The organism is Burkholderia sp. Ap-955, from assembly GCF_011753045.1.
Classification (GTDB): domain Bacteria; phylum Pseudomonadota; class Gammaproteobacteria; order Burkholderiales; family Burkholderiaceae; genus Burkholderia; species Burkholderia lata_D.
This window is the reverse complement of the sequence record NZ_VWWH01000035.1, coordinates 1-54,936: the sequence shown is the minus strand read 5'-3', so window position 1 is coordinate 54,936 and position 54,936 is coordinate 1. Positions and strand designations below refer to the sequence as shown.

General features: G+C 66.3%; 56 protein-coding genes and 1 tRNA gene (1 of these 57 only partly in view). 25 read left to right on the top strand and 32 right to left on the bottom strand.

Translation table 11 applies throughout. The features are described 5' to 3' along the window. The 3 genes in view from lptF to F3J15_RS19635 are tightly spaced (at most 27 nt apart) and all read left to right on the top strand, a layout consistent with a single transcriptional unit that may run on beyond the window. Positions 1-816, top strand: the 3' portion of a protein-coding gene (lptF, locus tag F3J15_RS19645; protein ID WP_069248628.1) for an LPS export ABC transporter permease LptF. It extends 276 nt beyond the left edge of the window; the window shows 816 of its 1,092 coding nt (coding positions 277-1,092); its start codon lies beyond the left edge, outside the window; the stop codon is at positions 814-816. 3 nt (positions 817-819) lie between these two features. Further along, positions 820-1,968 (top strand): LPS export ABC transporter permease LptG, encoded by a 1,149-nt coding sequence (gene lptG, locus F3J15_RS19640; RefSeq protein WP_089446233.1) that lies wholly within the window; start codon positions 820-822, stop codon positions 1,966-1,968. A 27-nt stretch (positions 1,969-1,995) separates the two neighbouring features. Next, complete coding sequence (locus tag F3J15_RS19635; protein ID WP_166893532.1) at positions 1,996-2,379, top strand: CbiX/SirB N-terminal domain-containing protein; 384 nt, start codon at positions 1,996-1,998, stop codon at positions 2,377-2,379. Positions 2,380-2,459: 80 nt separating this feature from the next. On the opposite strand, the gene cobA is transcribed toward F3J15_RS19635, so the two are convergent. The 6 genes from cobA to F3J15_RS19605 all read right to left on the bottom strand — a co-directional run bounded on the left by cobA (position 2,460) and on the right by F3J15_RS19605 (position 8,669). Continuing rightward, positions 2,460-3,209, bottom strand: a complete 750-nt coding sequence (cobA, locus tag F3J15_RS19630; RefSeq protein WP_166893530.1) for a uroporphyrinogen-III C-methyltransferase — start codon at positions 3,207-3,209, stop codon at positions 2,460-2,462. Between the two features lie 70 nt (positions 3,210-3,279). Next, complete coding sequence (locus tag F3J15_RS19625; RefSeq protein WP_166893528.1) at positions 3,280-4,596, bottom strand: sulfate adenylyltransferase subunit 1; 1,317 nt, start codon at positions 4,594-4,596, stop codon at positions 3,280-3,282. Between the two features lie 22 nt (positions 4,597-4,618). Further along, positions 4,619-5,581, bottom strand: coding sequence for a sulfate adenylyltransferase subunit CysD (cysD, locus tag F3J15_RS19620; protein WP_059576774.1), 963 nt, complete (start codon positions 5,579-5,581; stop codon positions 4,619-4,621). Between the two features lie 76 nt (positions 5,582-5,657). After that, a complete protein-coding gene (locus F3J15_RS19615; protein WP_089446237.1) occupies positions 5,658-6,410 on the bottom strand; it encodes a phosphoadenylyl-sulfate reductase in 753 nt (250 codons plus the stop codon). Beyond that, entirely contained in the window at positions 6,407-6,964 is a 558-nt protein-coding gene (locus F3J15_RS19610) for a DUF934 domain-containing protein (RefSeq protein ID WP_166893526.1), read from the bottom strand. The genes F3J15_RS19615 and F3J15_RS19610 overlap by 4 nt, the downstream gene beginning before the upstream one ends. A gap of 25 nt (positions 6,965-6,989) precedes the next feature. Then, the gene (locus F3J15_RS19605; RefSeq protein ID WP_166893524.1) at positions 6,990-8,669 is read right to left on the bottom strand and encodes a nitrite/sulfite reductase; all 1,680 of its coding nucleotides are present in this window, start codon (positions 8,667-8,669) and stop codon (positions 6,990-6,992) included. Positions 8,670-8,885: 216 nt separating this feature from the next. Here F3J15_RS19605 and F3J15_RS19600 point away from each other — a divergent pair, with 216 nt between their 5' ends. The 4 genes from F3J15_RS19600 to F3J15_RS19585 all read left to right on the top strand — a co-directional run bounded on the left by F3J15_RS19600 (position 8,886) and on the right by F3J15_RS19585 (position 11,546). Beyond that, positions 8,886-9,827, top strand: coding sequence for a CysB family HTH-type transcriptional regulator (locus F3J15_RS19600; RefSeq protein ID WP_014896306.1), 942 nt, complete (start codon positions 8,886-8,888; stop codon positions 9,825-9,827). Between the two features lie 64 nt (positions 9,828-9,891). Continuing rightward, the gene (locus tag F3J15_RS19595) at positions 9,892-11,049 is read left to right on the top strand and encodes an ABC transporter substrate-binding protein (RefSeq protein WP_166893522.1); all 1,158 of its coding nucleotides are present in this window, start codon (positions 9,892-9,894) and stop codon (positions 11,047-11,049) included. A gap of 96 nt (positions 11,050-11,145) precedes the next feature. Beyond that, positions 11,146-11,230 (top strand) — tRNA-Leu (locus F3J15_RS19590). 148 nt (positions 11,231-11,378) lie between these two features. After that, positions 11,379-11,546, top strand: coding sequence for a hypothetical protein (locus F3J15_RS19585; RefSeq protein ID WP_166893520.1), 168 nt, complete (start codon positions 11,379-11,381; stop codon positions 11,544-11,546). Between the two features lie 43 nt (positions 11,547-11,589). Here F3J15_RS19585 and F3J15_RS19580 read toward each other — a convergent pair whose 3' ends face one another. Next, positions 11,590-12,492, bottom strand: a complete 903-nt coding sequence (locus F3J15_RS19580; protein ID WP_166893518.1) for a LysR family transcriptional regulator — start codon at positions 12,490-12,492, stop codon at positions 11,590-11,592. Positions 12,493-12,609: 117 nt separating this feature from the next. Between F3J15_RS19580 and F3J15_RS19575 the strand changes: the two genes are divergently transcribed. Then, positions 12,610-13,347, top strand: coding sequence for an SDR family oxidoreductase (locus F3J15_RS19575; RefSeq protein WP_166893516.1), 738 nt, complete (start codon positions 12,610-12,612; stop codon positions 13,345-13,347). A gap of 41 nt (positions 13,348-13,388) precedes the next feature. Further along, the gene (locus F3J15_RS19570; protein ID WP_166893514.1) at positions 13,389-14,288 is read left to right on the top strand and encodes an SDR family oxidoreductase; all 900 of its coding nucleotides are present in this window, start codon (positions 13,389-13,391) and stop codon (positions 14,286-14,288) included. Between the two features lie 30 nt (positions 14,289-14,318). Here the strand turns inward: F3J15_RS19570 and F3J15_RS19565 are convergent, their stop codons facing one another. Beyond that, positions 14,319-15,209 (bottom strand): alpha/beta hydrolase, encoded by an 891-nt coding sequence (locus F3J15_RS19565; protein WP_166893512.1) that lies wholly within the window; start codon positions 15,207-15,209, stop codon positions 14,319-14,321. 106 nt (positions 15,210-15,315) lie between these two features. On the opposite strand from F3J15_RS19565, the gene F3J15_RS19560 reads away from it, so the two are divergent. Then, positions 15,316-16,212: a LysR family transcriptional regulator gene (locus F3J15_RS19560; RefSeq protein ID WP_166893510.1), complete on the top strand. Its 897-nt coding sequence runs from the start codon at positions 15,316-15,318 to the stop codon at positions 16,210-16,212. A gap of 40 nt (positions 16,213-16,252) precedes the next feature. On the opposite strand, the gene F3J15_RS19555 is transcribed toward F3J15_RS19560, so the two are convergent. The 4 genes from F3J15_RS19555 to copC all read right to left on the bottom strand — a co-directional run bounded on the left by F3J15_RS19555 (position 16,253) and on the right by copC (position 19,247). Further along, positions 16,253-17,182 (bottom strand): LysR family transcriptional regulator, encoded by a 930-nt coding sequence (locus F3J15_RS19555; RefSeq protein ID WP_166893508.1) that lies wholly within the window; start codon positions 17,180-17,182, stop codon positions 16,253-16,255. A 166-nt stretch (positions 17,183-17,348) separates the two neighbouring features. Next, entirely contained in the window at positions 17,349-18,122 is a 774-nt protein-coding gene (locus F3J15_RS19550; protein WP_039368119.1) for an SDR family oxidoreductase, read from the bottom strand. Positions 18,123-18,308: 186 nt separating this feature from the next. Then, positions 18,309-18,809, bottom strand: coding sequence for a DinB family protein (locus F3J15_RS19545; RefSeq protein WP_089446257.1), 501 nt, complete (start codon positions 18,807-18,809; stop codon positions 18,309-18,311). Between the two features lie 63 nt (positions 18,810-18,872). Then, a complete protein-coding gene (gene copC / locus F3J15_RS19540) occupies positions 18,873-19,247 on the bottom strand; it encodes a copper homeostasis periplasmic binding protein CopC (RefSeq protein ID WP_166893506.1) in 375 nt (124 codons plus the stop codon). Between the two features lie 114 nt (positions 19,248-19,361). On the opposite strand from copC, the gene F3J15_RS19535 reads away from it, so the two are divergent. Further along, the gene (locus tag F3J15_RS19535) at positions 19,362-20,078 is read left to right on the top strand and encodes a 16S rRNA pseudouridine(516) synthase (RefSeq protein WP_166893504.1); all 717 of its coding nucleotides are present in this window, start codon (positions 19,362-19,364) and stop codon (positions 20,076-20,078) included. A gap of 106 nt (positions 20,079-20,184) precedes the next feature. Continuing rightward, on the top strand, positions 20,185-20,373 hold the full coding sequence (locus tag F3J15_RS19530) for a hypothetical protein (RefSeq protein WP_069248647.1): 189 nt from the start codon (positions 20,185-20,187) through the stop codon (positions 20,371-20,373). On the opposite strand, the gene F3J15_RS19525 is transcribed toward F3J15_RS19530, so the two are convergent. Then, positions 20,356-21,393: an NAD-dependent epimerase/dehydratase family protein gene (locus F3J15_RS19525; protein WP_089484447.1), complete on the bottom strand. Its 1,038-nt coding sequence runs from the start codon at positions 21,391-21,393 to the stop codon at positions 20,356-20,358. The genes F3J15_RS19530 and F3J15_RS19525 overlap by 18 nt on opposite strands. A 107-nt stretch (positions 21,394-21,500) precedes the next feature. Between F3J15_RS19525 and F3J15_RS19520 the strand changes: the two genes are divergently transcribed. From F3J15_RS19520 to F3J15_RS19510, 3 genes are all read left to right on the top strand, one after another. Continuing rightward, a complete protein-coding gene (locus tag F3J15_RS19520) occupies positions 21,501-22,532 on the top strand; it encodes a CDP-6-deoxy-delta-3,4-glucoseen reductase (protein WP_039368138.1) in 1,032 nt (343 codons plus the stop codon). A gap of 293 nt (positions 22,533-22,825) precedes the next feature. Next, on the top strand, positions 22,826-24,010 hold the full coding sequence (locus tag F3J15_RS19515; RefSeq protein ID WP_069248649.1) for an acetylornithine transaminase: 1,185 nt from the start codon (positions 22,826-22,828) through the stop codon (positions 24,008-24,010). A gap of 13 nt (positions 24,011-24,023) precedes the next feature. Further along, entirely contained in the window at positions 24,024-24,479 is a 456-nt protein-coding gene (locus F3J15_RS19510; protein WP_021160763.1) for a GNAT family acetyltransferase, read from the top strand. A gap of 24 nt (positions 24,480-24,503) precedes the next feature. Here F3J15_RS19510 and F3J15_RS19505 read toward each other — a convergent pair whose 3' ends face one another. From F3J15_RS19505 to F3J15_RS19470, 8 genes are all read right to left on the bottom strand, one after another. Continuing rightward, positions 24,504-25,175, bottom strand: coding sequence for a DUF2278 family protein (locus F3J15_RS19505; protein ID WP_089446262.1), 672 nt, complete (start codon positions 25,173-25,175; stop codon positions 24,504-24,506). Positions 25,176-25,448: 273 nt separating this feature from the next. Next, entirely contained in the window at positions 25,449-26,165 is a 717-nt protein-coding gene (locus tag F3J15_RS19500; protein WP_069248651.1) for an ABC transporter ATP-binding protein, read from the bottom strand. Continuing rightward, positions 26,165-26,941: an ABC transporter ATP-binding protein gene (locus tag F3J15_RS19495; RefSeq protein ID WP_069248652.1), complete on the bottom strand. Its 777-nt coding sequence runs from the start codon at positions 26,939-26,941 to the stop codon at positions 26,165-26,167. The genes F3J15_RS19500 and F3J15_RS19495 overlap by 1 nt, the downstream gene beginning before the upstream one ends. A 23-nt stretch (positions 26,942-26,964) precedes the next feature. Then, a complete protein-coding gene (locus F3J15_RS19490; RefSeq protein ID WP_069248653.1) occupies positions 26,965-28,134 on the bottom strand; it encodes an ABC transporter ATP-binding protein in 1,170 nt (389 codons plus the stop codon). A gap of 18 nt (positions 28,135-28,152) precedes the next feature. After that, positions 28,153-29,103, bottom strand: coding sequence for a branched-chain amino acid ABC transporter permease (locus tag F3J15_RS19485; protein WP_006488946.1), 951 nt, complete (start codon positions 29,101-29,103; stop codon positions 28,153-28,155). A 211-nt stretch (positions 29,104-29,314) separates the two neighbouring features. After that, positions 29,315-30,058 carry an amino acid-binding protein gene (locus tag F3J15_RS19480; RefSeq protein ID WP_205190877.1) on the bottom strand — a complete coding sequence of 248 codons (744 nt, stop codon included), beginning with the start codon at positions 30,056-30,058 and terminating at the stop codon, positions 29,315-29,317. Positions 30,059-30,261: 203 nt separating this feature from the next. Continuing rightward, positions 30,262-31,242: a 4-hydroxy-3-methylbut-2-enyl diphosphate reductase gene (ispH, locus tag F3J15_RS19475; RefSeq protein WP_011352949.1), complete on the bottom strand. Its 981-nt coding sequence runs from the start codon at positions 31,240-31,242 to the stop codon at positions 30,262-30,264. 2 nt (positions 31,243-31,244) lie between these two features. Then, complete coding sequence (locus F3J15_RS19470; protein WP_046544593.1) at positions 31,245-31,700, bottom strand: peptidylprolyl isomerase; 456 nt, start codon at positions 31,698-31,700, stop codon at positions 31,245-31,247. A 135-nt stretch (positions 31,701-31,835) separates the two neighbouring features. Here F3J15_RS19470 and radC point away from each other — a divergent pair, with 135 nt between their 5' ends. The 4 genes from radC (at position 31,836) to nadB (ending at position 35,012) form a co-directional block, all read left to right on the top strand. Continuing rightward, positions 31,836-32,609, top strand: a complete 774-nt coding sequence (gene radC, locus F3J15_RS19465) for a DNA repair protein RadC (protein ID WP_069248655.1) — start codon at positions 31,836-31,838, stop codon at positions 32,607-32,609. A gap of 237 nt (positions 32,610-32,846) precedes the next feature. After that, positions 32,847-33,080: a 50S ribosomal protein L28 gene (gene rpmB, locus F3J15_RS19460; protein ID WP_004186391.1), complete on the top strand. Its 234-nt coding sequence runs from the start codon at positions 32,847-32,849 to the stop codon at positions 33,078-33,080. A gap of 17 nt (positions 33,081-33,097) precedes the next feature. Then, entirely contained in the window at positions 33,098-33,265 is a 168-nt protein-coding gene (gene rpmG, locus F3J15_RS19455; RefSeq protein WP_006478046.1) for a 50S ribosomal protein L33, read from the top strand. Positions 33,266-33,425: 160 nt separating this feature from the next. Further along, positions 33,426-35,012, top strand: coding sequence for an L-aspartate oxidase (nadB, locus tag F3J15_RS19450; RefSeq protein ID WP_046544591.1), 1,587 nt, complete (start codon positions 33,426-33,428; stop codon positions 35,010-35,012). Positions 35,013-35,103: 91 nt separating this feature from the next. Here the strand turns inward: nadB and nadC are convergent, their stop codons facing one another. From nadC to purN, 6 genes are all read right to left on the bottom strand, one after another. Next, complete coding sequence (gene nadC, locus F3J15_RS19445; protein WP_166893502.1) at positions 35,104-35,988, bottom strand: carboxylating nicotinate-nucleotide diphosphorylase; 885 nt, start codon at positions 35,986-35,988, stop codon at positions 35,104-35,106. Further along, entirely contained in the window at positions 35,985-37,121 is a 1,137-nt protein-coding gene (gene nadA / locus F3J15_RS19440) for a quinolinate synthase NadA (RefSeq protein WP_059816346.1), read from the bottom strand. Before nadA ends, nadC begins: the two co-directional genes overlap by 4 nt. Before the next feature lie 243 nt (positions 37,122-37,364). Further along, positions 37,365-38,558, bottom strand: coding sequence for an acyl-CoA desaturase (locus F3J15_RS19435; RefSeq protein ID WP_069248656.1), 1,194 nt, complete (start codon positions 38,556-38,558; stop codon positions 37,365-37,367). Positions 38,559-38,773: 215 nt separating this feature from the next. Continuing rightward, complete coding sequence (locus F3J15_RS19430; protein ID WP_166893500.1) at positions 38,774-40,138, bottom strand: mechanosensitive ion channel domain-containing protein; 1,365 nt, start codon at positions 40,136-40,138, stop codon at positions 38,774-38,776. An 18-nt stretch (positions 40,139-40,156) separates the two neighbouring features. Further along, complete coding sequence (locus F3J15_RS19425) at positions 40,157-41,422, bottom strand: RsmB/NOP family class I SAM-dependent RNA methyltransferase (RefSeq protein WP_069248658.1); 1,266 nt, start codon at positions 41,420-41,422, stop codon at positions 40,157-40,159. Next, the gene (purN, locus tag F3J15_RS19420; protein WP_166893498.1) at positions 41,419-42,081 is read right to left on the bottom strand and encodes a phosphoribosylglycinamide formyltransferase; all 663 of its coding nucleotides are present in this window, start codon (positions 42,079-42,081) and stop codon (positions 41,419-41,421) included. Before purN ends, F3J15_RS19425 begins: the two co-directional genes overlap by 4 nt. 122 nt (positions 42,082-42,203) lie before the next feature. On the opposite strand from purN, the gene F3J15_RS19415 reads away from it, so the two are divergent. The 5 genes from F3J15_RS19415 to dut all read left to right on the top strand — a co-directional run bounded on the left by F3J15_RS19415 (position 42,204) and on the right by dut (position 48,420). Next, complete coding sequence (locus F3J15_RS19415) at positions 42,204-43,196, top strand: bifunctional riboflavin kinase/FAD synthetase (protein WP_089446268.1); 993 nt, start codon at positions 42,204-42,206, stop codon at positions 43,194-43,196. 102 nt (positions 43,197-43,298) lie between these two features. Next, positions 43,299-46,136 (top strand): isoleucine--tRNA ligase, encoded by a 2,838-nt coding sequence (gene ileS / locus F3J15_RS19410; RefSeq protein ID WP_166893496.1) that lies wholly within the window; start codon positions 43,299-43,301, stop codon positions 46,134-46,136. A 2-nt stretch (positions 46,137-46,138) separates the two neighbouring features. Next, on the top strand, positions 46,139-46,639 hold the full coding sequence (lspA, locus tag F3J15_RS19405; protein WP_069248662.1) for a signal peptidase II: 501 nt from the start codon (positions 46,139-46,141) through the stop codon (positions 46,637-46,639). Between the two features lie 67 nt (positions 46,640-46,706). Further along, complete coding sequence (coaBC, locus tag F3J15_RS19400) at positions 46,707-47,918, top strand: bifunctional phosphopantothenoylcysteine decarboxylase/phosphopantothenate--cysteine ligase CoaBC (protein WP_166893494.1); 1,212 nt, start codon at positions 46,707-46,709, stop codon at positions 47,916-47,918. Between the two features lie 55 nt (positions 47,919-47,973). After that, positions 47,974-48,420: a dUTP diphosphatase gene (gene dut, locus F3J15_RS19395; RefSeq protein ID WP_021160741.1), complete on the top strand. Its 447-nt coding sequence runs from the start codon at positions 47,974-47,976 to the stop codon at positions 48,418-48,420. 52 nt (positions 48,421-48,472) lie between these two features. On the opposite strand, the gene F3J15_RS19390 is transcribed toward dut, so the two are convergent. From F3J15_RS19390 to clpS, 4 genes are all read right to left on the bottom strand, one after another. Continuing rightward, positions 48,473-49,243: a hypothetical protein gene (locus F3J15_RS19390; RefSeq protein WP_089440848.1), complete on the bottom strand. Its 771-nt coding sequence runs from the start codon at positions 49,241-49,243 to the stop codon at positions 48,473-48,475. A gap of 137 nt (positions 49,244-49,380) precedes the next feature. Further along, complete coding sequence (locus F3J15_RS19385) at positions 49,381-50,760, bottom strand: amino acid permease (RefSeq protein ID WP_059709661.1); 1,380 nt, start codon at positions 50,758-50,760, stop codon at positions 49,381-49,383. Between the two features lie 104 nt (positions 50,761-50,864). Further along, complete coding sequence (clpA, locus tag F3J15_RS19380) at positions 50,865-53,165, bottom strand: ATP-dependent Clp protease ATP-binding subunit ClpA (RefSeq protein WP_069248665.1); 2,301 nt, start codon at positions 53,163-53,165, stop codon at positions 50,865-50,867. Next, positions 53,162-53,476 carry an ATP-dependent Clp protease adapter ClpS gene (clpS, locus tag F3J15_RS19375; RefSeq protein WP_006398529.1) on the bottom strand — a complete coding sequence of 105 codons (315 nt, stop codon included), beginning with the start codon at positions 53,474-53,476 and terminating at the stop codon, positions 53,162-53,164. The genes clpA and clpS overlap by 4 nt, the downstream gene beginning before the upstream one ends. Positions 53,477-54,020: 544 nt before the next feature. Between clpS and F3J15_RS19370 the strand changes: the two genes are divergently transcribed. After that, positions 54,021-54,224: a cold-shock protein gene (locus F3J15_RS19370; protein ID WP_006478030.1), complete on the top strand. Its 204-nt coding sequence runs from the start codon at positions 54,021-54,023 to the stop codon at positions 54,222-54,224. 183 nt (positions 54,225-54,407) lie between these two features. Here F3J15_RS19370 and F3J15_RS19365 read toward each other — a convergent pair. Then, positions 54,408-54,936, bottom strand: a 529-nt coding sequence (locus F3J15_RS19365) for a multicopper oxidase domain-containing protein (RefSeq protein WP_166893492.1), incomplete at its 5' end; no start/stop codon positions are given.

Sequence of the window (54,936 nt, the reverse complement as noted above, 5' to 3'; positions counted from 1 at the left end):
GTGAGCCTCACGCGCCTCATCAAGCCGATCGGCGTGTTCGCCACGCCGATCATCCTGCTGATCGCCTTCTTCGCGTTCGTCGGCTGGCCGTGGTCGAACCAGCAAAGCAAGATGATCAAGGCGCGCTTCCAGCAGCGCGACGAGATCTCGCTGCTCGCGCCGGGCCAGTTCCGCGAATCGGCCTCGAACCACCGCGTGTTCTTCATCGAGAAGATGACGCCCGACCAGAGCAAGGTGCAGAACGTGTTCGTGACCTCGACCGAGAACGGCAAGGTCAACGTGGTCGTGTCGCAGACGGGGCACACGGAAACGCGAGACGGCAGCCGCTTCGTCGTCCTGGAGGACGGCCGCCGCTACGACGGCACGCCCGGCCAGCCGAACTTCAAGATCATGGAGTTCGAGCGCTATGGCGTGAAGATCACGAGCACCCCGGTCACCAACGTGCAGACCACCAACAGCACGCCGACGCCGGACCTGCTGCGCACCCCGACGAACGACAACCTCGCGGAATTCGCGTGGCGCGCGGGGCTGCCGCTGATCGCGATCAACCTGATGGTGCTCGGCATTCCGCTGTCGTACCAGAACCCGCGCCGCAGCCGCACGATCAACCTCGTGATGGCCGTGCTGATCTACCTCACGTACTCGAACCTGCTGAACGTGGTGCAGTCGCAGATCGAGCAGGGCAAGATGTCGTTCGGCGTCGGGCTCGTTGGCCTGCATCTGGTCGTCGCGGTGATCGTCGCGTTCATCTTCTGGTTGCGCGTGCGCAATCGTCCGCTGTTTACACGCGCGCTGTTCGGCCGCTCGGGAGCATGATTGATGCGGCTCTATGAAAAGTACTTCGCGCGACAGATCTACGTCACGTTCGTCTTCATCCTGTTCGCGTTCTCGGGCCTGTTCTTCTTCTTCGACCTGATCAGCGAACTGAACTCGGTCGGGCACGGCAACTACAAGTTCGGCTACGCGGTGCTGCGCGTCGCGCTGCAGACCCCGTCGCGCTTCTACGAAATCATCCCGGTCGCCGCGCTGATCAGCGCGATCTACGTGTTCGCGCAAATGGCCGCGAACTCGGAATTCACGATCTTCCGCGTGTCGGGCCTCGCGACCAACCAGGCGCTGCGCTCGCTGCTGAAGATCGGCGTGCCGCTCGTGATCGTCACCTACCTGATCGGCGAATTCGTCGGCCCGTACGCCGACCAGCTGTCCGAACGCGTGCGGCTGCAGGCGCTCGGCGCGTCGGTGTCGTCGAACTTCCAGTCGGGCGTGTGGGTGAAGGACACGCTCGCGGCCCGCGAGAACGGCGAGCAGGTCACGCGCTTCGTCAACGTCGGCAGCCTGTCGCCCGACTCGACGATCAGCAACGTGCGCATCTACGAATTCGATTCGAAATTCCAGCTGCGCAACGTGCGGATCGCGCAGACGGGCCGCTACGAGCCGCCCGGCCACTGGCTGCTGAAGGGCGTCAACGAAACCGAGCTGACGCCGATCAAGCCGATCAGCGGGCAGCCGGCCGACGCGCTGAACCCCGTGTACCGGTCGCAGCAGGTCTCGCTGCCCGAATACCGGCTGCGCTCGGACCTGACGCCGCAGATCCTGTCGGTGCTGCTCGTGTCGCCGGATCGCATGTCGATCATCAACCTGTTCCGCTACATCCAGCATTTGCACGAGAACCAGCAGGACACGCAGCGCTACGACATCGCCTTGTGGCGCAAACTGCTGTATCCGTTCGCGGTGTTCGTGATGCTCGTGCTGTCGCTGCCGTTCGCGTACCTGCACACGCGTGCGGGCGTGGTCGGCGTGAAAGTGTTCGGCGGTATCATGCTCGGCATGAGCTTCCAGCTCCTCAATACGCTGTTCTCGCACATCGGCACGCTGAACACGTGGCCCGCGCCGCTCACCGCGGCGACGCCGGGCCTGATCTATCTCGCGCTCGGCCTGTTCGCGCTCAAGTGGGTCGACCGGCACTGAGCGCCGCGTCACGACGGAGGCTTCGACATGAGTTCGCACGGCATCGTCCTGTTCGGCCACGGCGCGCGTGACCCGCGCTGGGCCGAGCCGTTCGAGCGGCTCGCCGCGCGGCTGCGCGGCGCCCCCTCCCCCGCTGCACACGTGTCGCTCGCGTTCCTCGAACTGATGACGCCGTCGCTCGGCGACGCCGTCGCCGAGCAGGTCGCGGCCGGCTGCACGCACATCACCGTGGTGCCCGTGTTCTTCGGCCAGGGCGGCCATGTCCGCCGCGACCTGCCGCAGCTCGTCGACGCATGCCGGGCCGTGCATCCGGGTGTCGAGATCCGCTGCGCGACGGCCGTCGGCGAAGACGACGGCGTGCTCGACGCGATCGCGCGCTACTGCATCGACCAGATCGGCGACGGCGCGTAAATCACGAGTCACGGCCCACAAAGAAAAAGCGCCGGCTTCCGCCAGCGCTTTTTTCGTTTGGGACTCCAGCCGGATTCCGCTCAGGCCGCATTTCGCATCGGATCGCCCGCTTTCGCCTGCCCGGCGCGCTCGGCGAATGCATCGCCGATCATCAGCAAGCTCGGTTGCGCGGGATCGAGCCACGCCTGTGCGTCACCCGCCGCCATCTGTGCGAGCGTCAACGTCAGCGTGCGCTCGCGCGCGGTGCTGCACGCCTCGACGATCGCCACGGGCGTTGTTGGCGCACGGCCCGCGTCGATCAATTCCTGCGCGATGCCGGGCGCGCTGTCGCGGCCCATGTAATAGACCATCGAATCGGCGCGCGCGGCTTCGCGAATCTCGTCGCTGCCCGGCGCGCGGCTGTGGGTCGCGAACGCGACGCTGCGCGACACGCCGCGCAACGTCAGCGAACGCTTCAGCGTCGCCGCCCCGGCCAGCGCCGCGGTGATGCCCGGCACGACCTCGTAGTCGATGCCGGCCGCTTCCAGCGCGCGCATCTCCTCTTCGGCACGACCGAACAACATCGGGTCGCCACCCTTCAGCCGGACGACACACGCATGCTCGCGTGCCGCATCGACGATCTGCTTGTTGATGAAGTGCTGCGCGGTCGAGCGCTGCCCGCAGCGCTTCCCGACGGCGATCCGGCGCGCATTCGGCGCGTAGTCGAGCATCGCGGACTCGACGAGCGCGTCGTGCAGCACGACGTCCGCCTGCTCGAGCAGCCGCGCGCCGCGCACCGTGATGAGGTCGGCCGCGCCCGGCCCTGCTCCAATCAGATACACCTTGCCCATGTTTGTCGCTTCGCCTTCCAGCGGGCGTCGGCTCCGGCCCGCGCCGCCGCGAAGCGGCGCGGTTGCCCGGTTACGCCGAGAACGCCCGGATCATCCCAGCGGCGACCGTGTGATGCGTCGCCTCGTCGATCAGCACGAACGCACCGGTACCCGGATGCGCGTCGTACGTGTCGCACACGATCGGCTTCTGCAGCGTCAGCGCGACGCGGCCGATGTCGTTCATCTTCAGATCGTGACGGTCGGTCGCGTGCGACAGCGTGTGCACGTCGAGCACCTGCTTGACGCCGCCGATCTTCGCGAACACCGTGCTGGTGGTCTGCTTCAGCAGGTACTTGCGCTGCGGCGACAGCGGCGTCTCGTCGAACCAGCACAGATCGGCTTCGAGCTTCTTCGCCGGCTCGACCGGCTCGGCGGACGTGACGAACATGTCGCCGCGCGACACGTCGACGTCTTCCGCGAGGCGGATCGTCACGGTCTGGCCCGCGGACGCGTGCGGCACGGACGCGGTGCCGCCCGGCACCGGCGCGACGATCTCGGCGATCGTGGCCGTGCGGTTCGACGGCAGCACGACGATCTCGTCGCCGACCTTCACTTCGCCCGACTCGATACGGCCCATGTAGCCGCGGAAATCGTCGGCCGAACTGCCGTCCTGGCGCGCGACCCACTGCACCGGGAAGCGCAGCGCGTCATGCGCCTGCGTCTCGACCGGCAGCGATTCGAGCACGTCGAGCAGCGGTTCGCCTGCGTACCACGGCATGCGCTCGCTCGCGCCGACGATGTTGTCGCCCTTCAGCGCCGACACCGGCACGAAGCGCACGTCGCTCAGGCCGAGCTGCTTCGCCAGCGTGACGTAGGCATCGCGGATCTCGTTGAAGCGCGCTTCGCTGTAGTCGACCAGGTCCATCTTGTTGATCGCGACGATCACGTGCTGCAGCCCGAGCAGCTTCACGATCGCGCTGTGGCGCTTGGTCTGCGGCAGGAGTTGCACGACGCCGTTCTCGACCGTGATGCGCGTCGCGTCGATCAACACGATCGCCGCGTGCGCGGTCGATGCGCCCGTCACCATGTTGCGCGTGTACTGCTCGTGGCCCGGCGTATCGGCGATGATGAACTTGCGCTTCGCGGTCGCGAAGTAGCGATACGCGACGTCGATCGTAATGCCCTGCTCGCGCTCGGCTTCGAGGCCGTCGGTCAGCAGCGCGAGGTCGAGCTCGTCGCCGACCGTGCGCTTGTTCTTCGCACGCGACAGCGCGGACAGCTGGTCGGACAGCACGGCCTTGCTGTCGTACAGCAGGCGGCCGATCAGCGTGCTCTTGCCGTCGTCGACGCTGCCTGCGGTAATGAAGCGCAGCACGCCGAGGTCTTCGGTGTTCTCGATGATGCTCATGATGTGAATGTCCTCGTGTGCTTCAGAAATAACCTTGCTTCTTGCGCTGTTCCATCGCGGCTTCGGAGGCCTGGTCGTCCATCCGGGTCGCGCCGCGCTCGGTGATCTCGGTCACCGCCGTCTCGGCGATGATCTTCTCGACGTCGTCCGCGTCGCTCTCGACCGGGCACGTGCAGGAAATGTCGCCGACCGTGCGGAAGCGCACCTGCGCGAGCTCGCTCGTCTCGCCGTCACGCATCGGCGTGAGCGGCGTGACGGGCACGAGCAGCCCGTTGCGGCGCACGATCTCGCGCTGGTGCGCGTAATAGATCGACGGCAGTTCGAGGTTTTCGCGCGCGATGTACTGCCACACGTCGAGCTCGGTCCAGTTCGAGATCGGGAACACGCGCAGGTGCTCGCCCTTGTGCAGGCGCGCGTTGTACAGGCTCCACAGTTCCGGGCGCTGCGCCTTCGGATCCCACTGGCCGAATTCGTCGCGGAACGAGAAGATGCGTTCCTTCGCACGCGCCTTCTCTTCGTCACGACGCGCGCCGCCGATCAGCGCCGTGTAGCCGTGCTGCTCGATCGTCTCGAGCAGGGTGACGGCCTGCGCGGCATTGCGCGAATCGGTTTCGCGGCGCAGCACGACCGTACCGCGCTTGATCGAATCCTCGACGTGGCCGACGACCAGCTCGGCGCCGAGTTCTTGCGCGCGGCGATCGCGGAAGTCGATCACTTCCTCGTAGTTGTGGCCCGTGTCGATGTGCACGAGCGGGAACGGCAGCGTCGTCTTGCGGTTCGCGCCGAGGCCGAATGCCTTCAGTGCCAGATGCAGCACGACGACCGAATCCTTGCCGCCCGAGAACAACAGCGCCGGCTTGCTGCATTCGGCGACCAGTTCGCGCAGGATGTGGATCGACTCGGCTTCGAGCCAGTCGAGGTGGCCCATGCGGCTGTCGGCACCGGCGGGCGGGGCAAAGGCGGATTGCTCGAGCGTCGTGCTCATGATTTCAGTCCTTCTCTTCTGGGTTCGTGCCGCCCGCTGTCGCAGGCGGCGCAATATTCAGTTTCTTGTCAGGCTTTCAGTGCGTGGCGCCGGCTTCGGCATCCGCGGGAATCGGCGTGATCGTCGTGATGTGCAGCCCGCATTCCTTCGTATCGCGCGACTCCCACCACCAGCGGCCCGCACGGCTGTCCTCGCCGGGACGGATCGCCCGCGTACACGGCTCGCAGCCGATGCTCGGGTAGCCGCGCGCATGCAGCGGGTTCACCGGCACGTCAAACGCCTTAAGGTACGCCCACACGTCGGCTTCCGTCCAGTCGGCGAGCGGGTTGTACTTCGCGATCCCGCGCGCTTCGTCCTGTTCTTCCTCGTGCAGCTCGGCACGCGTGACCGACTGCTCGCGGCGCTGGCCGGTGACCCATGCGCCGACGTCCGCGAGCGCACGATTCAGCGGCTCGACCTTGCGGATGTGACAGCACGACTTGCGCAGCTCGACGCTCTCGTAGAACGCATTCAGGCCATGCTCGGCGACATACTGGTCGACCGCGTCCTGCTGCGGATGGAACTGCTCGATCTCGTAGCCGTAGCGCTCGCGCACACGGTCGATCATGCCGAGCGTTTCCGCGTGCAGGCGGCCCGTGTTCAGCGAGAAGATGCCGATCCGCACGCCCTTCGACAGGATCGCATGCGTCAGCAGCATGTCTTCCGCCGCGAGGCTGCTCGCGAACTTCACCTTCTCGTGACGGGCGCCGATCTGCGCGAGCAGCGCGTCGAGGCGCTCGACCTTCGCGGCGAGTTCAGGCGTCAGCGCGGTGGCGGTCGCGGTGCTCATGCGCTCACCTTCGCGTCGGGCGTCGCTACGTCTGCCGCCGCGCCGCGGCGGCGGAACAGCGGTTCGGGCTGGTCGAACGCGCCCTGGTAACGCTGCGTGAATTCCGTGAACGCATTCAGCGCGTCGTGGATGTCCTTGTCGGCGCGCACCGCGTATGCGTCGAAGCCGCAACGCGACATGTACAGCAACTGGTCGCGCAGCACATCGCCGATCGCACGCAGCTCGCCGGTCCAGCCATGGCGCTCGCGCAGCAGGCGCGCGATGCTGTAGCCGCGGCCGTCCGCGAAGCGCGGGAAGTCGACCGCGATCAGCGAAATCGCGCCGAAGTCGGCCACGAGATCGGCCGGCTCGCTGTCCGGTGCGAGCCACACGCCGAGCTCGTCCTTCGTCTTCGCGGCGACGAGCGCCGCGCGCTCGGCCTGCCACAATGCGAACGGCACCAGCACCTTGCCGGCCGGCAACGCGTCGACCGCGGGCAGTGCACCGTCTTCCGCCGCGCGCACGACCTGCCATGCATCGTCGATCACTGCGCGGTTCTTGATAATCGAAGCCATCTGCTAATTCCTTCTACCCGGTTGGTTACGCGTTCACTGCCTGGCGCGCCGCATACACGCGCTCCTTGAACGGCGCGATGCCGATGCGATCGTACGTGTCGACGAAGCGCTCGCCGTCGACGCGCGATTCGACGAACGTGTCGATCAGCTTCGCGATCACGTCAGGCACTTCTTCCGCCGAGAACGACGGCCCGATCACGCGGCCGAGGCGCGCGCCGTTCCGGCCCGTGCCCTGCTCGCCGCCGAGCGACACCTGGTACCACTCGGCGCCGTCCTTGTCGACGCCGAGGATGCCGATGTTGCCGACGTGGTGGTGACCGCACGAGTTCATGCAACCGGAAATGTTCAGCGACAGGTCGCCGAGGTCGTACACATAGTCGAGATCGTCGAAACGCTGCTGGATCGCCAGCGCGATCGGGATCGACTTCGCGTTCGCGAGCGAGCAGAAGTCGCCGCCCGGGCACGCGATGATGTCGGTCAGCAGGCCGATGTTCGGCGTCGCGAAACCGGCTGCCTTCGCCTTTTCCCACACGGCAAACAGGTCGCGCTTCTTCACGTTCGCGAGAATCAGGTTCTGCTCGTGCGACACGCGCAACTCGCCGAACGAGTACGCGTCGGCCCAGTCGGCCACCAGATCCATCTGCTGGTCGGTCGCATCGCCCGGTGCGACACGGTGATCCTTCAGCGACAGCGTGACGGCGGCATAGCCGGCCACCTTGTGCGGGGCAACGTTACGCTCGACCCAGCGCGCGAACGCCTTGTTCTCGAGCAGATGCTGTTCAAACGATGCGTCGGTGTCGGCCAGCTTCTCGTAGACGGGCGGCTGGAAGTACTGCGACACGCGATCGACTTCCGCCCGCGTGAGCGTCGACGGGCCGTCCTTCAGGTGCTGCCACTCTTCCTCGACCTGCTGCGCGAACTTCGCGGGCGACAGCGCCTTCACGAGGATCTTGATGCGCGCCTTGTACAGGTTGTCGCGGCGGCCGTAGCGGTTGTATACGCGCAGCACGGCTTCGCAGTAGGTGAGCAGGTGCTGCCACGGCAGGTCTTCCTTGATAACCGCGCCGATGATCGGCGTCCGGCCGAGGCCGCCGCCCGCGAGGATGCTCGCGACCACTTCGCCCTCCACGTTCTTCTTCAGGTACACACCGAGGTCGTGGATCTGCACGGCCGCGCGGTCGTCCTTCGAGCCCGACACCGCGATCTTGAACTTGCGCGGCAGCCATGCGAATTCGGGATGGAACGTCGACCATTGACGCAGGATTTCCGACCACGGACGCGGATCGATCTCTTCGTCCTGCGCGACGCCGGCGAACTGGTCGGCCGTGATGTTGCGGATGCAGTTGCCCGACGTCTGGATACCGTGCATCTGTACCGATGCGAGCTTCGCGAGGATCTCGGGCGTTTCTTCCAGCTTGATCCAGTTGAACTGGATGTTCGAGCGGGTCGAGAAGTGGCCGTAGCCGCGGTCGTGTTCGCGGGCGATGCGCGCCAGCATCCGGAGCTGGTCGCTGCGCAGGTTGCCGTACGGAATCGCGATGCGGTGCATGTACGCGTGGCGCTGCATGTACAGGCCGTTCTGCAGGCGCAGCGGACGAAACTCTTCTTCGCTCAACTCGCCCGACAGCCGGCGGCGCACCTGATCGCGGTACTGCGCGACACGCTCGTCGACGATCGTCTGGTCGTATTGGTCGTACTGATACATTCGGGGACCCCAGGGTTTTCGTGGTGACCGCGCGACGTCCTAGCCACGTCGCGCCCGAATCTCCGTTCCGCCGCTATCGCCGGCCTTCCGCTGCCCGGCTGGATTGCTAATGACGAAAACAGATATCCATATTTGAAAAACTCCGGTGAATCGTAATAAACTCGCCTTATATTTCAAACGACTAAAAAATTCTGTTGATATGCGGAAGGGTTATAAATGAACCTGCACCAATTTCGCTTCGTGCGCGAGGCCGTCCGGCAGAATTTCAACCTCACCGAGGCCGCCAAGGCGCTCTACACGTCGCAACCGGGGGTGTCGAAGGCGATCATCGAGCTCGAGGACGAGCTGGGCGTGGAGATCTTCACGCGGCACGGCAAGCGCGTGCGCTCGCTCACCGAGCCGGGCAGGATCATCCTCGCGTCGGTCGAGCGGATCCTTCAGGAGGTTGAAAGCCTTAAAAGGGTCGGGAAAGATTATGCCGCGCAGGATCAGGGCAACCTGACCATCGCCGCGACCCACACGCAGGCCCGCTACTCGCTGCCGGCCGCGATCGCCGAGTTCAAGAAGCGCTTCCCGAAGGTCCATCTGTCGATCCTGCAGGGCAGCCCGACGCAGGTGGCGGAGATGGTGATCCACGACCAGGCCGATCTCGCGATCGCGACCGAGGCGATCTCCGACTACAAGGAACTCGTGTCGCTGCCCTGCTTCCAGTGGCACCACGCGGCCGTCGTGCCGGCCGACCATCCGCTGCTCGAACGCAAGCCGGTCACGCTCGACGACCTCGCGCAGTACCCGCTGATCACGTACGACGATGCGTTCGCGGGCCGCAAGAAGATCAACCATGCGTTCGCACTGCGCGGGCTGTCGCCGGACATCGTGCTCGAGGCGATCGACGCCGACGTGATCAAGACCTACGTCGAGCTCGGCCTCGGCGTCGGCATCATGGCCGACATCGCGTTCAATCCCGAGCGCGACCGCAACCTGCGGCTGATCCCGGTCGGCCACCTGTTCGGCAGCAACGTGACGCGCGTCGCGCTCAAGCAGGGCGCCTACCTGCGCAGCTATGTGTATACGCTGGTCGAACTGCTGTCGCCTACGCTGAACCGCAAGCTGATCGAACAGGCGCTCAAGGGCGAATCCGAATCGTACGAACTCTGAGCGGCGTGTATAAACACGGGGGCGCACATCGCGCCCCTTTTTGCTGTCCGACGGAGAATTCCGCATGACGCTTCCCGCCCTCCTGCGCCACGCCGCCGGCGCCGCCCTCGTACTGGCCTGCGCCGCCGCGCATGCCGACCTGAAGGTCGGTGTCGACCTGTCGTCGACCGGCCCGGCCGCCGCGATCGGCATCACGAGCAAGAACGCGATCCTGATGTGGCCGAAGACGATCGCCGGGCAACCGGTGCAGGTGACGGTGCTCGACGATGCGTCCGACCCGGGCACGGCGGTGCGCAACATCCGCAAGCTGGTCGACGAGGATCATGTCGACGTCGTGGTCGGGCCGAACATCACGCCGGCCGCGCTCGCGGCGCTCGATGCGGTGGCCGCCGGGCAGACGCCGATGATCACGCTGGTCGGCTCCGGCGCGATCGTCGAGCCGCAGGAAGGCGCGCGGACCTGGGCGTTCAAGATGGCGCAGAGCGACCGCGCGATGGCCGACGTGATGACGCGCCATATGGCGAATCACGGCGTGAAGACGGTCGGCTTCATCGGCTTCGCCGACAGCTACGGCGACAGCTGGCTGAACGAGTTCACGCGCTTCGCGGACCTGCGCAAGATCCGCGTCACCGCGACCGAGCGCTTCAACCGCACCGACGCGAGCGTCACGGGCCAGGCGCTGAAACTGATCGCGGCGAAGCCCGACGCGATCCTGATCGCGGGCTCGGGCACGCCGGCCGTGCTGCCGCAGCGCACGCTGATCGAACGCGGGTACAAGGGTCCGATCTACCAGACGCACGGGATCGCGACGCCGGAATTCATCAAGCTGGGCGGCAAGGACGTCGACGGGACGCTGTTCCCGACCCAGCCGGTGGTCGTCGCGCGCACGCTGCCGGCCGATCATCCGGCCCGCAAGGCCGCACTCGCGTTCGTCGACGCGTACGAGGCGAAGTACGGCGCCGGTACGGTCACGCAGTTCGCGGGCGACGCGGCGGGCGTCTACCCGCGCCTCGCCGACGCAGTCGGCCGCGCGCTGAAGGCCGCGCAGCCCGGCACGCCCGCGTTCCGCGCGGCGCTGCGGCGCGAGCTGGAACATGCGCACGAGCTCGTCGTGCCGAACGGTGTCGTCAACACGAGCGACAAGGATCATGTGGGACTCGACCAGCGCGCGAGCGTAATGGGGATCGTGAAGCAGGGCCGGTTCGTCTACCTCAGTCAGTGACGTGCGCGGTCCGCAACCGGGCAGCTTGCCCGGCGGCGGGATTTCGGACATAATCCGCGTTTCGCCGCGCACCATCACATGCGCGGCCAGGTTCAAGCCCAGGTGGTGAAATTGGTAGACGCAGGGGACTCAAAATCCCCCGCCGCAAGGCGTGCCGGTTCGATTCCGGCCCTGGGCACCAGCATTCTCGCAGCGTGAAGCGCTGCGCCTCCCGAAACCCGCGCAAGCTCGCCGCTTCGCGGGTTTTTTGTTTTTTCCGTGCGCGCCGCAACGCGTGCCCCCGCGCAACAGTCCAAGCATCATGAGGATGCGCGGCACGGAGGCACGCCATGTCCATGCGCACGATTTCATCTCCGCTCTGCCGCCGCGCGCTCGCCGTGGCGCTGTCGCTCATGCTGGCCGGCTGCGACATACTGACCGCGCCGCCGGTGCCTGACTGGCCGGGCCCGCACGCGCCCTACCCGTTCCCGGACAGCATTCCGCATCGCACCGAATGAATGGACGGGAGGGCCGCCGGCGGCAACGTCGTCGAGCTCAGGCTCAGGCCATCAACGCCCGCACGAAATCGAGAAACACTCGCACCTTCGCGGAAACGAGGTTGGACGCGTGGTGATACGCGTAGAGCGGAAACGTCTCGTCCGCCCATTCCGGCAGCAGCAGCACCAGCCGCCCGTCGGCGAGGATGTCGCGCGCATAGAGTTCCAGCAGCTGGGCAATCCCCGCGCCGCCCAGGCACGCGCCGAGCAGCATGCCCGTGTCGTTGACCATCAGCCGGCCGGCGGCATCGAACGGCACCACCTCCTTGCCGCGATGAAACTCCCATTCGAACGGCCGCCCCGTCACCGGATCGCGGATCAGCACGCAGCGATGCCCGCTCGCGAGATCCCGCGGGTGCCGCGGTTCGCCGTGACGCGCGACATAGGCCGCCGACGCGCAAGTGAGCACGCGCGTTTCCAGCAGCAGCCGCGCACGGTATGACGACGGCTCCGGAATACCGAACCGCACCGCCACGTCGAACCCGTCGGCGACGAGGTCGCCCATCCGGTCGCGCACGCTGATCTCGACGGAGAGATCGGGAAAGCGGTCGAGAAACTCCGCCATCTTCGGCGCCAGCACGTAGTGGCCGAAAGTCGCGTCGACATTGACGCGCAGCCGCCCCCTGACACGCGCCTTCGACTGTCCGGCGTCGATTGCCGCGTCCTCGATGCCGGCCAGCAGCGGCGCGACCGCTTCATAGAAACGCCGCCCTTCGTCAGTCAACGTGATCGCACGGGCCGTGCGGTTGAAGATCCGGATGCCGACGCGCTCTTCCAGCCGGGCGACGGCACGGCTCACCGCGGGCTGCGTCAACCCCATCGCCTCGCCGGCGCGCGCGAAGGTACCGGCCTCGATCACCGCCGAGAGCACGCCGATCCCGCTCAAAAGCCTGCTGTCGAATGCCATGAGACATACTTTCAGTCATTCTTGATCTGATCATTATTCATTATTTTTATTGATCGAGGAAGCCTACATTAGTCCTGTCGCCGGATCGCACGGCACTTACGAACCAAGGAGCAGGACATGAGCACATCGGAACAGGTCGCCCTCGTCACGGGCTCGTCGCGCGGCATCGGCGCGGAAATCGCCCGCCGTCTCGCCCGCGACGGTTTCAGGGTCGTCGTGAACTATGCCGGCGGCGCCGGCCCGGCCCGGGAAGTGGTCGACGCGATCGTCGCCGACGGCGGCACGGCCGTCGCGGTGCAGGCGGACGTCGCCGATCCGGCGGCGGTGGCCGCGCTGTTCGACGCGGCCGAGCAGGCATTCGGCCGGATCGACGTCGTCGTCAACAGCGCGGGCGTGATGAAACTCGCGCCCCTCGCCGAGTTCGACGACGCAGCGTTCGACCAGACCGTCGCGATCAACCTGAAGGGCGCATTCAACGTCAGCCGCGAGGCGGCGAAGCGCGTGCGCGACGGCGGCCGCATCGTCAACCTGACCTCGAGCGTGATCGGCATGCGCCTGCCGACCTACGGCGTGTACATCGCGACCAAGGCGGCCGTCGAAGGCATGACGCAGGTGCTCGCGCAGGAGATGCGCGGCCGCGGCATCAGCGTGAACGCGGTCGCGCCGGGGCCGGTCGCGACCGAGCTGTTCCTGCACGGCAAGAGCGCCGAAGTCGTCGACCGGATGGCGAAGATGAATCCGCTGGAGCGGCTCGGCGAGCCCGCCGACATCGCCAGCGTCGTCGCGTTCCTCGCCGGCCCCGACGGCGCGTGGGTCAACGGCCAGGTCCTGCGTGCCAACGGCGGCATGTGCTGACCGGCCGCCTGTCACGCCCCCCCTGTCACCGGAGATCGATCATGAAGGAAGTCATTCTCGTCACGGGCGCGTCCAGCGGCTTCGGCCTGCTGACGGCCCAGGCGCTCGCCCGCGCCGGTCATACCGTCTACGCGTCGATGCGCGAAAGTACCGGCCGCAACGCGCCGCGCGTCGCCGCCATCGCCGCCTACGCGCAGGAACACGGCATCGACCTGCGCACCGTCGAGCTCGACGTCGGCGACGACGCGTCCGTCGGTGCCGCCATCGATCGCGTGATCGCGGACAACGGCCGCCTCGACGTCATCGTCCACAACGCCGGCCACATGGTGTTCGGCCCGGCCGAAGCGTTCACGCCCGAGCAGATCGCCCAGCTCTACGACATCAACGTCGTGTCGACCCAGCGCGTCAACCGCGCGGCGCTGCCGCACTTGCGCCGCCAGGGGCGCGGGCTGCTCGTCTGGGTGTCGTCGTCGTCCGCGCGCGGCGGTACGCCGCCGTTCCTCGCGCCCTACTTCGCCGCGAAAGCTGCGATGGATTCGCTCGCGGTGTCCTATGCGTCCGAACTGGCCCGCTGGGGGATCGAAACGTCGATCGTCGTGCCGGGCGCGTTCACCCAGGGCACGAATCACTTCGCCCACGCAGGCAAGCCGGCCGACACGGCCATTCAGGCCGCCTACGTCGACGGCCCCTATGCGGGTGTCGCCGAGCAGGCGCTTCAAGGCCTCGCCGCGCTCGAACCGGCGGACGCCGATGCCGGCACCGTCGCGACGGCGATTGCCGACATCGTCGCCGCCCCGGCCGGCAAGCGCCCGTACCGCGTGTTCGTCGATCCGTCGCACGACGGCGCGGAGGAGGTGTTCCGCGTCGGCGATCGCATTCGCCGCGAGATGTTCAGGAACATCGGCCTCGCCGACCTGCTCGCGGCCCGCGTCGGCGGCTGATCCACCGTGCGCCGGCCACGCCGGCGCACCTCAGCCTGGCTCGCAGAACCCGAGGATCGCGTCGGCGACCGCCGCCGGCGCCTCACGCTGCGGAAAGTGGCCGACGCCGTCCAGCACCTGCCGCGCGTAGCGCCCCGTAAAGAACCGCTCGCGCCCGGCCGAACCGTCCGGATGATTGCAGGTGTCCGCGCCGCCGTGCAGCACGAGTGTCGGCAACGCCAGCACCGGCGCGGGATTCAGCCGCGCATCGTCGTCGGCATAGGCCGGCGTGCCCGGTACGAATCCCCATCGATGCCGGTACGAATCCAGCACGACGTCGATCCAGTCTGGCCCGTCGAACGCGGCGGCGGCCGCCTCGAAATCGCTGTCGCGATACCAGCCCGGCGGTGACCACGTGTCCCACATCATGCGGGCAAACGCGCGGCGATCGTCGCGCAACGCCTGCTCGCCACGCGGCGTCGCCATGAACCAGTGATACCAGTAGTTGCGCGCCTGCTGCAGCGACAGCGGCTGCCCCGGATCGTTGGTGCCGTACCCGACCGACAGCATCACGAGATGCGATGCGGCGCCGTCGCGCAGCCCGCACGCGTTCGCGGCCGCCCGCGCACCCCAGTCGTGCCCGACCAGCACGGGCCGCTCGATGCCGAGCGCATCGACGAAGTCGAGCAGGTCGCGCCCGAGCGCCGCGAGCTGGCCGCTGCGCGGCACGGATGCGTCGCGAAAGCGGGTCGGCGCAAAACCGCGCAGCGCGGGCGCGAGCACGCGGTAGCCGTGCGCGGCGAGCATCGCCGCCACCGCGTTCCAGCCGACCGGGCTGTCCGGCCAGCCGTGCAGCAGCACGGCCACGCGCTCGCCGCGCGGGTTCCACTCGAGATAGGCAATGTCGAGCGACGCGGTCGTCGCATGCGCATAGGTCGTCATCGTGCACTCCGTTGGATCGATCCGAGTGCACGATGGTAGGCCGGCCTTTCGTCACGATTCACGGAGTATCATGGTTCATTCTTCGTATATCGCGTTGAATTGATCCATGGAACCGCTGACCGATCCCGCGTCGACCTCGCTCGACATCACGCTGCTGCGCACCTTCCTCGAAGTCGTCGACAGCCGCGGGTTCGCGCCGGCCGCGGAACGGCTCGCGCTGACGCCGTCCGCCGTCAGCGGCCACATCAAGCGGCTCGAACAGGCGGCCGGCACGGTGCTGCTCGCGCGCACCACCCGTCGCATCGCGCTCACGCCGGCCGGCGACACGCTGTACGCGTACGCGCGCAACATCGTCGACATGGAGCGCGAAGTGCGCGCGAGGCTGCGCGGCGCGCCGGCGCACGGGCCGCTGCGGGTCGGCGCATCGGAAGATTTCGCGGGTGCGTGGCTGCCGCACGTGCTGCGCACGTTCCGCGATCGCCACCCGCGCACGTCGATCGAGTTGAAGGTCGGGATCACCGCGTCGCTGCTGCGCGAGCAGACGCTCGGCCGGCTCGATGTCGTGTTCGGCAAGCAGTGCCGGCAGGTCGACACACCGGGCGAACTGATGTGGGAAGAACCGCTCGTGTGGGCGTTCGCGTCGGATCGCACGCTCGACGCTGGCGGCGACGTGCCGCTCGCGCTGTTTCCGCAGCCATGCGTCTATCGCGAAGCCGCCGTCGCGGCACTCGCCGCTGCGCTGCGGCCGTTTCGCGTGCTGTTCGAGAGCAGCAGCATGGCCGGCTGCGTGTCGGCCGCGCTCGCGGGCTTCGCGGTCACCGCGCTGGCACGCAGCCAGCTGCGCGACGGCCTGCGCGAATGCGGCCCGCAGGACGGCCTGCCGGCGCTGCCGGCCGCGCGTTTCTACGCGTTCGCGGCGAAACCGGACGGCGCCGGCGCGGCGTTGATCGATGCGGTGCGGGAAACCGGCCGCAGCCGCCAGTTCGCGGTGCTGCCCGGCTGAAACAGGCACGACGGCACGTGACGCGATCCGGCCGTGCCGGTCAGTCGCCCTCCGCCCCCTCCGTGCCATGCGTCAGCGCGCTCGCCATCAGTTCGCCGAACCATTCGATGAAGGCATTGAGCCGGCGCGAACGATGGCGCCGGTGCGGGTACACGGCCGACACGTCCATCGGTGCGGCGCGGTGGCCGGGCATCACGTCGACGAGCGCGCCGCTGTCGAGCAGATGCTGGACGTCGAAGCGCGGAATCTGGATCAGCCCCATCCCGGCGATGCAGCTGGCGATATAGGTTTCGGCATTGTTGACGATCACCCGGCTCGGCAGCATGAGCGTGTGCCGCTGGCCGTCCACGCAGTATTCCCAGTCGAGTTCGCGCCCGATCGTCGGCGACGCATAGCCGATCGCCCAGTGTCCGTGTGCGAGCGCATCCGGATGCTCGGGCACGCCGCATTCGCGCAGGTAGTCGGGGCTCGCGCAGTTGATCAGCGTGAACTGCCCGAGCGGCCGCACGACGAGGCTGCTGTCCGCGAGCCGCCCCACGCGGATCGCGCAGTCGACGCCCTCCTGCACCAGGTCGATCGAACGATCGGTCGAGCCGAGCGACAGTTGCAGCTTCGGGTAACGGTGAAACAGCGACGGCAGCGCGGGCGCCACCATGCGGCGCGCGATCCGGCTCGGCACGTCGACATTCAGCCGGCCGATCACGTCGCGGTCGTGCCGGCGGAACAGGCGGTCGAGTTCGTCGGCCTCCGCGAGCAGGCGCCGGCCGCGTTCGAGCAGCAGCGCGCCGTCGGCGGTCAGCTGCACCTGGCGTGTCGTGCGGTGCAGGAGACGCGTGCCGAGCCCCGTCTCCAGTTGCTGCACGGCTGCCGACACGGTCGCGCGCGGCACGTCGAGCGCATGCGCGGCCTTGATGAAGCTGCCCATCTCGGCAACCTGCAGGAAGATTCTGACCTGATCCAGCTTGTCCATCGGCAGGGAACGTGGGTTCGGACGAACGCCGCCGCCGGCCGTCGCGCGTCGCGGCCAGGTCCAGCGGCACAGAGAAAACGGGCACGCAGCCGCGAGGCCGCGCGCCCGTCCATTGTCCACGCAAACGCGCCATTGCGGTGCGCCGCGCGGCCCGTTGCCGGGTCGGTTACTTGGTCGTGTAGCCGCCGTTGATCAGGATCGTCTGGCCCGTGATCCACCAGCCGTCGGTGACGAGATGGCGGATGAACGGCACGACGTCCTCGATGTCGGTCAGGCCCGTCTTGCTGAACGGCGACAGCGCGGCCGCCGTCTTGTGATACGCGACCGCATCGGCGCCTTCGGCCGGATAGAAGAACGGCGTGTCCATCGGGCCCGGCCCGACGGCCGTCACCGAGATCCCGCGCGCGCCGTATTCCTTCGACGCCGCGCGCGTGAAATGCTCGACCGGCGCCTTCGACCCTTCGTACGCCGCATAGAACGGCGTGAACGCGCCGAGCAGCGACGTCACGAGCGTGACGAGCTTGCCGTGATCCTCGAGGTGCCGCCCCGCTTCCTTGATGAAGAAGAACGCCGACTTGCTGTTGACCGCGAACATCTCGTCGTACTCGGCCTCGCTGATCTCGGTGAACGGCTTCTTCAGCACCTTGCCGACCGTGTTGATCGCGATGTCGATCTTGCCGAAGCGCTGCTTCGCGTCGTCGAACAGCTTCTCGACCGCAGCGGCCGTCGTCAGGTCGCCCTGGAACGTAGCCGCTTCCGCGCCGGCCGCACGCACCGCGGCGGCCGTCTCCTCGGCCTGCGCCTGCGATGCGGCGCTGTTGTAGTGAATCGCCACGGCCTTCGCACCGTGGCTCGCCAGATCCCGCGCGATCAGGCCGCCGAGATTCTTTGCGCCGCCTGCGATCAGGACGACCTTGTCTGCGAGCGTATGAGTTGCCACGGTTGACTCCTTGTCTCGTTGAACGAAGCTTGGAGTGTAGGCACGCGCGACGCACCGGTCAGCCGGGCGGAGCTGGATGGATTATCCAGAAAAACGATCCAATCGAAGCGCGGCAGTGCTGCCTGCCGCACCGACAACCGCGCCGGAATCTGTCCTCGATCGATGGGCGCCGATGCCGGCGCCGGCTCAGCGCGCGTACAGCGTCGCGTCGATCCTGCCGAGCAGCCATTGCATGCCGGCCAGATGCTGCTGGTCGTGGCTGCACAGGTAGTGGACGAGCCCGCGCACGGTCAGCGACCCGTAGCCGTCGAAATCCCCGGTGCGCGCGAACTGTTCGGGCGTGAGGCGCGACACGAGGTCCAGCGTCTCGCGCCGCGCGTCGCGGATCGCCGCGAGCACGTCGGACGCATACGCGTCGTTGTAGCGGCGCTCGATCGCGAGCGCGTCGCCGTCGATCGACACGAGCAGCGGCCGGTCTTCGTCGAGCATCCGCCGCAGCCGCACGTGATAGCCGTCGATCTCGATGTCGCGCACGTGGCAGAGCTGCCCGAGCGGCGAAAAGTGCTCGCTCGGCATCCCGGCCCAGTCGTCGGGTGTCCAGCGCGCGTAGCCGTCGGGGACGGCCGCGAAATGGGCTTCGAGCTGACGGGGGAAATCGGCGAGTGCGTCGAGCGTCGTCGGATTCATGCGGTACTCCCTGTCGGATAAGAGCGGCGGCAGCCCTGGCACGGGCCTGCCGCCGCCGTTGCGTCACTTCACGCTGAAGCCGTACGCGCCCTGCGTGCGGTGCCCGTCGGTCGCGACGGCCACCCATTTCACCGTATAGGCGCCGGTGCCGACCGCCGTGAGCGGCACCGACATCCGCTTGCGGTTCGACGCGTCGATGCGCGCACGGCCGTCCGACACCGTCTTGCCGTCGCCGTCGACGACGACGATCGAGCTGAACGCCGGCTCCAGCGGCTCGGTGAAGTCGATCGTGACGGCGGCCGGGGCGGCAGCCACCGCCGCGCCCGCCGCCGGATCGCTCTTCGCGAGGTGCGCGTGCGCGAACGCCGCCGACGAGACAGTCGCGGCAACGATGACGGCAGCGGCGTTGCGGCCGAACGGGAACAAAGCAAAAGGCATGGACTTTCCGTGAAGAATGAACGGACGCCGCGCCCCGCGCGGCGTACCGGCAGCTTACCAGCGCATGCGCGTTCATGCCGGTCGCGCGCCATCGCTTGATAGAATGCGCGCGCTATGGATCTCGAAAGCATTCTCTACACCCAGGGCTTCGGCTCGCGCCGCCAGTGCCGCGGCCTGATCGAAGCGGGCCGCGTCAGCGTGGCGGGCGCCAACGCGACCGACCCCGACGCCGCGTTCGATACCGACGGCCTCGTGTTCTCGGTCGACGATACGGCGTGGCCGTTCCACGCACGCGCCTATCTCGCGCTCAACAAGCCGGCCGGCTACGAGTGTTCGCGCGACCCGCAACACCACGCGAGCGTGTTCAGCCTGCTGCCCGCACCGCTCGTCGCGCGCGGCGTGCAATGCGTCGGGCGTCTCGACCAGGACACGACGGGCCTGCTGCTGCTGTCCGACGACGGCCAGTTCGTGCACGCGTACACGTCGCCGAAGCGCAAGGTGCCGAAGACCTACGTGGCAACCGTGCGCCACCCCCTCGACGACACGCAGCTGAACGCGCTGCGCACCGGCGTTCAATTGCACGGCGAACCGAAGCCGATCGCGGCCGTCGCCGCCGACGCCCGCGACACGCACGCGCTTGCGCTGACCGTGCTCGAAGGCAAGTACCACCAGGTCAAGCGGATGGTCGCGGCGGTGAGCAACCGCGTCGAGTTGCTGCATCGCGAAAGCATCGGCGGCTTCGCGCTGCCGGCCGACCTCGCGCCGGGCGCGTGGCGCTGGCTCGATGACGCCGACCTTTCAGCGCTGCGCAATCCGGTCAAAACCCTGTAAGGGAAAATCCGCACGACCGTTCGACGTCCAGCCGCATCTCGACCCCATCTTCCCCCGCTATACTGAAATCACAAGCTGTACGAGCAGCGATGCAGGGGGAGACATCATGAACATCAACCATTCTTTCGAACTGTCGTACGTAATGATCGCGTTCGCGGTCATCGGTGTCATCGTGATCGGCGGGCTGCTGGCCGCGATGCACATGAAGCACAAATATCATCCGAACCTGATTGGTGCGCTGATCGGCGCGTTGCTGTGTTTCCTGCTGATCGAGGCGCTACCGGCGCTCACCTGACGCGCTGCCCGGCGCGAGCGTTTGAAGGAAATCATCTACGGTCGGATAGCGCAACGTCACGCACAATTCGGCCTTGAGCCGTGCGTTGGACAGGCGCCGCGACTCGCGCATGAACGACAGCAGCGTCGGTTCGAGCTGACGCTCGGCGTCCGCGCGGCTCACGCGTGGCGGCTTCGGCAGGCCGAGCACCTGCGCGACCCGGTCGAAATATTCCCCCATCCGCAGTTCGCTGTCGTCCGACGCATGCACGGTACGCGCCGGCTTGCCACGCTCGGCCGCACGGCGCAGGATCGCCGCGAGATCGTCCGCGTGGATGTGGTTCGTGTAGACGTCGTCGGCCGGTTCGAGCGCCGGCGTGCCGCGCTCGAGCCGTGCGACCGGCAGACGGTTCGCCGCGTAGATCCCGGGAATCCGCACGATGCGCGCGGACAGCACGCCGCGCACCGTCGCCGCACGCAGTTGCCGCTCGGCCGACACGCGCCGGAACGCGCGCGGATTCGCGGGGCGCAGCGGGTGCGTTTCGTCGATGCGCGCGCCGCCGCAATCGCCGTAAACGCCCGTCGTACTGGCGTAGACGAGCCTCGGCGCACGAAGGCCGTCGGGTACAATACGCGCTGCCCGAACGGGCGCGCCGGCCTGTCGGGTCGCGGTGCGCAGGGTTCGGAGCCGGCCCACCGCCGATGCCGGCGGCACCGGTGGCCGTCGCGCAGGCACGGTCGTTGCGGCGATCAGCGCACGCGTGCGCCGGTCGTCGCGGCCATCGGACTGCGGCGGTGCGAGATGCAGGATCGTGCGGGCCAGACCCGCGAGGCGGCCGAGTGTCGCCCGGCGATCGAGGTCGCCGACGATCGGCGTTGCACCCGCGGCGCGCAGTTCGTCGCGACGGGCCGGATGGCTCGTCAGCGCGAAGATCCGCAGGTTGCGGCGCGTGTCGCGCCATTGCGCGACGCAGCGCATGCCGACGTCGCCGCAGCCGACGATCAGTGCGCGCGGCCGGCGCAGGATTCGAGTCGCGATCATGTTGGTTGCGAAATCAGTAGCCACCGTTGCGCGACGCGCAACGGGTTTGCATTGTAGCTGCCGTGCCCGACATGCACGGTCCCCACATTTTGTTCTAGTTTGGTTCTATGGCATTCAACGTCACTCTCAAGCAAAGCGGCCGGCAATTCCAGGTCGAGTCGGATGAAACCGTGCTGGCGGCCGCGCTGCGCCAGAATGTCCATCTGCCGTACGGCTGCAAGAACGGCGCGTGCGGCTCCTGCAAGGGCCAGATCGTGTCGGGCCAGATCGAACAGGGCCCGCACGCCGCGTCGGCGCTGTCCAACGACGAGCGCACCCGCGGCCTCGCGCTGCTGTGCTGCTCGAAGGCGCAGTGCGACCTCGAAATCGACGTGCGTGAAATCGCCGGCGTCGACGGCGTACAGGTCAAGAAACTGCCGTGCCGCATCGCCGCGCTCGAGCGCAAGGCCGACGACGTGATGGTCGTGAAGCTCCAGTTGCCCGCCAACGAACGCCTGCAGTATCTCGCGGGCCAGTACGTCGAGTTCATCCTGAAGGACGGCTCGCGTCGCAGCTACTCGATGGCGAACGCGCCGCACGAGGAAGGCCCGATCGAGCTGCACATCCGCCACATGCCGGGCGGCAAGTTCACCGACCACGTGTTCGGCGCGATGAAGGAGCGCGACATCCTGCGCTTCGAAGGCCCGCTCGGCACGTTCTTCCTGCGTGAAGATTCCGACAAGCCGATCGTGCTGCTCGCATCGGGCACCGGCTTCGCGCCGATCAAGGCGATCATCGAGCACGTGAAGCACACGGGCATCACGCGCCCGATGACGCTCTACTGGGGCGCGCGCCGCAAGAAGGACATCTACCTCGGCGAACTCGCCGAGCAGTGGGCACGCGAGATCCCGAACTTCAAGTACGTGCCGGTGCTCTCCGAGCCGGACGCCGGCGACCAGTGGACGGGCCGCACCGGTTTCGTCCATCGCGCGGTGATCGAGGATCTGCCCGACCTGTCGGGCCACCAGGTGTATGCATGCGGCGCGCCGGTGATGGTCGAGTCCGCGCAGCGCGATTTCACGCAGCACCACGCGCTGCCGGCCGACGAGTTCTACGCGGACTCGTTCACGAGCGCCGCCGATCTCGCGCATCCGGTCTGAGGCGTGCGCACCCGCGTACGGCACTGCGCGCCGCGATGTCACATCCGTGGCATCGCGGCGGTTTACAGTGTGGCGCGGGATGCCTTATGCTTGCGCACATGAACTGCTTCCTGTCCGCCCTTCGACGTCGCCGCTCGCCGCTCCGCCCGGATGCCGCAGGCTCGTCACGGACTCGCGCGTAACCCCCGCACTGCTTCACCGGTTACGCACAAGCTGTTCGACCCACCAGCCACGGCCTTCCGTGGCTTTTTTATTGCCCGTTTCCCTTTCAACGTCCGCTGGAGTCTGCTGCCATGCCCCTGAACGATTATCCGATCGACTCGCTGATGTACATCACGAACCGCCCCGACATCGTGTTTACGCACGGCAAGGGTTCGTGGCTCTACGATCACACGGGCAAGCGCTATCTGGACTTCATCCAGGGCTGGGCCGTCAACAGCCTCGGCCATTGCAACGAAGGCATCGTCGACGCGCTGAAGACGCAGGCCGAAAAGCTGCTGAACCCGTCGCCCGCGTTCTACAACGAACCGATGGCGAAGCTCGCGGGCCTGCTCACGCAGCACAGCGTGTTCGACAAGGTGTTCTTCACGAACAGCGGCGCGGAAGCGAACGAAGGCGCGATCAAGCTCGCGCGCAAGTGGGGCCGCAAGTTCAAGAACGGCGCGTACGAGATCATCACGTTCGACCACAGCTTCCACGGCCGCACGCTCGCGACGATGTCGGCCAGCGGCAAGCCGGGCTGGGACACGATCTACGCCCCGCAGGTGCCGGGCTTCCCGAAGGCCGAGCTGAACGACATCAACTCGGTCGAGAAGCTGATCACCGACAAGACCGTCGCGGTGATGCTCGAACCGATCCAGGGCGAAGGCGGCGTGATTCCGGCCACGCGTGAATTCATGCAGGCGCTGCGCGCGCTGACGAAGCAGCACGACCTGCTGCTGATCGTCGACGAAGTGCAAAGCGGCTGCGGCCGCGCGGGCACGCTGTTCGCGTACGAGCTGTCCGGGATCGAGCCGGACGTCATGACGCTCGCGAAAGGCATCGGCGGCGGCGCCCCGCTCGGCGCGCTGCTGTCGAAGGCCGAGTTCGCGGTGTTCGAGGCCGGCGACCAGGGCGGCACGTACAACGGCAACCCGCTGATGACGGCGGTCGGCTATTCGGTGATCTCGCAGCTCGTCGCACCGGGCTTCCTCGAAGGTGTGCGTGCGCGCAGCGAATACCTGAAGCGCAAGCTGCTCGAGCTGTCGGAAGAGCGCGGCTTCGAAGGCGAACGCGGCGAAGGCCTGCTGCGCGCATTGCTGCTCGGCAAGGACATCGGCCCGCAGATCGTCGAGAAGGCCCGCGACATGCAGCCCGACGGCCTGCTGCTGAATGCCGCGCGGCCGAACCTGCTGCGCTTCATGCCCGCACTGAATGTGACGACCGAGGAAATCGACCAGATGATGGCGATGCTGCGGTCGGTGCTCGACACGCTCTAAGGAGAACCCGCCGATGGATGCCGCCGCCGATGCTGTTGCAATCCGCCCGTTCGAACGCGCCGACACCGATGCCGTGCTCGCGGTATGGCGCGACGCGTTCCCGCAGTACGACGAGGCCGGTGCGCCGCCGCACCGCGATCCGCTGCGATCGATCGAGCTGAAGCTCGCGACGCAGCCGGAACTGTTCTTCGTCGCGACCAGCGGCGCGCGCGTGGTCGGCACGCTGATGGCGGGTTTCGACGGGCATCGCGGCTGGCTCTACTCGTTCGGCGTATCGAACGACGCACGCCGGCTCGGCATCGGCCGCGCGCTGATCGCGCATGCGGAACGCGCGCTTGCCGCGCGCGGCTGCCTGAAGATCAACCTGCAGGTGCTGCCCGGCAACGACGATGCGTGCCGCTTCTACGCGGCGCTCGGCTATCGCGTCGAGGAGCGCATCTCGTTCGGCAAGACGCTGCCGGCCGCGTGAAGCAGAGGCCGGCAGCCCGCCACGTCAGCGCGTGATCGGCCCCGCGCCCGGCAGCGGATTGCCGAGCGCGTCGGTCGGCACGGCCTGCTGCTCGAACGCGGCGAAATACGCGGCCCACTGGGTATCGCTCACGCGCACGATCAGCGCGCCGTCCTGCCAGATGTCGTTGTGATCGTTGTGGTCGTCGCCCGCGCGGTGCAGGTAGTTCGAGCCGGTCGAGCCCTGGTTCATGTGCGTATCGTGGATGCCGTTGCCTTCCGAATACGAACGGCCGAACACGACGACGTCGAGCCCCTGCGACTGCGCGGCGTTCACGAGTCGCAGCAGCGACGGGATCGGCTCCTGATTCTCCGTGCCGTCCATCACGGCGCTCGGGCGCCATGCGCCCGTTTCGTTCAGGATGTCGCTGCGCAGATAGTCGAGCGCGGGCAATGCCGCCTGCCCCGTCAGGTCCGTATAGCCTTCGGCGGCGGCCTCGAGCGTCTGCGTGATCGGGTGGTGGAAATCGTAGACGAGCTTGTAGTTCAGCAGGTCGTCCGCGTCGTTGGTGCCGACGTTGATCGCGACGTCCCAGTCGCCGCCGGGCAACGCCAGCGTCAGGTGGATGTGATACTGGATCTCGCTGCCGTGCGGCGAACCTTTCAGCTTCGCCACCGATGTCACCTTCGCCTTCACGAAACCGTAGTCCAGACTCATGCGTGCTCTCCGTGTCCCGATGGGCCGCCGATGCTACGCGACCCGTGTGACGGTTGGCAGGCGACCGGCAACGGGCGGCCGCCCCATCGTTCCCGCGCCGCGTGCGCGGCGCAACAGTCGAATGGAGTCGCGCCCGCACGCACAAGTTCGACCGGAATCGCATGACACGAAAAAAAAGGCTGTCACGGCATCCCGTGACAGCCTTTCGAAAGCCCGTGTGCGACGCGGCCGGCCTCTGCCGTCGCGCGCCGCCGGGCCCGCTCATTCACTCACTCATTCACCCAGGTACGCGGCACGCACCTTCGGATCGTCGAGCATCTGCTTCGCATCGCCTTCCATCGTGACCGTGCCCGAATCCATCACGTAGCCACGATCGGCCGCCTGCAGCGCGAGGCGCGCGTTCTGCTCGACGAGCAGCACCGTGATGCCCTCCTTCGAGATTTCACGCACCACTTCGAAGATCTTCTCGACCATGATCGGCGACAGGCCCATCGACGGTTCGTCGAGCAGCAGCAACTTCGGCTTCGAGAGAATCGCGCGCGACATCGCCAGCATCTGCTGCTCGCCGCCCGACAGCGTGCCCGCGAGCTGCGTCGCCCGCTCCTTCAGGCGCGGGAAGAAGCCGAACATGCGGTCGACGTCCTTCTTGATCTGCTCGTTGTCGTTGCGCAGGTACGCGCCCATCTGCATGTTCTCGACGATCGACATCCGCGCGAAGATCCCGCGGCCTTCCGGCACCATCGCGAGGCCGCGCTTGAGCAGCTCGTGCGACGGGATGCCCTTGATCGACTTGCCCTCGTACTCGATGTCGCCTGCCGAATACGCCTTGAGACCCGTGATCGCCTTCATCGTCGTGGTCTTGCCTGCGCCGTTCGCGCCGATCAGCGTCACGAGCTCGCCCTGGCGGACTTCCATGTCAACGCCCTTGACGGCCTGGATGCCGCCGTAGTTGACCTGCAAGCCCTTGATTTTCAACATTGCCGCTGCCATCAGTGCACCCCTGCGCCGAGATATGCCTCAATCACCTTCGGATTCTTCTGCACGTCCTGCGGCAGACCTTCGGCGATCACCTTGCCGTAATCGAGCACCGTCATCCGGTTGCACAGCCCCATCACGAGCTTCACGTCGTGCTCGATCAGGAGAATCGTGCGGCCGTCCGAGCGGATCTTGTCGAGCAGGCGCGTGAGTTCGACCTTCTCGGTCGCGTTCATCCCGGCCGCCGGCTCGTCGAGCGCGAGCAGCTTCGGGTCGGTGGCCAGCGCGCGCGCGATCTCGAGACGGCGCTGGTGGCCGTACGACAGGTTGCGCGACGTGTAGTCCGCGTACTGCAGCACGCCGACGTATTCGAGCAGCTCGATCGCGCGTTCCTTGATCTCGCGCTCCTCCTGGCGTTCGGCCGGTGTCTGGAACACCGCGCCGAGCAGCCCGTGCTTGGTACGCACGTGGCGGCCCACCATCACGTTCTCGAGGGCCGTCATCCCGCCGAACAGGCGGATGTTCTGGAACGTGCGCGCGATGCCCGTCTTCGCGACCTGATGCACCGCGGTCGGCTTGTATTCCGTGCCGTCGAGCTTGAACTCGCCGGAGTCCGGCGTGTAGAGGCCCGTGATCACGTTGAAGAACGTCGTCTTGCCGGCGCCGTTCGGGCCGATCAGGCCGTAGATCTCGCCTTCCCTGATCTGCAGACCGACGTCGGACAGCGCCTGCAGGCCGCCGAAGCGTTTGTTCACGCCCTGCACGGACAGTCGGATTTGTTTGTCGCTCATGTGTGTATCCCCTCGTCCGTAGGTTAAGCGCGCACCGGCTTCTTGCTGGCGCGCTTCGCCAGTTTCGCGATCTTGTCCTCATGCTTCGGCGCGGGCCACAGGCCTTCCGAGCGATACAGCATGATGACGACCATCGCGAGGCCGTACAGCGCCTGACGGATCACTTCCGTATCGACGATGTCATGACCGAACAGCGCGTGCTGCAGCGGGCTCATCGTCGAGCGCAGGAATTCCGGGAAGATCGCGAGCAGCACCGCACCCAGGATCACGCCCGGGATGTGGCCCATGCCGCCGAGCACCACGCAGGCCAGCACGACGATCGATTCCCAGAACGTGAACGATTCCGGCGACACGAAGCCCTGGAACGAACCGAACATCGCACCCGACAGGCCGCCGAACGACGCGCCCATCGCGAATGCGAGCAGCTTCACGTTGCGGGTGTTGATGCCCATCGCCTTCGCCGCGATCTCGTCTTCGCGGATCGCCGCCCATGCGCGGCCGATACGCGAGTGCTGCAGGCGCGTACACACCCAGATCACCAGCAGCGAGCACAGCACGAACAGGTAGTAGTACATGTAGACCGACGGCAGCTGGATCCCGAACAGCGAGTGCGTCTGCGCGAGGCTGAAGTCGCCGACGTGCACCGGATCGATGCCCGTGATCCCCTTCGGGCCGTTGGTGATGTTCACCGGACGGTCGAGGTTGTTCATGAAGATCCGGACGATTTCACCGAAGCCGAGCGTCACGATCGCCAGGTAGTCGCCGCGCAGGCGCAGCGTCGGCGCGCCGAGCAGGATCCCGAAGGTCGCCGCCAGCGCCATCGCGATCGGCACGATGATCAGGAACGGGATGTGCAACCCGTTCGGCGCGAGCGCCGCGATCCACTCGAACTGCGAGGTCAGGTGCGGCGAGCTCAACAATGCCGCGGTGTACGCGCCCACCGCGTAGAACGCGATGTAACCCAGGTCGAGCAGGCCGGCGAAGCCGACCACCACGTTCAGGCCCAGCGCGAGCATCACGTACAGCATCGCGAAGTCGAGCACGCGGACCCAGTAGTTGCCGCCGGCCGAGCCGATGATGATCGGCGCCGCGATCACGAAGACCGCGGTCAGGAGGCCGATGATGACGGTCTTGGTGGTGTTGCGCTCTTCGACGAGCGACGTCGAGGATTCGATCGGTTGAATGGATGTCATGTTGTTTGCTCCCTTCCGTTACGCGCGATCCGCGACACGTTCACCCAGCAGGCCGGACGGACGGAACACCAGCACGATGATCAGCACGATGAAGGCGAACACGTCCTGGTAGTTACTGCCGAATACGCCGCCCGTGAGGTTGCCGATGTAGCCGGCCCCGAGCTGCTCGATCAGGCCGAGCAGCACGCCGCCGACCATCGCACCGCCGAGGTTGCCGATCCCGCCCAGCACCGCAGCGGTGAATGCCTTCATGCCGGGGATGAAGCCCATGTAGAAGTGCACGTTGCCGTATTCGGATGCGATCATCACGCCGGCCAGTGCGGCGAGCGCGGAGCCGATCATGAACGTCGCGGAGATCACGAAGTTCGGGTTCACGCCCATCAGGCTCGCGGTGTTCGGGCTTTCGGCGATCGCGCGCATCGCGCGGCCGAGCTTGGTCTTGTGCACGAGCAGCAGCAGGCCGCCCATCACGATGAACGCGACCGCGATGATCACGATTTCAGTCACCGAGATCACGGCGCCGGGCGTCGTATCGGTGGCCTTGATCACGTTGATCGGATCGGTCGGCAGCAATTGCGGGAACGGCAGCGGGTTGCGCGACCAGATGATCATCGCGGCGGTCTGCAGCAGGATCGACACGCCGATCGCGGTGATCAGCGGGGCGAGGCGCGGTGCGCGACGCAGCGGCCGGTAGGCGACCCGCTCGATCGTGAAGCCGACGAATGCACAGACGACTGCGGCGATACCCAGGCCGATCGTCAGCGTCGCGACGTTGCCGAGTCCGGGGAAATGGTTCTGCAGCACGGTGATGGCCGACAGGGCGACCATCGCGCCGATCATCAGCACGTCGCCATGCGCGAAGTTGATGATGCCGAGAATGCCGTACACCATCGTGTAGCCCAACGCGATGATGGCGTAGACACTGCCGAGCACCAGCCCGTTGAGAACCTGCTGGACGAAAATATCCATTTAAAGCTCCTTGGCCCGTGCTGCCGGAGGACGTTGCGCCCCGCGGGTAAGCGAGGAATCGCGCCTTCTCGGCGACACTGCGGGTACTAGTCGATACCGGTAAGGGTGGATCGTCCCGGCGCGCGCCGCCCGGCCTGTACGGCCGGACCTGCCGCCGGAGCGGATACAAAAACGGCACCGCACTGTTCCGGTGCCGTCATGAGTCCCGTCGCTAAATCGTCACGACATCGAGGACGGTGTTCGTGGCCTCCTTGAAGTCGTAGGGCAGCATGCCGAGACGGCCATCGTCCGGTTGCCCGGCATCCGTGCCTTTTCCCGTCCGGTGCGAGGCAAGCCCCGCACCCGGGCGGATCGGATTCCGTGCCGCGCTGCCTCGCAAGGCACCGCGAACGCCGCGCCCGACATTCGTCAGGACTGCGTCGGAATCCATCGTACGAACCAGACCGCGCGCCGCGACATCATTGCTCGCGGCAACGCGCTGTTTCGTCGAATCGAAATGAAAGGGGACCGGCGACATCGGCACGCTGTCCGCATCGCCGGGCACCCTGGCCGGCCTGCGTCGATCGGCGCGCACGGTCGCTGTCACGCCACGACCGGCGGCCTGCTGTGCTGCAACCTGCGTGCCCGCTGCCTGGCCGTTCGCCAGGCCAAGCGCGTTGATTTCCTCGATCGCCAAACGTGCCCCGTTTTCCTTGTCCTTGCCCAATTGCGCGGTGCGGCCCACGAACGGTGCCGCACGACCGGTTCCGGCGACGCGCACGCCGCTGGCCGGCGGTGCCGCGAACGCCGCAGCCTCCCTCCCCGCCTCGTCGTCGCTCTTTTTGCTGCAGCCGGCAAGCATTGCAACCGGTGCGGCGACGGACATGGCGTAAGCCAACTTCACATGCATTGAGTGGTCTCCCGCGCCTTGCCAAAATCCGATTTCAAAGCCATTCAGGCCTGAAAACGGGCGCATTGTAACTCCATTTATAGGACGCCAATAATCCTGATTCGATGGGGTTTTCCTGCATTGCAACCAATTTTGAGAGACGCTTGGAAGCGCGCAGAGCAACCGGGTTGCACCATTGATCCGAATAATGGTTGCGATTGCGATTTCGACAGGCAAAAAAAAGCGCGCCGCAAGGCGCGCTTCGGTGTTCCGCAGGTGCGATGCGGCAATCAGGCAGCGGGCGGCAGGTTCAACCCGCGCGGCAGCGGAAACGACACGTTTTCCTCGATGCCGTCGAGCGCGCGCACATTGCGCACACCGAGTTCGCGCAGTCGCGCGATCACGGCCTGGGCGAGCACTTCGGGGGCCGACGCGCCGGCCGTCACGCCGATGCGACGCTTGCCTGCGACCCATGCCGGATCGATCTGGTCGGGTGCATCGACCATGTACGCGTCCACGCCGCGCTTCTCGGCCACTTCACGCAGGCGGCTCGAATTCGAGCTGTTCGGGCTGCCGACGACGATCACGACATCGCACTGCGGCGCCATGAACTTCACGGCGTCCTGGCGGTTCTGCGTCGCATAGCAGATGTCCTGCTTCTTCGGCTCGCGGATCTTCGGATACTTGGCCTTCAACGCGCCGATGATCTCGGCTGCGTCGTCGACGGACAGCGTCGTCTGCGTGACGAGCGCGATGCGTTCGGGATCGGCGAGCTCGAGCTTCTGCACGTCCTCGACGCTCTCGACGAGATGCATGCCGCGCTCGACCTGCCCCATCGTGCCTTCAACTTCCGGATGGCCCTTGTGCCCGATCATGACGATGTCGACGCCGTCCTGGCGCATCTTCGCCACTTCGACGTGCACCTTCGTGACGAGCGGGCAGGTTGCGTCGTAAATGCGCAACCCGCGCACGTCGGCCTCGTCGCGCACGGCCTTCGACACGCCGTGCGCGCTGAAGATCACGGTATTGCCGGCCGGCACTTCCTCGAGTTCCTCGACGAAGATCGCGCCTTTCTTCTTCAGATCCTCGACCACGTACTTGTTGTGGACGATCTCGTGACGGACATAGATCGGCGCACCGTGCATCGCGATGGCGCGCTCGACGATCTCGATCGCGCGATCGACGCCCGCGCAGAAACCGCGCGGCTGGGCCAGCAGGATTTCGGCATCGGCGGCGACGGTCTGCCCGGACAGTGTATCGGTGGTGCTCATGATTACAGGATTCCGATGATTTTCACTTCGAACGTGAGCGCTTGGCCCGCGAGCGGATGATTGAAGTCGAACAGTGCCGAGGTTTCGCTGACTTCCTTCAGCACCCCCGCGTATCGGCCGCCGTCCGGTGCGTTGAACTCGATCAGTTCGCCCGGCGTGAAATCGTCGCCGACCATCCCGTTCTCGCGCAGCGTCGACAGCGTCACGCGCTGGAGCATGTCGGGATTGCGGGGACCGAACCCCTGCTCGGGGGCTAGCTGAAAAGTCGAATGGTCGCCGACCCTGAGGCCGATCAGAATCTGTTCCAGCGACGGCGCCAGTTGCCCCGCGCCGAGCAGCAGCGTGGCTGGCTTGTCGGTGAAGGTGTTGACGATATCGGCGCCGTCGGCCAGTGCCAGCCGGTAATGCAACGTGACGTGGGAACCGGGCTTCACTTCGGATAGATCGATGAGGCTCATGAATTACTCGTTCAGTCGGCGCCCGATACGGCCGAACGGCCCGGCGCAAAACTAATATTGTAAGTCACCTGAGCGCGCAAGGCGGAAAGTGCGACGACGTCGCGCACACCGCCCGCCGCCAATGGAGTTTCAAGCATGCTGTCACCCTGCCCAGCCTTGCCGTCCGTCGAATGCCGCGACAGCACCGATCTGCCGGCCGATCCGCCCGGCCGCGTCATCCCGATCCACCGGCGCAAGCGCCGCCTGCGCGGCTGGCGGCCCGAGCGGCCACGCGAGCGATTGCTGGAGCGCGGGCCGGCGGCGCTGACCGACGACGAACTAGTCGCCCTGCTGCTCGGCACGGGCAAGCCCGGGCACGACGTGTTCACCACCGCCCGCGCACTGGTCAAGCAGTTCAAGTCGTTGCACGGACTGCTCGAGGCGACCACCGACGATTTCGAGGCGCACCCCGGCATCGGCCCCGCGCGCTCCGCGCGGCTGGTTGCCGTCATCGAGATCGCGCGTCGCATGCTGAAGGAGAAAGCGCACGAGAAGAAGCCGATCGATTCACCCAGCGCGGTCGAGGACTATCTGCGGCTGAAGATCGGCGCGCGTCCGTACGAAGTGTTCGCGGCGGTCTACCTCGACGCGCGCCACGGCCTGATCGACATGGAGGAAATCACCCGCGGCTCGCTGACGCGCATGGCCGTCTACCCGCGCGAGATCGTGCGCCGCGCGATGGCATACAACGCCGCGGCCCTGATCGTCGCCCACAATCATCCGTCTGGCGCGGTGCAGCCGAGCGCGGAAGATCGCCGCCTGACCCGCGTGCTGCACGACGCGCTCGCGCTCGTCGATGTCAGGCTGCTCGATCACGTCGTGATCGGCACCAGTGATACTTTTTCGTTCGCACGGGCCGGTTGGATGTAGACTGTGTGGTTGCGGCCCGCCCAAGGGCGCCGCAACGGTGATGCGAAATTAGGTTTGATTTTTCTGAACTTTTTCTGCTAGAATCGCCGTCTGTCTTTTTTCCAACCAGTTCTAGCCATCGAAGGGCCTTGTCTGTAAGGGCTTCGGCGTTCTGAGTGCAGCCATGGATCACGTGGCGGTACGATGGAACCTTCATCGGCGATCGAACCCCGAATTTAGCGTATTAGGAGTGCTCTCATGGCACGCGTATGCCAAGTAACTGGGAAAGCGCCGATGAGCGGCAACAACGTTTCCCACGCCAACAACAAGACCAAGCGTCGCTTCCTGCCGAACCTGCAAAACCGCCGGTTCTGGGTTGAGAGCGAAAACCGCTGGGTGCGCCTGCGCGTCTCGAACGCCGGCCTGCGCCTGATCGACAAGAACGGCATCGATTCCGTGCTCGCTGACCTGCGCGCACGCGGCGAAGCCTAAGCCCAAGGAGCACAATCATGGCAAAAGGCGCACGCGACAAGATCAAGCTTGAGTCGACCGCTGGTACGGGTCACTTCTACACGACCACGAAGAACAAGCGCAACATGCCGGAAAAGATGGCGATCAAGAAGTTCGATCCCGTCGTCCGCAAGCATGTGGAATACAAAGAAACCAAGATCAAGTAATCTCCGGTTTCTGCCAGCCTGACGGCGACCGAAAAGCCCCGCACATGCGGGGCTTTTTGTTTTGCGCGCACGCTCCGGCGCGACGCGGTATGCTCTCCCCTTTCCGCGGCCACGGCCGCCGGAACGCACAAGATCAAAAGCGTAACGATGGAGATGCAGCATGAAATTCGACGTGGCGATCGTCGGCAGCGGCCTGGCAGGGCTGTCGGTCGCACTCAACCTGGCCAGCACGCGACGTGTCGCGCTGATCGCGAAGCGGTCGATGATGGAGGGCGCGAGCGATAACGCGCAAGGCGGCATCGCGGCAGTCCTCGATTCGGCGGACAGCATCGAGAACCACGTCGACGACACGCTGGTCGCCGGTGGCGGCTTGTGCGACGAAGGCGCGACGCGCTATATCGTCGAGCACGGCCGCGAAGCAATCGAATGGCTGATCTCGCAGGGCGTGCCGTTCACGAAGGACGACGCGGCCGAGCTCGGCTTCCATCTCACGCGTGAAGGCGGCCACAGCCACCGCCGGATCATCCACGCGGCCGACGCGACCGGCCATGCGGTGCTCGCCACGCTGTCGGCACGTGCGCGCCAGCATCCGAACATCACGTTCTTCGAAAACCACCACGCGATCGACCTGATCACGTCGGACCGGCTCGGCCTGCCCGGCCGCCGCTGTCACGGCCTGTACGCGCTCGACGTCGACAACGACCGCACGATCACGATCGAGGCGCCGCATACGGTGCTCGCAACGGGCGGCGCCGGCAAGGTCTACCTGTACACGACGAACCCCGACACCGCGACCGGCGACGGCATCGCGATGGCGTGGCGTGCGGGCTGCCGCGTGTCGAACATGGAATTCATCCAGTTCCACCCGACCTGCCTGTTCCATCCGTACGCGAAGTCGTTCCTGATTTCCGAAGCCGTGCGCGGCGAAGGCGGCCTGTTGAAGCTGCCCGATGGCACGCGCTTCATGCCCGCGCATGATCCGCGCGCCGAACTCGCGCCGCGCGACATCGTTGCGCGCGCGATCGACTTCGAGATCAAGAAGCGCGGGATCGACTGCGTGTATCTCGACATCAGCCACCAGCCGGAAGCGTTCCTGCGCGAACACTTCCCGACGATCCACGCGCGCTGCCTCGAATTCGGCATCGACATCGCGAAAGAGCCGATTCCCGTCGTGCCGGCCGCACACTACACGTGCGGCGGCGTCGTCACCGATCTCGCCGGGCGCACCGATCTCGCGGGCCTGTATGCGGTCGGCGAAACGTCGTACACGGGGCTTCACGGCGCGAACCGGCTCGCGAGCAACTCCCTGCTCGAATGTCTCGTGATCGGTCGTGCCGCGGCCGAAGCGATCGAGGCAGCCGGCTTCGATGCCGAAACGCCGGCCACGCTGCCCGCATGGGATGAAAGCCGCGTATCGGATGCGGACGAGGAAGTCGTCGTTGCGCACAACTGGGACGAGCTGCGCCGCCTGATGTGGAACTACGTCGGCATCGTGCGCACCGACAAGCGCCTCGAACGCGCGAAGCACCGGCTGTCGCTGCTGCGCGACGAGATCCAGGAGTACTACGCGAACTTCCGCGTGACGCGCGACCTGCTCGAACTGCGCAACCTCGTCGACGTGGCGACGCTGATCGTGAAGAGCGCACACTCGCGCCGCGAAAGCCGCGGGCTACACTACAGCCGCGACTGGCCGAACTCGCTGCCGAAGGCACTGCCGAGCGTGCTCACGCCGCGCGCGCGTCGCTGAGCGGCACGCCCTTCCCGGCTGCGGTCGCACAGGAAAAAAGCCGTTGGCGTTTGCGCGCCAACGGCTTTTTTGTCTGATCGAACGCGTTCGGTCAGTCGACGATCCGCATCGAATAGTCCGTCGCGCGCACGTCCTTCGTCAGCGCGCCGATCGAGATACGGTCGACCCCCGTTTCCGCGAACGCACGCACTGTCTCGAAATTGACGCCGCCCGACACTTCGAGCACGGCCTTGCCGTTCGCCACACGCACCGCTTCACGCATCATGTCGAGCGTGAAGTTGTCGAGCAGCACCGACTGCGCGCGATGTGCGAGCGCCGTATCGAGTTGTGCAAGCGTCTCGACTTCGACCTGCACGGGCACGCCCGACTCCAGCGCAAATGCTGCGTCGAGCGCCTCGCCGACACCGCCTGCCGCCGCGATGTGGTTTTCCTTGATCAGGATGCCGTCGTACAACGCGAGACGCTGGTTCTCGCCCCCGCCGACGCGCACCGCGTACTTCTGCGCGAGCCGCAGGCCCGGCAGCGTCTTGCGCGTATCGAGGATCTTCGCGCGCGTGCCTTCGACGCGATCGACGTAACGACGCGTCGCGGTCGCGACGCCCGACAGCAACTGCAGGAAGTTCAGCCCGTTGCGCTCGGCCGTCAGCAGCGCGCGCGCCGGCCCTTGGAGTTCGCAGACGGTCGAATCGGGCGACATCCGGTCACCTTCGCGATAGCGCCATTGCACGACGATCGACGGATCGATCCGGGCAATCACGGCCTCGAACCACGGCACGCCGCACAGCACGGCTTCCTCGCGCACGATGATGCGTGCACGGCGACGTCCGCCGGCCGCTACGAGCCGCCCGGTCTGGTCGCCGGTGCCGACGTCTTCCGCGATCGCATCGGCCACGTTGCGCGCGATCGCATCGTCGAATGCCGCGCCGTATTGCTCGCGGACGATGTTGAACAGCGGGGATACTGCGGAACTGGTCATGCAGCCCCCACGTTCGCGAACAGTTGCTGGTCACGCTGCAGATCGCCGCTCGCCTGCACGCGCTTCTTGTGCGCGGCCGCGAAATCGAGCATCCGGTCGATCGGAAGGCGTGCGCGCTCGCCGATCGCGGGATCGACGAAGATCTCGTTGTGACCGCGCTCAAGCACGTCGGCGAGGTTCGCGAGGCCGTTCATTGCCATCCACGGGCAGTGCGCGCAGCTCTTGCAGGTAGCGCTGTTGCCGGCCGTCGGCGCGGCGATGAAGGTCTTGCCGGGCGCCGCAAGCTGCATCTTGTGCAGGATGCCGAGATCGGTCGCGACGATGAAATGCGTCGCGTCGAACTTGACCGCCGCATCGATCAGCTGCGTGGTCGAGCCGACCACATCGGCCTGCGCGACGACGTTTTCCGGCGATTCGGGGTGGACGAGCACCTTCGCGTCCGGATACTCGGCGCGCAGCAGGTCGAGCTCGATGCCCTTGAATTCGTCGTGAACGAGGCACGAGCCTTGCCACAGCAGCATGTCCGCGCCGGTTTTCTTCTGGATGTAGCTGCCAAGATGGCGATCCGGCGCCCAGATGATCTTCTCGCCGCGTGCATGCAGGTCGGCCACGATCTCGAGGCCGATCGACGACGTGACCATCCAGTCCGCGCGCGCCTTCACGGCAGCGCTGGTATTCGCGTAGACGACGACGGTACGGTCGGGATGTGCATCGCAGAACGCCGAGAATTCGTCGACGGGGCAGCCGAGGTCGAGCGAGCAGGTCGCGTCGAGATCGGGCATCAGGATGCGTTTGTTCGGGCTCAGGATCTTCGCGGTCTCGCCCATGAAGCGCACGCCGGCGACGACCAGCGTCTGCGCGTCGTGGTCACGGCCGAAGCGGGCCATTTCGAGCGAATCGGCGACACAGCCGCCGGTTTCGTCGGCGAGCTCCTGCAGCTCGGCGTCGACGTAGTAGTGCGCGACCAGCACGGCCTTTTCACGCACGAGCAATGCCTTGATGCGCGCTTTCAGCGCGGCCCGCTCTTCGGCGGACGGTGCATCGGGCACCTTGGCCCATGCCTGCCCCACGCCGCATACGGTCCCTGCTGCAACGGGCCGGTCGTACTCGACGGGTTTGATCGTCGATTGCATCTCCATATCTCCTGTCGATCAGAGTTAGCGCTTTAGCGCTTACTCTGATCCCATGCTTTGCGGTCGATCAGCGTTAGCGCTTCGGCGCCCACTCCGATCCTAGCCCTGGAACAACACTTCCACGCTGCCCCAAGCCTCATACCAATCCGGCCCTGCCGAACACCGTTCAGAAACTGCCGGACCAAATAAAAAACCCCGCCAACGCGGGGTTTTTGACGTCCTTAGATTCTAATCGATTTCGAATCAGGCGTAGCGGCGCAGGCGCGTCGCGAATTCCTGCAGCGCCTTGATGCCGCTTTGTTCTGCGCGATGGCACCAATCCTGCAATTGCGCGAGAAGCTGTTCGCGCGATGCGGTCGAACGATCCCAGATCGCGGCGAGATCCTGGCGCAGCTGGAAATAGGTTTGCAGCTTCTGGCTGTTCGCGAAGATTTCCGGCAGCAGCTTCTTCTGCGGCTCGTCGAGGCCGTCGGCGTCCTTGTGGAACCACTTGCGCGCGCCGCGCATCATCTGGTACTTCTCGCCGCCGATTTCCTTCAGGTGCGCGAGCTCCTGGCGGTACGCACGCTTCACGGCCTTGCCGTAGCGCGCCATCACTTCGTAGCGGTTCGACAGCACGGCCTGCAGCGTTTCCTGGTCGAGCACCGTCTTCGGCTTGTTCAGGCGCGGCGTCGGCGCGACCTTCTTGACCTTCGCGAGACCGAATGCCGACATGATGCGGATGTACATCCAGCCGATATCGAACTCGTACCACTTGTTCGACAGCTTCGCCGACGTCGCGAACGTGTGGTGGTTGTTGTGCAGCTCTTCGCCGCCGATCACGATGCCCCACGGGAACAGGTTCGTGCTCGCGTCGGCCGAGTTGAAGTTGCGATAGCCCCAGAAGTGACCGAAGCCGTTGACGACGCCAGCCGCCCAGAACGGAATCCAGACCATCTGCACGGCCCACACGGTCAGGCCGAGCACGCCGAACAGCGCGACGTCGATCACCATCATCATGCTGATGCCGAGGATCGGGTACTTCGAGTAGACGTTGCGCTCGAGCCAGTCGTTCGGCGTGCCGTGGCTGAACTTGCGCATCGTCTCTTCGTTCTTCGCTTCCGCGCGATACAACTCCGCGCCCTCGAGGAACACCTTCCAGATGCCGCGCGTCTGCGGGCTGTGCGGATCTTCCTCGGTCTCGCACTTCGCGTGGTGCTTGCGGTGAATCGCCGCCCACTGGCCGGTCAGCATGCCGGTGGTCATCCACAGCCAGAAGCGGAAGAAGTGGCTCGCGATCGGATGCAGCTCCAGTGCGCGGTGCGCCTGGCAGCGGTGCAGGTAGACGGTCACGCCGATGATCGTGACGTGCGTGACGGCGAGCGCGAACAATGCGACTTGCCACCACGAAAAATGCAGGAGCCCGTGGGAAAGAAAATCGAGCACAGAATTCAACAAGGCAGTTACCCGTGATGAGAGCGACGCCACGCTGGCGTCAGAAGAATGAAAGCATACCGCGTGTAGACCAGAATTTTACTTCAACCGTTCCAAGTCTTTGTAAAAAATGAATATTTTCTTGCCCTGACGCAATCCGCGCGGTCCATGCGCGGACTGGGAAAGGCCCGCGATCCGGTTTCGACCGCAGGATCGGTACGATTGACCGCCCGCGCCCGCTACGCCGCCGGCGCGTGCCCGTCCAGCGCACCGTTGGCCGCTGCCGCGTCCGCTGCGGGAAACCCGTCCGGCAACCCGACCACGCGCACTTCCCGCTGCGGGAACGGAATCGAGATCCCGTGCTCGCTGAACAGCCGCCAGATGTTGCGGTTCACGCTCGAACGCACGCCGGACGTGCCTTTCGCCGAATCCTCGATCCAGAAGCCGAGCTCCAGGTCGATCCCGTCCGCGCCGAAACTCACGAGGTACGGGGTCGGCGCGGGCTCGGCCAGCACGCGCGGCACACCCTTGGCCGCATCGGCGAGCAGCGCGAGCGCCTGCTCGACATCGCTCGTGTACGCGACCTGCACGGCGACCTTCGCGTAACCGCGCGTCAGGTACGACGACTGGTTCTGCACGACGTCGGTGATCAGCTTTTCGTTCGGGATCAGCGTCTCGTTGCCGTCGAGGCCGCGCACGACCGTGTAGCGCGTGCGGATCTGCGTGACGACGCCTTGCAGGCCGCCGACGCTGATCGCATCGCCGAGCCGCAGCGAGCGGTCGAGCAGGATGATGAAGCCCGACACGTAGTTGCTGGCGATCTTCTGCAGCCCGAAACCGAGGCCGACACCCACCGCGCCGCCGAACACGCCGAGCACGGTCACGTCGATGCCGACCAGCGACAGCCCGATCAGGATCGCCGCGAACACGAGCAGCGCGCGGCCGACCCGCGACAGCACGACCTTCAGGTTCGCGTCGAGCGTGGTCGCGCGCGTGAGGCGATCCTCGAGCACCGAGCCGAGCCACATCGCGACCATCAGCGTCACGCACACCCACAGCGCGCCGGAGATCACCGACAGCAGCGTGAGATGCGCATTGGCGACACGGAACTGCACGCTGTCGAGCCAGCCGAGCACGTCACGCTGGATGCCGAGCACGGTCAGCACCATCGCGGCCCACACGACCGTCGACACGATCTTCTCGACGATCGACAGCCATGCATGCGTGTGGCCGTCGCGCGCGAACACGCGCCGCGCAAAGAAGAACAGCACGTAGATCAGCCCGATGCCGAACAGCGGCACGAGCGCGAGCGACAGCAGCGACGTCGACATGAACGGATCGAACGCGAGCTGCGCGCCGCCCACGAACACGCTGCCGAACAACGGGAACAACGCACGCTTCAGGCTTTGCGCGCCCGCGCCGGGCGCACGTCCGGCCGCCCGGCGGCGCGCGTCGATCCGGCCGTGCACGACGCGCGCGGCCACCCATGCGAAGCACAGCGCGCCGATGAGGATCGCCGCCTGCCAGATCATCACCGGCTGGTGGAAATCGCTGATGACCGATGCCAGCCGGCGCGACAGCAGGCGGCTCTGCAGATTCTCCATCGTCCGTCCGGCCCGCCGTTACTGCGCAGCGCGCCGTTCGAGCACCGCGGCGAAGAAGCCGTCGGTCGCGTGACGGTGCGGCCACAGCGACAGGTAGTCGCCCGTCTCGAGCTCGATGCGCTGGTCGTCCAGCACCTTCTGCGCCGGGACCAGCACGAAGTCGGGATGGTCGGCCAGGAACTGTTCGACGATGCGTTCGTTCTCGGCGTCGAGCACGCTGCAGGTCGCGTAGACGAGCCGGCCGCCCTTCTTCACCAGGCGCGCGGCGCTCGCGAGGATCGACGCCTGCTTCGGCGTCAGCTCGTCGATCGCGGTGCGCGTCTGGCGCCACTTCAGGTCCGGATTGCGGCGCAGCGTGCCGAGGCCGCTGCACGGCGCATCGACCAGCACGCGGTCGATCTTGCCGGCGAGCCGCTTGATCTTCGCGTCGTGTTCGCTGTCGATCAGCACGGGGTTCACGTTCGACAGCCCGCTGCGCGCGAGGCGCGGCTTCAGCTTCGCCAGGCGCTTTTCCGACACGTCGAACGCGTAGAGGCGCCCGGTCGAGCGCATCATCGCGCCCAGCGCGAGCGTCTTGCCGCCCGCGCCCGCGCAGAAATCGACGACCATCTCGCCGCGGCGCGGCGCGACCAGCGAGCACAGCAGCTGACTGCCTTCGTCCTGCACCTCGATCGCGCCTTCCTCGAACAGTTTCAGGCGCGTCAGCGCCGGCTTGCCGACCACGCGCACGCCGAACGGCGCGAACGGCGTCGCGCCTGCATCGATGCCTTCCGCGCGCAACCCGTCGATGACCTGATCACGGCTGGCCTTCTGCGCATTGGCACGCAGGTCGAGCGGCGCCGGGTAGTTCAGCGCGGCCGCGAGCTGCGCGAGCTCGTCGGCATCGAAACGGGCCGACAATGCCTGGTGGATCCAGTCGGGCAGGTTCGTGCGGATGCGCACCGGCAGGCTCGCCGGATCGATCTTCGACACGTGCTCGAGCCATGCGGCCTCGGTGTCGGACAGGAACGGCTTCAGCGCATTGCGGCCAGCCGTCTGCATCAAGCCGAGCAGCGTGAGGCGCCGCGCAGGCGTGCCCGTGCCGCTCTCGGCGAGGTGCGAAAACTCCATCTTGCGGCGCAGCACCGCGAACACCGCCTCGGCGATCACGCCGCGCTCGGCATGCCCGAGCTTCGGATGCGCGCGGAAGAACCGGCTCGTCGTCGCATCGGCGGGGCCGGCGAACTTCAGCACCTCGGCCAGCAAAGTCTCGGTCTGGCCGATCAGGAATCCGTGCAGTTTCATACGCCCTCACTCGTTTCGGTATGCGGTTGATCCGCGAAAATCCAGCGCGCCTCTTCCGGCGCCACCACTGCACGGCCGTTCTCGAGGCGCAGACGCCCCTCGATGAACCAGCGCACCGCGCGCGGATACAGCACATGCTCGACCGTCAGCACACGCTGCGCGAGCGCGGCCGCGTCGTCGCCCGCGCGCACGGGCACCGCGCCCTGCGCGACGATCGCGCCGCTGTCGAGCTCGGGAATCACGAAGTGCACGCTCGCGCCATGCAGCGCGACGCCCGCGTCGAGCGCCTGCTGATGCGTGTGGATGCCCTTGAAGCTCGGCAGCAGCGACGGATGGATGTTCAGCAGCCGGCCTTCGTATCGTCTGACGAATGCGGGCGTGAGGATGCGCATGAAGCCGGCAAGGACCACGAGATCGGGCGCGAATCGGTCGATCTCGGCGGCGAGCGCCGCGTCGAAGCTGTCGCGGCCGTCGAACGACCGGTGGTCGACCACCGCCGTCGCCACCCCGTGCGACGTGGCAAATGCCAGGCCGGCCGCGTCGGGCCGGTTGGCGATCACGGCCGCAACTTCGGCCGGCCAGCGTTCCTGCGCGCACGCGCGGACGATGGCCTCCATGTTGCTGCCGCGACCGGAAATCAGGATCACGAGTTTTTTCATCCGCGAATTTTACCATTCGCCCCCGCGTTTCCCCCCTTCTCGGCCGCCGGCCCGTCCGAACGTTTATAATCTTCTGCTTTGCGGCATCCCACCGCCCATTCCCCGACGCTGCATCCGCTATCGTGAAAGTCTTCCGCGGCCTGCCCAACGCCGAGAGCCGCGCCCCGTGCGCGCTGACGATCGGCAACTTCGACGGTGTCCATCGCGGCCACCAGGCCCTGCTCGCGCGCGTGCGCGCGGCAGCGGACGCGCGCGGCCTGCCCGTGTGCGTGATGACGTTCGAACCGCACCCGCGCGAATTCTTCAACCCGGCCGGCGCGCCGCCGCGCATCGCGATGCTGCGCGACAAGCTCGAGGCGCTGCGCGATCACGGCGTCGACCGCGTGGTCGTCGAGCACTTCAACCACACGTTCGCGAGCCAGTCGCCGCAGGCGTTCGTCGAACGCACGCTGGTGAACGGGCTGCACACGCGCTGGATGATGGTCGGCGACGATTTCTGCTACGGCGCGAAACGCGCGGGCACCTTCGACACGCTGCAGGCGGCCGGCGCGCAGTACGGCTTCGAGGTCGAGCAGATGGGTACGGTGGCCGGCAGCGACGGCACACGCATCTCGAGCTCGGGCGTGCGCGCCGCGCTCGCGGCCGGCGATCTCGATGCGGCCGCGCAAGCGCTCGGCCATGGCTATGCGATCAGCGGCCACGTCGCGCACGGGCTGAAGCTCGGCCGCGACCTCGGCTTCCCGACGCTGAACCTGCCGATCGCACACAAGCGGCCGGCGCTCGCGGGCATCTTCGTCGTGCAGGTGCACGGCCTCGGCCCCGCCCCGCTGCCGGGCGTCGCGAGCCTCGGCCTGCGCCCGACCGTCGACGATTCGGGCCGCGTGCTGCTCGAAGTCCACCTGCTCGACTGGCACGGCGACGCGTACGGCAAGCTCATCCGCGTCGAATTCCTGCAGAAGCTGCGCGACGAGGCGAAATTCGACGATCTCGAGGCGCTGTCGCGCGCGATCGCGCTGGACGTCGCGAATGCGCGTGCGTACTTCATCGAGCGCGACCGCGCGCCGGGCAGCCGCGCCACGGGCTTCGCGACGTCGGCCACCGACCGAATTAGCTGATCCGGACGGCGGCTGAGCGCCGCACCCTCGCGCCGCTCAGCCGCGCGCATACCCGATTCACGACGCTCGCGCGTCCCCCGAGATTTAGATAGCGATCCCATCATGAGCAACAAGAAAGCCGATTCGAAACCGCAGGCCAAGTATCCGGTCAACCTGCTCGACACGCCGTTCCCGATGCGCGGCGACCTGCCCAAGCGCGAGCCGCAGTGGGTCAAGGAATGGGAAGAGCGCGGCATCTACGAGAAGATCCGCGCGGCCAGCGCCGGCCGGCCGAAGTTCATCCTGCACGACGGCCCGCCGTATGCGAACGGCGACATCCACCTCGGCCACGCCGTCAACAAGATCCTGAAGGACATCGTCGTCAAGTCGCGCAACATGGCCGGCTTCGACGCGCCGTATGTGCCGGGCTGGGATTGCCACGGGATGCCGATCGAGATCCAGATCGAGAAGCAGTTCGGCAAGTCGCTGCCGGCGGCCGAAGTGATGAGCAAGGCGCGCACGTACGCGACCGAGCAGATCGAGAAGCAGAAGGTCGGCTTCAAGCGTCTGGGCGTGCTCGGCGACTGGGCCAACCCGTACAAGACGATGAACTTCGTCAACGAGGCGGAAGAGATCCGCGCGCTCGGCAAGATCATCGAGAAGGGCTACGTGTATCGCGGGCTGAAGCCGGTGAACTGGTGCTTCGACTGCGGCTCGGCGCTCGCGGAAGCGGAAGTCGAGTACAAGGACCGCACCGATCCGACGATCGACGTGATGTTCGCGTTCGCGGAACCGGAAAAGACCGCGCAGGCGTTCGGCCTGCCGGCCCTGCCGCGCGCGGAAGGCGGCATCGTGATCTGGACCACCACGCCGTGGACGATCCCCGCGAACCAGGCGCTGAACCTCCATCCGGAAATCGTCTACGCGCTGGTCGACACCGAGCGCGGGCTGCTGATCATCGCGGAAGAGCGCGTCGAAGCATGCATGACCGACTTCAAGCTGACCGGCCGCGTCGTGGCGACCGCGCCGGGCGTGAAGCTCGCGGGCCTGCGCTTCCACCACCCGCTCGCGTCGGCTCACCCCGGCTACAAGCGCACCGCACCCGTGTACCTCGGCGACTACGTGACGACCGACACGGGTACCGGCGTCGTGCACTCGTCACCCGCGTACGGCATTGAGGACTTCGTGTCCTGCAAGGCGCACGGGATGACCGACTCGGACATCATCAACCCGGTGATGGGCGACGGCCGCTACATCGAATCGCTGCCGCTGTTCGGCGGCCTGTCGATCTGGGACGCAAACCCGAAGGTCGTCGACGCGCTGAACGCGGCCGGCTCGCTGCTGCGCAGCGAGCACTACAAGCACAGCTACATGCACTGCTGGCGCCACAAGACGGCGATCATCTACCGCGCGACGTCGCAGTGGTTCGCCGGCATGGACGTGACGCCGCGCGACGGCGGCAAGACGCTGCGCGAAACCGCGCTCGAAGGCATCGACGCCACCGCGTTCTACCCGTCGTGGGGCAAGCAGCGCCTGTTCAGCATGATCGCGAACCGTCCCGACTGGACGCTGTCGCGCCAGCGCCAGTGGGGCGTGCCGATGGCGTTCTTCGTGCACAAGGAAACCGGCGAGCTGCATCCGCGCACGCTCGAGCTGCTCGAGGAAGTCGCGAAACGCGTCGAGCAGTCGGGCATCGAGGCGTGGCAGACGCTCGACCCGCGCGAGCTGATCGGCGACGACGCGAACCTGTACGAAAAGAACCGCGACACGCTCGACGTGTGGTTCGATTCGGGCACGACGCACTGGCACGTGCTGCGCGGCTCGCACAAGGATCAGCTGCAGTTCCCGGCCGACCTCTACCTCGAAGGCTCCGACCAGCACCGCGGCTGGTTCCACTCGTCGCTGCTCACGGCGTCGATGATCGACGGCCGCGCGCCGTACAAGGGCCTGCTCACGCACGGCTTCACGGTCGACGGCGAAGGCCGCAAGATGAGCAAGTCGCTCGGCAACGGCATCGACCCGCACGAAGTCGCGAACCGTCTCGGCGCGGAAATCATCCGCCTGTGGATCGCCTCGACCGACTACTCGGGCGAGCTCGCGATCTCCGAGGAAATTCTGAAGCGCGTAACCGAAGGCTATCGCCGCATCCGCAACACGCTGCGCTTCCTGCTCGCGAACCTGTCGGACTTCGACTTCGCGCAGCACGCCGTGCCGGTCGACGAATGGCTCGAGATCGACCGCTATGCGGTCGCGTTCTCGCAGCAGCTGCAGACGGAGCTGCTCGGCCACTACGAGAAGTACGAATTCCACCCGGTCGTCGCGAAGCTGCAGACGTACTGCTCGGAAGACCTCGGCGGCTTCTACCTCGACGTGCTGAAGGACCGCCTGTACACGAGCGCGGCCGATTCGCGCGCACGCCGCTCCGCGCAGACCGCGCTGTACCACCTGACGCACGGCCTGCTGCGCGTGCTCGCACCGTTCCTGTCGTTCACGGCGGAAGAAGCGTGGAAGGTGTTCCAGCCGGCCAGCGACACGATCTTCACGGAAACCTACTACGCGTATCCGGAAGTCGACGGCTCGGCCGCGCTGATCGAGAAGTGGGCGCTGCTGCGCGAGGTGCGCGGCAACGTGACGAAGGCGCTCGAGGAGGCACGCACCGCGAACCGCATCGGTTCGTCGCTGCAGGCCGAAGTCGCGGTGCACGCGAGCGGCGCGCGCTACGACGCGCTCACGAGCCTCGGCGACGATCTGAAGTTCGTGCTGATCACGTCGGCCGCGACGGTCGTCAAGGTCGACGACGAAGCGCATGAAAGCGTCGACGTGGCTGCGTCGAAGTACCAGAAGTGCGAGCGCTGCTGGCACTACCGTGAAGATGTCGGTGCGCATGCCGATCATCCGACGCTGTGCGGCCGCTGCTTCTCCAACCTGTTCGAAAACGGCGAAATCCGGAGCGCTGCTTAACTATGGCGAAAACCCTGTCGAAACCGGCCAGCGGCGCGCTCGCGCCCTGGCTCGGCATTTCGCTGATCGTGATCCTGTTCGACCAGCTGTCGAAGATCGCGATCCTGAAGACGTTCGCGTACGGCGCGCAGCACGAGCTGACGTCGTTCTTCAACCTCGTGCTGGTGTACAACCGCGGCGCCGCGTTCGGCTTCCTGTCGACCGCCGGCGGCTGGCAGCGCTGGGCGTTCACCGCGCTCGGCATCGCCGCGACGCTCGTGATCTGCTTCCTGCTGAAGCGTCACGGCCAGCAGCGGCTGTTCAGCCTGTCGCTCGCCATGATCCTCGGCGGCGCACTCGGCAACGTGATCGACCGGCTCGTCTACGGCCACGTGATCGACTTCCTCGATTTCCATCTCGGCGCCTGGCACTTCCCGGCGTTCAACCTCGCCGATTCCGCGATCACGGTCGGCGCGGTGCTGCTGATCTACGACGAACTGCGTCGCGTGCGCGGCTCGCGCTAAGCGCGCATACTCGGCGTCGACGGCCGGCTTCGCGCCGGCCGTTCCGTTTGACCCTTGGAGGCCTGAGTTGGCACACGCAGAACTCGCAGGAAAACACCTCGTTCTCGGCCTGACGGGCGGCATCGCCTGCTACAAGATCGCCGAGCTCACGCGGCTGCTCGTGAAGGCCGGCGCGACCGTGCAGGTCGCGATGACCGACGCCGCCACCCAGTTCATCACGCCCGTCACGATGCAGGCGCTGTCGGGCCGGCCCGTCTACACGAGCCAGTGGGACGCGCGCATCGACAACAACATGGCGCACATCGACCTGTCGCGCGAAGCCGATGCGATCGTGATCGCACCCGCGTCGACGGACTTCCTCGCGAAGCTCGCACACGGGTTCGCGGACGACCTGCTGTCGACGCTGTGCGTCGCGCGCGATTGCCCGCTGCTCGTCGTGCCCGCCATGAACCGCCAGATGTGGCAGAACCCGGCCACGCAACGCAACGCCGCGCAACTGCGCGCGGACGGCGTGTCGGTGCTCGGCCCGGATTCGGGCGCGCAGGCGTGCGGCGAAGTCGGCGACGGCCGCATGCTCGAGCCCGAGGCGATCTACGAAGCGATCGTCGCGCACTTCGCGCCGAAGGTGCTCGCGCACCGGCGCGTGCTGATCACGGCCGGCCCGACGTTCGAACCGCTCGATCCGGTGCGCGGCCTCACGAACCGCTCGAGCGGCAAGATGGGCTTCGCGCTCGCGCGCGCCGCGCAGCAGGCCGGCGCCGACGTGCATCTCGTCGCGGGGCCGGTGGCGCTCGACACGCCGTGGGGCGTCTACCGTCAGGACGTGCAGACTGCCCAGCAGATGTACGATGCGGTCATGCATGCGGTCGCCGATGCCGACATCTTCATCGCGGTCGCTGCGGTCGCCGACTGGCGCGTCGCCCAGCCGGCCGAGCACAAGATGAAGAAGACGGCCGACCACAAGGTGCCCGCGCTCGCGTTCGTCGAGAACCCCGACATCCTCGCGTCGGTCGCGGCGCTGCCCGATCCGCCGTTCTGCGTCGGCTTCGCGGCCGAAAGCGGCGACCTCGACGTGCACGGCGACGAGAAGCGCAAGCGCAAGAACGTGCCGCTGCTGGTCGGCAACCTCGGCCCGCTGACGTTCGGTCGCGACGACAACGAAGTCGTGCTGTTCGAGGCCGCCGGTCTCACGCGGCTACCGCGCGCACCGAAGGACGAACTCGCGCATACGCTCGTCGCGGAAATCGCGAAGCGCCTGCCCGACAATCGCCTGATCTGATCTCCCGCGCGGCGGCCGTCGCTGCCGCGCCCTTCCCGACCCATCCGACGACCGCATGAAACTCGACCTGAAGATTCTCGACGCGCGCATGCGCGACTACCTGCCCGCCTACGCGACCACCGGCAGCGCGGGCCTCGACCTGCGTGCGTGCCTCGATGCACCGGTCACGCTGCAGCCGGGCGAAACGACGCTCGTGCCGACCGGCCTCGCGATCCATCTCGCCGATCCCGGCTACGCGGCACTGATCCTGCCGCGCTCGGGCCTCGGCCACAAGCACGGCATCGTGCTCGGCAACCTCGTCGGCCTGATCGATTCCGACTACCAGGGCCAGCTGATGGTCTCGACTTGGAACCGCGGCCAGACCGAGTTCGTGCTGAATCCGTTCGAGCGGCTCGCCCAGCTCGTGATCGTGCCGGTCGTGCAGGCGCAGTTCAACATCGTCGACGACTTCGCCGAAAGCGATCGTGGCGAGGGCGGCTTCGGCAGCACCGGCCGTCACTGAACGACGCAACGAAAAAAGGGGCCTCGCGGCCCCTTTTTCCATTCCTTCGCCGTCACTCCTCGACGGCTTGCGCGATCCGCGCGGGCGCCAGGTCGCGCTGCCGCGATTGAGCCACGATCGCGTAGATCACCATCGCGACCAGCACCCCGAGCAGCACCGCCGACGAGCCGATCGTGCCGAGCGCGAGTCCGCCCTTCGCCACCGGCTTCGTGAGCAGGTCGCCGACCGTCGCACCGAACGGACGCGTGAGCACGAACGCGGCCCAGAACAGCAGCACGCCGGAGATACGCGTGAAATAGTGCGCCAGCACGATCACCGCGAGCAGCCCGCCGATCAGCAGCGCGCCGCCACCGAAGCCGAGCCCCGAGCTGTCCGCGAGGAAGTCACCGAGCGCAGTACCGAGCGTGTTGGAGAACAGGATCGCGATCCAGTACAGCAGCTCGACCTTGCGCGTGCGGATCAGGTCGACCGACAGCGATTCGCCGCTGAGGCGCCACACGGCGAAGATCGCCAGCAGGATCGCGACGAGAATCGACGAGCCGGCCGCATAGCCGAGGCCGAGCGTGCGGTCCATGAAGTCGGACATCGTCGTGCCGGCCGTGCTCGTCGCGACGATCACGGCCCAGTAGATCGCCGGGCGATAGCGTGTCGTCCTGAGCTGTGCGCCCAACGTCACGAGAAAGAAGCCGAACAGCAGGATGGAGCTCACCGCGTAGCCGACGTTCAGCGTCATCGACAGCAGGTCGCCGCCGGTTTCGCCGAGCGTCGTCGCGCAGATCTTCATGATCCAGAACGCGAGCGTGATTTCGGGAAGTTTGTTCATTCGAACCCCTTTTTGCAGGAAAGCGGCGGGCCAGCGCATGCCGGCCTGCCTTGCAGACAGGATCGAATGTAGTCGCCGCAGGCTTAACGGAACCTTAGCGAGCGGCGAATCGGCGCGTGCGGGCCGCGCCGTGACCCTCAACGTGCGTGTTGGTGCCGGTAATGCAGCGCGTATGCGAGGGTGAGCAGCACGACGAACACGACGCCGACCACCATCGTCATCCGGAATTCGCGCGTGAACGCGGTCGTGAACAGGATCGCCGCGACGAGGCCCGCACCGAGCAGGCTGCCGAACGGGTGCCCCCACATCCGGAATGCGAGCGCGGGGCCGCGATAGCGCGAACGGAAGCGCAGGTGCGTGACGAAGATCATCAGCCACGTGAACAGTGCGCCGAACATCGCGATCGCCATCATCACGGTGAACGCGGTGTCGGGCGCCAGCGCGACCAGCACGGCCGCAACCGCGACACCGCTCGTCGAGATCCACAGCGCCGCGCGCGGCACGCCGTTCGTGCCGAGCCGGCCGAACACCGCGGGCGCGAGCCGCGCACGCGACAGGCTGAACATCATCCGCGTCGTCACGTAAAGCTGGCTGTTCATCGCCGACAGCGCCGCGATCAACAGCACGAAGTTGATCACGCCTGCCGCGTACGGCACATGCGTCGCGGCCATCACCTTCACGAACGGGCTTTCGTCGGTGCCGGCCTGCGTCCACGGCACGATCGCGAGCATCAGCGACAGCGTCAGCAGGTAGAACAGCACGAGCCGGAACACGGTCGAGCGGAACGCGCGCGTGACCGCGTGCTGCGGATCGCGCGCCTCGCCGGCTGCAATTGCGACAGCTTCGATGCTCATGTAGCTGAAGATCGCGACGATCACCGCGACCCAGGTGCCCCACGGCCCCTTCGGCATGAAGCCGCCGTGCGCGGTGTAGTTCGCGAAACCGATGCCCGACGCGGCCGGCGCCGACCACACGAGATAGGCGCCGAGCACGATGAACACGACGATCGCCGCGATCTTCAGCAGTGAGAACGCGTATTCGACCGTGCCGTACAGCGTGACGCTCGCGAGGTTCACGGCGATCAGCAGCGCGGAGAAGCCGATCACCCAGTACCAGCCGGGCACCGCCGGGAACCAGTATTTCATGAACACGGCGATCGCGCTGATCTCGGTGCCGATCGCGAACACGACCGCGAACCAGTACGCATAGCGCACCAGGAAACCCGCCAGCGGGCCGACATAGTGCTCGGCGTACGCGCCGAACGAGCCGGCCGTCGGATGGGCGACTGTCATTTCCGCGAGCGCGCCCATCAGCAGCAGCGCGATCAGCGCGCCGATCGCATACGAGACCAGCACGCTCGGGCCGGCGAGCCCGATCGCGAACCCGCTGCCGAGGAACAGCCCCGTACCGATCGCGCCGCCGATCGCGATCATCGCCATCTGCCCAGACGTCAGCGCATGGCGCAAACCCTGTTCGCGCGCGACGATGTCGTCGAACGTCCGTTGTTGTTGTGTCACTGTGTTGCCACTCCCCTGCACCACCATCGCGCCGCCGGCGCCAGATAAAACGAAACGGCGCGGAAAACATCCCGCGCCGTTCGCATGAACTACCCGATTATCGCTTACTCGACTTCGACCGCCTCTTCGTTCGGCTTGTGCGGCGGGTTCCCGAGCTTGTCGAACGACAACTGCACCTTGTCGCCTTCGTCGACGTCGACCGTCACGTGACCGCCGTTCAGCAGCTTGCCGAACAGCAGTTCGTCGGCCAGCGCACGGCGGATCGTGTCCTGGATCAGCCGCTGCATCGGCCGCGCGCCCATCAGCGGGTCGAAGCCGTGCTTCGCGAGATGCTTGCGCAACGCGTCGGTGAAGAGCGCGTCGACCTTCTTCTCGTGCAGCTGTTCCTCGAGCTGGATCAGGAACTTGTCGACCACACGCATGATGATTTCCTCATCGAGCGAGCGGAAGCTGATGATCGAATCCAGACGGTTGCGGAACTCCGGCGTGAACAGGCGCTTGATGTCGGTCATCTCGTCGCCCGTTTCACGGCGCGTCGTGAAGCCGATCGTCGCCTTCTGCATCGACTCGGCGCCCGCGTTCGTCGTCATGATGATGATGACGTTGCGGAAATCCGCCTTGCGGCCGTTGTTGTCCGTCAGCGTGCCGTGGTCCATCACCTGCAGCAGCACGTTGAAGATGTCCGGATGCGCCTTCTCGATTTCGTCGAGCAGCAGCACGCAGTGCGGCTTCTTCGTGACGGCTTCGGTCAGCAGGCCGCCCTGGTCGAACCCGACGTAGCCCGGCGGCGCGCCGATCAGGCGGCTCACCGCGTGACGCTCCATGTATTCCGACATGTCGAAGCGGATCAGCTCGATGCCGAGCGTGAACGCGAGCTGGCGCGCCACTTCGGTCTTGCCGACGCCCGTCGGGCCGGAGAACAGGAACGCGCCGATCGGCTTGTCCATCTTGCCGAGGCCCGCGCGCGCCATCTTGATCGACGCAGCCAGCGCGTCGATCGCCGGATCCTGGCCGAACACGACACTCTTCAGGTCCCGGTCGAGCGTCTGCAGCTTGCTGCGGTCGTCCTGCGATACGCTCTGCGGCGGCACGCGTGCGATCTTCGAGATGATTTCCTCGATCTCGCTCTTGCCGATCGTCTTCTTCTGCTTCGACTTCGGCAGAATGCGCTGGGCGGCGCCCGCTTCGTCGATCACGTCGATCGCCTTGTCCGGCAGGTGACGGTCGGTGATGAAGCGCGCCGACAGTTCGGCCGCGGCCGACAGCGCACCCGACGAATACTTGACGCCGTGATGCTCCTCGAAGCGCGACTTCAGCCCGCGCAGGATCGCGACCGTCTGCTCGACGGTGGGCTCCGTCACGTCGACCTTCTGGAAGCGCCGCGACAGGGCCGCGTCCTTCTCGAAGATGCCGCGATATTCGGTGAACGTGGTCGCGCCGATGCACTTGAGCACGCCCGACGACAACGCCGGCTTCAGCAGGTTCGACGCATCGAGCGTGCCGCCCGACGCGGCGCCCGCGCCGATCAGCGTGTGGATCTCGTCGATGAACAGGATCGCGTGCGGACGCTCCTTCAGCTCCTTCAGCACCGTCTTCAGACGCTGCTCGAAGTCGCCGCGGTACTTGGTGCCCGCGAGCAACGCGCCCATGTCGAGCGAATAGACCTGCGCGTTCGCGAGGATGTCCGGCACTTCGCCGCGCGTGATGCGATAGGCGAGCCCTTCCGCGATCGCGGTCTTGCCGACGCCGGCCTCGCCGACGAGCAACGGATTGTTCTTGCGGCGGCGGCACAGCACCTGGACCACGCGCTCGACCTCGGGCTCGCGACCGATCAGCGGATCGATGCGGCCGTCCTTCGCCATCTGGTTCAGGTTCTGCGTGAATTGCGCGAGCGGCGTTTCCTTCTGCGCATTCGCGTCTTCGCTTTCCGCGTTCGCGTCAGCCGACTTCGCGGCTTCGCCGCTGCTCGTCTTCGCGATGCCGTGCGAAATGAAGTTCACGACGTCGAGGCGCGTGACGCCCTGCTGCTGCAGGTAGTACACGGCGTGCGAATCCTTCTCGCCGAAGATCGCGACCAGCACGTTCGCGCCGGTCACTTCCTTCTTGCCGTTCGACGTCGACTGGACGTGCATGATCGCGCGCTGGATCACGCGCTGGAAACCGAGCGTCGGCTGGGTATCGACATCGTCGGTACCCGGGACGGTAGGTGTGTTGTCGTGGATGAAATTGCGCAGGTTCTGACGCAAGTCCTCGATGTTTGCCGCGCACGCGCGCAACACCTCGGCTGCCGTCGGATTATCCAGCAGAGCCAGCAGCAAATGCTCGACCGTAATGAACTCATGGCGCGCCTGGCGTGCTTCCATGAACGCCATGTGCAGGCTGACTTCCAATTCCTGGGCAATCATGCTTCCTCCATCACGCACTGCAGCGGATGCCCGGCCTGCCGCGCATGGGTAACGACTTGCTCAACCTTGGTCGACGCGATGTCCCGCGTATAGACCCCACATACCCCTCGCCCTTCGCGATGGACCTTCAGCATGATCTGCGTGGCCGTCTCGCGATCCTTCTTGAAATACTCCTGGACCACCATCACGACGAATTCCATCGGCGTGAAGTCGTCGTTCAGCAGCACCACCTTGTACATCGAAGGCGGCTTGAGCTTCTGCTGCTTGCGTTCCAGGACGGTGCTGTCCTGCTTGTCCGGGATAATCGCCATACACCCATTCTAAACAACTCGGACAGGCCCGCAATCCTGCCATTACCCGACCGACCGGCCGGCGCCCTCCCCGGAATCCCGGAACACGCGATCTTCTTCGCGCCATACGAAAGCCGGCTGCGGTGCCGGCTTTCACGCGTGGCGCGGAACACGAACCGTCAGGGGAACCGCACCGGAACGTCGTGTCCGCATCCAGTATCCCACAAGCCGGGACGACTCGAACGCGTGTCACTCGAGCCTGGTATATGAGCCGATTATGCGGCTTTTCAAGACCTCGCGCTCGGCCGCGTTCTGCTAAGCAAAGCCGGAAAAACCCTGAAAATGGGTTCTTTACAACGTCCCTCTAAACGTCTAAAAATTCCACTTGACACTCCAATAAAGAGCGCCAACAATCAAGCTGGCACTTTTTTCAATTTGCCGGTTGGCAAAATGAAAGAGGCCGAGGTGAGCTTGTGAGGGGGGAACGGCTGCGTTTTCAGGTCGTTTAGCTTTTCGAGCGTGCTCGTGGTAAGTAGCAGCGACTGTGTGACAGGGGAAGTAGGAAATGGCAACTGGTATCGTTAAGTGGTTCAACGACGCGAAGGGCTTCGGTTTCATCACTCCCGATGAGGGCGGTGAGGATCTGTTTGCGCACTTCTCGGCTATCACCATGAATGGCTTCAAGACGCTGAAGGAAGGCCAGAAGGTGAGCTTTGACGTCGTTCAAGGACCGAAGGGCAAGCAAGCGTCGAACATCCAGGCCGCATAAGGCACCGGATATCAGACGAAGAAACCCGGCGCATGTATTGCGCCGGGTTTCTTTATTTGAGGCCGGCCAATCGATTATCGATTGGCCGGCCTTTTCGTTCAATCCCGATAATTGAACACACATTGTCTTGTCACACGCGCAGATCGGATACTCATCCCGCGCGTGAAACATAATCACCACTCGTTACACGACCTTCAGCGTGCCCATCATGCCGAGATCCTCGTGTTCGAGAATGTGGCAATGAAACATGCGCTCTCCGGGCATGTCTTGCGTGACGAGAATCGTCACGGTTTCGCCGCTGCGCACGTTCACCGTATCGCGCCACGCGCGGAACGGTTCGCTCGTGCGCGAACCGCCCGACGCGCGCTCGATCACCTGGAACTGCGTGCCGTGCAGGTGGAACGGGTGATCCATGTCGGTGCCGTTGCGGATCGTCCAGCGCTCGACGTCGCCACGACGGCTCGTCAGCGTCGCGCGATGCGGCGCGTAGATGTCGCCGTTGATCGTGAAGCGCATGCCCGCCGGGCGGCCGTGCGCCGCGCCCTTCATCATCGCGTCCATGTCCATCTCTTCGCCGAACGCGACCGCCTTGTGCGCGACCGGCTCGCCCAGCGGCGGCACCGCGCGCAGGGTCGTCGGCAGCGCGCGTGCGGCGGCCGGCGCGAATGCGACGTCGGCCAGGGCCAGCGCCGGATCGGGCGGCAGGCTACCA

What these genes read in the sequence shown, in the direction of transcription:
- nadC (WP_166893502.1), bottom strand. Translation starts at nt 35,988, where the DNA reads ATGACCAGTTCCGCAGTATCCCCGCTGTTCAACATCGTCCGCGAGCAA.
- cobA (WP_166893530.1), bottom strand. Translation starts at nt 3,209, where the DNA reads ATGGGCAAGGTGTATCTGATTGGAGCAGGGCCGGGCGCGGCCGACCTC.
- F3J15_RS19560 (WP_166893510.1), top strand. Translation starts at nt 15,316, where the DNA reads ATGGAACCGCTGACCGATCCCGCGTCGACCTCGCTCGACATCACGCTG.
- F3J15_RS19565 (WP_166893512.1), bottom strand. Translation starts at nt 15,209, where the DNA reads ATGACGACCTATGCGCATGCGACGACCGCGTCGCTCGACATTGCCTAT.
- F3J15_RS19500 (WP_069248651.1), bottom strand. Translation starts at nt 26,165, where the DNA reads ATGGCAGCGGCAATGTTGAAAATCAAGGGCTTGCAGGTCAACTACGGC.
- lspA (WP_069248662.1), top strand. Translation starts at nt 46,139, where the DNA reads ATGGCGAAAACCCTGTCGAAACCGGCCAGCGGCGCGCTCGCGCCCTGG.
- lptG (WP_089446233.1), top strand. Translation starts at nt 820, where the DNA reads ATGCGGCTCTATGAAAAGTACTTCGCGCGACAGATCTACGTCACGTTC.
- nadB (WP_046544591.1), top strand. Translation starts at nt 33,426, where the DNA reads ATGAAATTCGACGTGGCGATCGTCGGCAGCGGCCTGGCAGGGCTGTCG.
- rpmB (WP_004186391.1), top strand. Translation starts at nt 32,847, where the DNA reads ATGGCACGCGTATGCCAAGTAACTGGGAAAGCGCCGATGAGCGGCAAC.
- F3J15_RS19515 (WP_069248649.1), top strand. Translation starts at nt 22,826, where the DNA reads ATGCCCCTGAACGATTATCCGATCGACTCGCTGATGTACATCACGAAC.
- F3J15_RS19635 (WP_166893532.1), top strand. Translation starts at nt 1,996, where the DNA reads ATGAGTTCGCACGGCATCGTCCTGTTCGGCCACGGCGCGCGTGACCCG.
- ispH (WP_011352949.1), bottom strand. Translation starts at nt 31,242, where the DNA reads ATGAGCACCACCGATACACTGTCCGGGCAGACCGTCGCCGCCGATGCC.
- F3J15_RS19570 (WP_166893514.1), top strand. Translation starts at nt 13,389, where the DNA reads ATGAAGGAAGTCATTCTCGTCACGGGCGCGTCCAGCGGCTTCGGCCTG.
- F3J15_RS19510 (WP_021160763.1), top strand. Translation starts at nt 24,024, where the DNA reads ATGGATGCCGCCGCCGATGCTGTTGCAATCCGCCCGTTCGAACGCGCC.
- F3J15_RS19370 (WP_006478030.1), top strand. Translation starts at nt 54,021, where the DNA reads ATGGCAACTGGTATCGTTAAGTGGTTCAACGACGCGAAGGGCTTCGGT.
- F3J15_RS19580 (WP_166893518.1), bottom strand. Translation starts at nt 12,492, where the DNA reads ATGGCATTCGACAGCAGGCTTTTGAGCGGGATCGGCGTGCTCTCGGCG.
- F3J15_RS19430 (WP_166893500.1), bottom strand. Translation starts at nt 40,138, where the DNA reads ATGGAGAATCTGCAGAGCCGCCTGCTGTCGCGCCGGCTGGCATCGGTC.
- clpS (WP_006398529.1), bottom strand. Translation starts at nt 53,476, where the DNA reads ATGGCGATTATCCCGGACAAGCAGGACAGCACCGTCCTGGAACGCAAG.
- F3J15_RS19575 (WP_166893516.1), top strand. Translation starts at nt 12,610, where the DNA reads ATGAGCACATCGGAACAGGTCGCCCTCGTCACGGGCTCGTCGCGCGGC.
- radC (WP_069248655.1), top strand. Translation starts at nt 31,836, where the DNA reads ATGCTGTCACCCTGCCCAGCCTTGCCGTCCGTCGAATGCCGCGACAGC.
- F3J15_RS19480 (WP_205190877.1), bottom strand. Translation starts at nt 30,058, where the DNA reads ATGCGCCCGTTTTCAGGCCTGAATGGCTTTGAAATCGGATTTTGGCAA.
- F3J15_RS19585 (WP_166893520.1), top strand. Translation starts at nt 11,379, where the DNA reads ATGTCCATGCGCACGATTTCATCTCCGCTCTGCCGCCGCGCGCTCGCC.
- copC (WP_166893506.1), bottom strand. Translation starts at nt 19,247, where the DNA reads ATGCCTTTTGCTTTGTTCCCGTTCGGCCGCAACGCCGCTGCCGTCATC.
- F3J15_RS19485 (WP_006488946.1), bottom strand. Translation starts at nt 29,103, where the DNA reads ATGGATATTTTCGTCCAGCAGGTTCTCAACGGGCTGGTGCTCGGCAGT.
- F3J15_RS19610 (WP_166893526.1), bottom strand. Translation starts at nt 6,964, where the DNA reads ATGGCTTCGATTATCAAGAACCGCGCAGTGATCGACGATGCATGGCAG.
- dut (WP_021160741.1), top strand. Translation starts at nt 47,974, where the DNA reads ATGAAACTCGACCTGAAGATTCTCGACGCGCGCATGCGCGACTACCTG.
- F3J15_RS19505 (WP_089446262.1), bottom strand. Translation starts at nt 25,175, where the DNA reads ATGAGTCTGGACTACGGTTTCGTGAAGGCGAAGGTGACATCGGTGGCG.
- F3J15_RS19545 (WP_089446257.1), bottom strand. Translation starts at nt 18,809, where the DNA reads ATGAATCCGACGACGCTCGACGCACTCGCCGATTTCCCCCGTCAGCTC.
- F3J15_RS19470 (WP_046544593.1), bottom strand. Translation starts at nt 31,700, where the DNA reads ATGAGCCTCATCGATCTATCCGAAGTGAAGCCCGGTTCCCACGTCACG.
- F3J15_RS19625 (WP_166893528.1), bottom strand. Translation starts at nt 4,596, where the DNA reads ATGAGCATCATCGAGAACACCGAAGACCTCGGCGTGCTGCGCTTCATT.
- F3J15_RS19390 (WP_089440848.1), bottom strand. Translation starts at nt 49,243, where the DNA reads ATGAACAAACTTCCCGAAATCACGCTCGCGTTCTGGATCATGAAGATC.
- F3J15_RS19605 (WP_166893524.1), bottom strand. Translation starts at nt 8,669, where the DNA reads ATGTATCAGTACGACCAATACGACCAGACGATCGTCGACGAGCGTGTC.
- F3J15_RS19595 (WP_166893522.1), top strand. Translation starts at nt 9,892, where the DNA reads ATGACGCTTCCCGCCCTCCTGCGCCACGCCGCCGGCGCCGCCCTCGTA.
- F3J15_RS19615 (WP_089446237.1), bottom strand. Translation starts at nt 6,410, where the DNA reads ATGAGCACCGCGACCGCCACCGCGCTGACGCCTGAACTCGCCGCGAAG.
- purN (WP_166893498.1), bottom strand. Translation starts at nt 42,081, where the DNA reads ATGAAAAAACTCGTGATCCTGATTTCCGGTCGCGGCAGCAACATGGAG.
- F3J15_RS19555 (WP_166893508.1), bottom strand. Translation starts at nt 17,182, where the DNA reads ATGGACAAGCTGGATCAGGTCAGAATCTTCCTGCAGGTTGCCGAGATG.
- rpmG (WP_006478046.1), top strand. Translation starts at nt 33,098, where the DNA reads ATGGCAAAAGGCGCACGCGACAAGATCAAGCTTGAGTCGACCGCTGGT.
- F3J15_RS19520 (WP_039368138.1), top strand. Translation starts at nt 21,501, where the DNA reads ATGGCATTCAACGTCACTCTCAAGCAAAGCGGCCGGCAATTCCAGGTC.
- F3J15_RS19490 (WP_069248653.1), bottom strand. Translation starts at nt 28,134, where the DNA reads ATGACATCCATTCAACCGATCGAATCCTCGACGTCGCTCGTCGAAGAG.
- F3J15_RS19495 (WP_069248652.1), bottom strand. Translation starts at nt 26,941, where the DNA reads ATGAGCGACAAACAAATCCGACTGTCCGTGCAGGGCGTGAACAAACGC.
- clpA (WP_069248665.1), bottom strand. Translation starts at nt 53,165, where the DNA reads ATGATTGCCCAGGAATTGGAAGTCAGCCTGCACATGGCGTTCATGGAA.
- F3J15_RS19425 (WP_069248658.1), bottom strand. Translation starts at nt 41,422, where the DNA reads ATGAAACTGCACGGATTCCTGATCGGCCAGACCGAGACTTTGCTGGCC.
- F3J15_RS19600 (WP_014896306.1), top strand. Translation starts at nt 8,886, where the DNA reads ATGAACCTGCACCAATTTCGCTTCGTGCGCGAGGCCGTCCGGCAGAAT.
- F3J15_RS19530 (WP_069248647.1), top strand. Translation starts at nt 20,185, where the DNA reads ATGAACATCAACCATTCTTTCGAACTGTCGTACGTAATGATCGCGTTC.
- nadA (WP_059816346.1), bottom strand. Translation starts at nt 37,121, where the DNA reads ATGCAATCGACGATCAAACCCGTCGAGTACGACCGGCCCGTTGCAGCA.
- cysD (WP_059576774.1), bottom strand. Translation starts at nt 5,581, where the DNA reads ATGAGCACGACGCTCGAGCAATCCGCCTTTGCCCCGCCCGCCGGTGCC.
- ileS (WP_166893496.1), top strand. Translation starts at nt 43,299, where the DNA reads ATGAGCAACAAGAAAGCCGATTCGAAACCGCAGGCCAAGTATCCGGTC.
- F3J15_RS19525 (WP_089484447.1), bottom strand. Translation starts at nt 21,393, where the DNA reads ATGATCGCGACTCGAATCCTGCGCCGGCCGCGCGCACTGATCGTCGGC.
- F3J15_RS19535 (WP_166893504.1), top strand. Translation starts at nt 19,362, where the DNA reads ATGGATCTCGAAAGCATTCTCTACACCCAGGGCTTCGGCTCGCGCCGC.